54 protein-coding genes and 1 tRNA gene (1 of these 55 cut by a window edge) are annotated in these 57,097 nt (G+C 50.9%); 30 read left to right on the top strand and 25 right to left on the bottom strand.

Annotated elements, in window-relative coordinates; translation table 11 throughout:
• Together IXB28_RS07885 and IXB28_RS07880 are read left to right on the top strand one after the other, a co-directional pair.
• A protein-coding gene (locus IXB28_RS07885; protein WP_215618025.1) for a CPBP family intramembrane glutamic endopeptidase crosses the window boundary here: on the top strand, positions 1–1,114 show its 3' portion. 380 nt of this gene lie to the left of the window's left edge; only the last 1,114 of its 1,494 coding nucleotides appear in the window; its start codon lies off the left edge, out of view; it ends in the stop codon at positions 1,112–1,114.
• Between the two features lie 508 nt (positions 1,115–1,622).
• A complete protein-coding gene (locus tag IXB28_RS07880; RefSeq protein ID WP_215618024.1) occupies positions 1,623–4,706 on the top strand; it encodes an EAL domain-containing protein in 3,084 nt (1,027 codons plus the stop codon).
• A gap of 11 nt (positions 4,707–4,717) precedes the next feature.
• Here the strand turns inward: IXB28_RS07880 and fghA are convergent, their stop codons facing one another.
• A complete protein-coding gene (gene fghA, locus IXB28_RS07875; RefSeq protein ID WP_215618023.1) occupies positions 4,718–5,581 on the bottom strand; it encodes an S-formylglutathione hydrolase in 864 nt (287 codons plus the stop codon).
• A 468-nt stretch (positions 5,582–6,049) separates the two neighbouring features.
• Here fghA and IXB28_RS07870 point away from each other — a divergent pair, with 468 nt between their 5' ends.
• The 4 genes from IXB28_RS07870 to IXB28_RS07855 all read left to right on the top strand — a co-directional run bounded on the left by IXB28_RS07870 (position 6,050) and on the right by IXB28_RS07855 (position 9,571).
• Positions 6,050–6,913, top strand: a complete 864-nt coding sequence (locus IXB28_RS07870) for a spondin domain-containing protein (protein WP_215618022.1) — start codon at positions 6,050–6,052, stop codon at positions 6,911–6,913.
• 253 nt (positions 6,914–7,166) lie between these two features.
• On the top strand, positions 7,167–7,757 hold the full coding sequence (locus tag IXB28_RS07865; protein WP_326520979.1) for a sigma-70 family RNA polymerase sigma factor: 591 nt from the start codon (positions 7,167–7,169) through the stop codon (positions 7,755–7,757).
• Positions 7,754–8,596, top strand: coding sequence for an anti-sigma factor (locus IXB28_RS07860; RefSeq protein ID WP_215618021.1), 843 nt, complete (start codon positions 7,754–7,756; stop codon positions 8,594–8,596). The genes IXB28_RS07865 and IXB28_RS07860 overlap by 4 nt, the downstream gene beginning before the upstream one ends.
• Before the next feature lie 105 nt (positions 8,597–8,701).
• Positions 8,702–9,571, top strand: coding sequence for a vitamin K epoxide reductase family protein (locus IXB28_RS07855; protein ID WP_215618020.1), 870 nt, complete (start codon positions 8,702–8,704; stop codon positions 9,569–9,571).
• Between the two features lie 129 nt (positions 9,572–9,700).
• Here the strand turns inward: IXB28_RS07855 and IXB28_RS07850 are convergent, their stop codons facing one another.
• Positions 9,701–10,741, bottom strand: coding sequence for a threonine aldolase family protein (locus IXB28_RS07850; protein WP_215618107.1), 1,041 nt, complete (start codon positions 10,739–10,741; stop codon positions 9,701–9,703).
• Positions 10,742–10,769: 28 nt separating this feature from the next.
• On the opposite strand from IXB28_RS07850, the gene IXB28_RS16765 reads away from it, so the two are divergent.
• A complete protein-coding gene (locus IXB28_RS16765) occupies positions 10,770–10,895 on the top strand; it encodes a hypothetical protein (protein WP_274609679.1) in 126 nt (41 codons plus the stop codon).
• A 461-nt stretch (positions 10,896–11,356) separates the two neighbouring features.
• A complete protein-coding gene (locus tag IXB28_RS07845; protein WP_326520978.1) occupies positions 11,357–12,022 on the top strand; it encodes a YdcF family protein in 666 nt (221 codons plus the stop codon).
• A 12-nt stretch (positions 12,023–12,034) separates the two neighbouring features.
• Here IXB28_RS07845 and IXB28_RS07840 read toward each other — a convergent pair whose 3' ends face one another.
• Together IXB28_RS07840 and IXB28_RS07835 are read right to left on the bottom strand one after the other, a co-directional pair.
• A complete protein-coding gene (locus tag IXB28_RS07840; RefSeq protein WP_215618018.1) occupies positions 12,035–12,601 on the bottom strand; it encodes a Uma2 family endonuclease in 567 nt (188 codons plus the stop codon).
• A 68-nt stretch (positions 12,602–12,669) separates the two neighbouring features.
• Positions 12,670–12,897: a helix-turn-helix domain-containing protein gene (locus IXB28_RS07835; protein ID WP_215618017.1), complete on the bottom strand. Its 228-nt coding sequence runs from the start codon at positions 12,895–12,897 to the stop codon at positions 12,670–12,672.
• Between the two features lie 170 nt (positions 12,898–13,067).
• On the opposite strand from IXB28_RS07835, the gene IXB28_RS07830 reads away from it, so the two are divergent.
• Positions 13,068–13,340: a hypothetical protein gene (locus tag IXB28_RS07830; protein WP_215618016.1), complete on the top strand. Its 273-nt coding sequence runs from the start codon at positions 13,068–13,070 to the stop codon at positions 13,338–13,340.
• Between the two features lie 16 nt (positions 13,341–13,356).
• On the opposite strand, the gene IXB28_RS07825 is transcribed toward IXB28_RS07830, so the two are convergent.
• The 3 genes from IXB28_RS07825 to pntA all read right to left on the bottom strand — a co-directional run bounded on the left by IXB28_RS07825 (position 13,357) and on the right by pntA (position 18,088).
• Complete coding sequence (locus IXB28_RS07825) at positions 13,357–14,742, bottom strand: HNH endonuclease (RefSeq protein ID WP_215618015.1); 1,386 nt, start codon at positions 14,740–14,742, stop codon at positions 13,357–13,359.
• 106 nt (positions 14,743–14,848) lie between these two features.
• On the bottom strand, positions 14,849–16,276 hold the full coding sequence (gene pntB / locus IXB28_RS07820; protein ID WP_215618014.1) for a Re/Si-specific NAD(P)(+) transhydrogenase subunit beta: 1,428 nt from the start codon (positions 16,274–16,276) through the stop codon (positions 14,849–14,851).
• Between the two features lie 198 nt (positions 16,277–16,474).
• A complete protein-coding gene (gene pntA / locus IXB28_RS07815) occupies positions 16,475–18,088 on the bottom strand; it encodes a Re/Si-specific NAD(P)(+) transhydrogenase subunit alpha (protein ID WP_215618013.1) in 1,614 nt (537 codons plus the stop codon).
• A gap of 838 nt (positions 18,089–18,926) precedes the next feature.
• Between pntA and IXB28_RS07810 the strand changes: the two genes are divergently transcribed.
• From IXB28_RS07810 to IXB28_RS07770, 9 genes are all read left to right on the top strand, one after another.
• A complete protein-coding gene (locus IXB28_RS07810) occupies positions 18,927–19,538 on the top strand; it encodes a DUF2808 domain-containing protein (protein ID WP_215618012.1) in 612 nt (203 codons plus the stop codon).
• A 120-nt stretch (positions 19,539–19,658) separates the two neighbouring features.
• Positions 19,659–19,796 carry a 50S ribosomal protein L34 gene (gene rpmH, locus IXB28_RS07805; RefSeq protein ID WP_215618011.1) on the top strand — a complete coding sequence of 46 codons (138 nt, stop codon included), beginning with the start codon at positions 19,659–19,661 and terminating at the stop codon, positions 19,794–19,796.
• A 23-nt stretch (positions 19,797–19,819) separates the two neighbouring features.
• Entirely contained in the window at positions 19,820–20,200 is a 381-nt protein-coding gene (gene rnpA / locus IXB28_RS07800) for a ribonuclease P protein component (RefSeq protein ID WP_215618010.1), read from the top strand.
• A complete protein-coding gene (locus tag IXB28_RS07795) occupies positions 20,190–20,579 on the top strand; it encodes a PH domain-containing protein (RefSeq protein ID WP_215618009.1) in 390 nt (129 codons plus the stop codon). Before rnpA ends, IXB28_RS07795 begins: the two co-directional genes overlap by 11 nt.
• Before the next feature lie 396 nt (positions 20,580–20,975).
• Positions 20,976–22,265: a membrane protein insertase YidC gene (yidC, locus tag IXB28_RS07790; protein WP_215618008.1), complete on the top strand. Its 1,290-nt coding sequence runs from the start codon at positions 20,976–20,978 to the stop codon at positions 22,263–22,265.
• A gap of 47 nt (positions 22,266–22,312) precedes the next feature.
• Entirely contained in the window at positions 22,313–22,831 is a 519-nt protein-coding gene (locus tag IXB28_RS07785) for a Jag family protein (protein WP_215618007.1), read from the top strand.
• A gap of 90 nt (positions 22,832–22,921) precedes the next feature.
• Entirely contained in the window at positions 22,922–23,425 is a 504-nt protein-coding gene (locus IXB28_RS07780) for a YceD family protein (protein WP_215618006.1), read from the top strand.
• 5 nt (positions 23,426–23,430) lie between these two features.
• Positions 23,431–24,942, top strand: a complete 1,512-nt coding sequence (locus tag IXB28_RS07775) for an AAA family ATPase (RefSeq protein ID WP_215618005.1) — start codon at positions 23,431–23,433, stop codon at positions 24,940–24,942.
• 69 nt (positions 24,943–25,011) lie between these two features.
• On the top strand, positions 25,012–25,308 hold the full coding sequence (locus IXB28_RS07770) for a hypothetical protein (RefSeq protein WP_215618004.1): 297 nt from the start codon (positions 25,012–25,014) through the stop codon (positions 25,306–25,308).
• Positions 25,309–25,403: 95 nt separating this feature from the next.
• On the opposite strand, the gene IXB28_RS07765 is transcribed toward IXB28_RS07770, so the two are convergent.
• Complete coding sequence (locus IXB28_RS07765; protein WP_215618003.1) at positions 25,404–26,576, bottom strand: HhoA/HhoB/HtrA family serine endopeptidase; 1,173 nt, start codon at positions 26,574–26,576, stop codon at positions 25,404–25,406.
• Between the two features lie 252 nt (positions 26,577–26,828).
• On the opposite strand from IXB28_RS07765, the gene IXB28_RS07760 reads away from it, so the two are divergent.
• The 3 genes from IXB28_RS07760 to IXB28_RS07750 all read left to right on the top strand — a co-directional run bounded on the left by IXB28_RS07760 (position 26,829) and on the right by IXB28_RS07750 (position 28,628).
• Positions 26,829–27,257, top strand: coding sequence for a glutaredoxin family protein (locus tag IXB28_RS07760; protein WP_215618002.1), 429 nt, complete (start codon positions 26,829–26,831; stop codon positions 27,255–27,257).
• Positions 27,258–27,395: 138 nt separating this feature from the next.
• Positions 27,396–27,500, top strand: a complete 105-nt coding sequence (petM, locus tag IXB28_RS07755) for a cytochrome b6-f complex subunit PetM (protein WP_215618001.1) — start codon at positions 27,396–27,398, stop codon at positions 27,498–27,500.
• 171 nt (positions 27,501–27,671) lie between these two features.
• On the top strand, positions 27,672–28,628 hold the full coding sequence (locus tag IXB28_RS07750) for an SDR family oxidoreductase (RefSeq protein WP_215618000.1): 957 nt from the start codon (positions 27,672–27,674) through the stop codon (positions 28,626–28,628).
• Positions 28,629–28,652: 24 nt separating this feature from the next.
• Here IXB28_RS07750 and IXB28_RS07745 read toward each other — a convergent pair whose 3' ends face one another.
• Together IXB28_RS07745 and IXB28_RS07740 are read right to left on the bottom strand one after the other, a co-directional pair.
• Positions 28,653–30,155, bottom strand: a complete 1,503-nt coding sequence (locus IXB28_RS07745) for a sensor histidine kinase (RefSeq protein ID WP_215617999.1) — start codon at positions 30,153–30,155, stop codon at positions 28,653–28,655.
• Between the two features lie 234 nt (positions 30,156–30,389).
• Entirely contained in the window at positions 30,390–30,719 is a 330-nt protein-coding gene (locus tag IXB28_RS07740; RefSeq protein ID WP_215617998.1) for a late competence development ComFB family protein, read from the bottom strand.
• A 471-nt stretch (positions 30,720–31,190) separates the two neighbouring features.
• Between IXB28_RS07740 and IXB28_RS07735 the strand changes: the two genes are divergently transcribed.
• Positions 31,191–31,712 carry a hypothetical protein gene (locus IXB28_RS07735; RefSeq protein ID WP_215617997.1) on the top strand — a complete coding sequence of 174 codons (522 nt, stop codon included), beginning with the start codon at positions 31,191–31,193 and terminating at the stop codon, positions 31,710–31,712.
• 331 nt (positions 31,713–32,043) lie between these two features.
• Complete coding sequence (gene ilvB, locus IXB28_RS07730; protein WP_215617996.1) at positions 32,044–33,891, top strand: biosynthetic-type acetolactate synthase large subunit; 1,848 nt, start codon at positions 32,044–32,046, stop codon at positions 33,889–33,891.
• Positions 33,892–33,975: 84 nt separating this feature from the next.
• On the opposite strand, the gene IXB28_RS07725 is transcribed toward ilvB, so the two are convergent.
• Positions 33,976–35,100 carry a SpoIID/LytB domain-containing protein gene (locus IXB28_RS07725; protein ID WP_215617995.1) on the bottom strand — a complete coding sequence of 375 codons (1,125 nt, stop codon included), beginning with the start codon at positions 35,098–35,100 and terminating at the stop codon, positions 33,976–33,978.
• A gap of 314 nt (positions 35,101–35,414) precedes the next feature.
• Entirely contained in the window at positions 35,415–36,773 is a 1,359-nt protein-coding gene (gene tftA / locus IXB28_RS07720; RefSeq protein WP_215617994.1) for a hormogonium tapered terminus morphoprotein TftA, read from the bottom strand.
• 298 nt (positions 36,774–37,071) lie between these two features.
• On the opposite strand from tftA, the gene IXB28_RS07715 reads away from it, so the two are divergent.
• Positions 37,072–38,094, top strand: coding sequence for a DUF6765 family protein (locus IXB28_RS07715; protein ID WP_326520977.1), 1,023 nt, complete (start codon positions 37,072–37,074; stop codon positions 38,092–38,094).
• An 824-nt stretch (positions 38,095–38,918) separates the two neighbouring features.
• Here the strand turns inward: IXB28_RS07715 and IXB28_RS07710 are convergent.
• Positions 38,919–38,991 (bottom strand) — tRNA-His (locus IXB28_RS07710).
• A gap of 578 nt (positions 38,992–39,569) precedes the next feature.
• On the opposite strand from IXB28_RS07710, the gene IXB28_RS07705 reads away from it, so the two are divergent.
• The 3 genes from IXB28_RS07705 (at position 39,570) to IXB28_RS07695 (ending at position 42,517) form a co-directional block, all read left to right on the top strand.
• Positions 39,570–40,484, top strand: a complete 915-nt coding sequence (locus IXB28_RS07705) for a sirohydrochlorin chelatase (protein WP_215617992.1) — start codon at positions 39,570–39,572, stop codon at positions 40,482–40,484.
• Positions 40,485–40,676: 192 nt separating this feature from the next.
• Entirely contained in the window at positions 40,677–41,483 is an 807-nt protein-coding gene (gene cobA / locus IXB28_RS07700; RefSeq protein WP_215617991.1) for a uroporphyrinogen-III C-methyltransferase, read from the top strand.
• A 59-nt stretch (positions 41,484–41,542) separates the two neighbouring features.
• Positions 41,543–42,517 (top strand): RluA family pseudouridine synthase, encoded by a 975-nt coding sequence (locus tag IXB28_RS07695; RefSeq protein ID WP_215617990.1) that lies wholly within the window; start codon positions 41,543–41,545, stop codon positions 42,515–42,517.
• A 149-nt stretch (positions 42,518–42,666) separates the two neighbouring features.
• Here IXB28_RS07695 and IXB28_RS07690 read toward each other — a convergent pair whose 3' ends face one another.
• From IXB28_RS07690 to IXB28_RS07680, 3 genes are all read right to left on the bottom strand, one after another.
• Positions 42,667–43,488, bottom strand: a complete 822-nt coding sequence (locus tag IXB28_RS07690; protein WP_215617989.1) for a phycobilisome rod-core linker polypeptide — start codon at positions 43,486–43,488, stop codon at positions 42,667–42,669.
• Between the two features lie 136 nt (positions 43,489–43,624).
• A complete protein-coding gene (locus IXB28_RS07685) occupies positions 43,625–44,275 on the bottom strand; it encodes a molybdenum cofactor guanylyltransferase (protein WP_215617988.1) in 651 nt (216 codons plus the stop codon).
• A gap of 28 nt (positions 44,276–44,303) precedes the next feature.
• Positions 44,304–45,002: a hypothetical protein gene (locus IXB28_RS07680; protein ID WP_215617987.1), complete on the bottom strand. Its 699-nt coding sequence runs from the start codon at positions 45,000–45,002 to the stop codon at positions 44,304–44,306.
• 220 nt (positions 45,003–45,222) lie between these two features.
• Here IXB28_RS07680 and IXB28_RS07675 point away from each other — a divergent pair, with 220 nt between their 5' ends.
• The gene (locus IXB28_RS07675) at positions 45,223–45,705 is read left to right on the top strand and encodes a hypothetical protein (RefSeq protein ID WP_215617986.1); all 483 of its coding nucleotides are present in this window, start codon (positions 45,223–45,225) and stop codon (positions 45,703–45,705) included.
• A gap of 209 nt (positions 45,706–45,914) precedes the next feature.
• Here the strand turns inward: IXB28_RS07675 and dxs are convergent, their stop codons facing one another.
• Positions 45,915–47,828: a 1-deoxy-D-xylulose-5-phosphate synthase gene (gene dxs / locus IXB28_RS07670; protein ID WP_215617985.1), complete on the bottom strand. Its 1,914-nt coding sequence runs from the start codon at positions 47,826–47,828 to the stop codon at positions 45,915–45,917.
• 382 nt (positions 47,829–48,210) lie between these two features.
• On the opposite strand from dxs, the gene IXB28_RS07665 reads away from it, so the two are divergent.
• A complete protein-coding gene (locus IXB28_RS07665; protein ID WP_215617984.1) occupies positions 48,211–48,750 on the top strand; it encodes a hypothetical protein in 540 nt (179 codons plus the stop codon).
• A gap of 173 nt (positions 48,751–48,923) precedes the next feature.
• Here the strand turns inward: IXB28_RS07665 and IXB28_RS07660 are convergent, their stop codons facing one another.
• The 5 genes from IXB28_RS07660 to IXB28_RS07640 all read right to left on the bottom strand — a co-directional run bounded on the left by IXB28_RS07660 (position 48,924) and on the right by IXB28_RS07640 (position 54,261).
• On the bottom strand, positions 48,924–49,067 hold the full coding sequence (locus IXB28_RS07660; RefSeq protein WP_215617983.1) for a hypothetical protein: 144 nt from the start codon (positions 49,065–49,067) through the stop codon (positions 48,924–48,926).
• Positions 49,068–49,612: 545 nt separating this feature from the next.
• Entirely contained in the window at positions 49,613–51,340 is a 1,728-nt protein-coding gene (locus tag IXB28_RS07655) for an NAD+ synthase (protein WP_215617982.1), read from the bottom strand.
• 89 nt (positions 51,341–51,429) lie between these two features.
• The gene (locus IXB28_RS07650; RefSeq protein WP_215617981.1) at positions 51,430–52,152 is read right to left on the bottom strand and encodes an NUDIX hydrolase; all 723 of its coding nucleotides are present in this window, start codon (positions 52,150–52,152) and stop codon (positions 51,430–51,432) included.
• On the bottom strand, positions 52,122–52,739 hold the full coding sequence (locus tag IXB28_RS07645) for a nicotinate-nucleotide adenylyltransferase (protein ID WP_215617980.1): 618 nt from the start codon (positions 52,737–52,739) through the stop codon (positions 52,122–52,124). Before IXB28_RS07645 ends, IXB28_RS07650 begins: the two co-directional genes overlap by 31 nt.
• A gap of 181 nt (positions 52,740–52,920) precedes the next feature.
• Complete coding sequence (locus IXB28_RS07640; RefSeq protein WP_215617979.1) at positions 52,921–54,261, bottom strand: nicotinate phosphoribosyltransferase; 1,341 nt, start codon at positions 54,259–54,261, stop codon at positions 52,921–52,923.
• 340 nt (positions 54,262–54,601) lie between these two features.
• Between IXB28_RS07640 and IXB28_RS07635 the strand changes: the two genes are divergently transcribed.
• Positions 54,602–55,483 (top strand): 4-hydroxybenzoate octaprenyltransferase, encoded by an 882-nt coding sequence (locus tag IXB28_RS07635; protein ID WP_215617978.1) that lies wholly within the window; start codon positions 54,602–54,604, stop codon positions 55,481–55,483.
• Between the two features lie 189 nt (positions 55,484–55,672).
• Here IXB28_RS07635 and IXB28_RS17025 read toward each other — a convergent pair whose 3' ends face one another.
• The 3 genes from IXB28_RS17025 to IXB28_RS07620 form a co-directional block, all read right to left on the bottom strand.
• Positions 55,673–55,861, bottom strand: a complete 189-nt coding sequence (locus IXB28_RS17025) for a HepT-like ribonuclease domain-containing protein (protein ID WP_215618106.1) — start codon at positions 55,859–55,861, stop codon at positions 55,673–55,675.
• A 327-nt stretch (positions 55,862–56,188) separates the two neighbouring features.
• The gene (locus IXB28_RS07625; RefSeq protein ID WP_215617977.1) at positions 56,189–56,563 is read right to left on the bottom strand and encodes a hypothetical protein; all 375 of its coding nucleotides are present in this window, start codon (positions 56,561–56,563) and stop codon (positions 56,189–56,191) included.
• A gap of 139 nt (positions 56,564–56,702) precedes the next feature.
• The coding region (locus IXB28_RS07620) for a WD40 repeat domain-containing protein (RefSeq protein WP_407659181.1) at positions 56,703–57,097 on the bottom strand (395 nt) is incomplete at its 5' end.

Raw genomic sequence — 57,097 nt, 5'->3', positions numbered from 1 at the left:
GAAGCTGGGCATCCTGGCGACGCAGCAAAAAGATATCAGCCAGGCTCAAAAACGTTGGCAGCCCTTGATCAAAGAAGATAGCCCCACTGCAGACTTAGCCAATATTTTAGTAGGGCTATGGGCGACTCCACCGACGATCACCCCCACCGCTGAAACAACGATTACTACCCAATTAGATGGTTGGTTTCAGTATCGTGTTTTAGAACAGCTTTATACCCTAGACGATCGGTCGATTGATTTAACCAAACTCAACGATCAGGAACAAAATTCAGCTGAATCAAAATTACTCAAGTTAGCTGCCGTCGGTGCAATGCCCGTACTGGGCTGTATTACGGGGGTGGGGCTACTGATTTTTCTCGGTGTTCAGTGGTTTCTGCGGCGGGACGAGGCGCTTGTGGGCCAAGCGGCCGCAGCCTGGGAGGTGCCCTGGGATGCTGAAATTGTGTGGCAGGTTCTGATCGTCGGTTTTTTCTTTGTGGGGCAGTTGCTCCTACCCTTGCTGCTGCAGCTATCGGGGCTGAATTTTTCCTCTAGCAGCAGTCGGGGCCGTGCCCTCTATTCCATGGTCTTTTACCTGCTGATGTCCGCCAGTGGTATTACCGTCTTGATCGGCTCAATTTGGACCTATCGGCCCCTACCCAAAGACTGGTTCCAGTTCAAGATTTTGGACCGTTGGCCCCTATGGGGGGTGGGGGGCTATCTGGTGGCCTTACCGTTGATGATTGCGGTTTCCGCGCTCAATCAGCAAATCTGGCATGGTCAAGGGGGAAATAACCCTTTACTACAAGCGGTGTTGCAGGAAAGTGATGCGATTGCGTTACTGATGTTTTTCCTGACGGCTGCTGTCGCTGCTCCTGTGTTTGAAGAGATTCTATTTCGAGGGTTTTTACTCCCGTCCTTAACTCGCTATATGCCCGTTTGGGGGGCAATTGTGCTCAGCAGTTTTATTTTTGCTGCGGCCCATTTGAGCCTGTCTGAAGTCATCCCACTCACCTTGTTGGGGGCGATTTTGGCTTGGGTATATACCCGCTCGCGGAATTTGCTGTCACCCATGTTGATCCATAGCTTATGGAACAGTGCAACACTCATAGGCCTATTTCTATTAGGGAGCTAGGCCATGCGCTGACTGGCTGACCAAAGTTCCCTGTGTAGGTTGGATAAAACGAAACCCCACAACAGAAACGGTTGCGTTGGGTTTCGCTAGCACTAACCAACCTATACCGGGTAAATCTTATCTATCAGAAGTCTGTTTTGAATCATATCCAGATGATTTAAGACAGGCATATACTTTTCGGTGAATCCGTTCACGGTCGGTTGTCGTATCTTTGAAGGGATGACATGTCCGGATTTCTTTTGGGACATATTGAAAAAATATAAGCTAGATGAGTCTGTGTGTAATGCAGTTTTTATGTCTTACATGACCTACAGGATTTAAGCGCTTTTGCGGTACCGCTGGTTTATGGGGAAGCCTAAAAATTATCTTCGTAGGATATAACGTTGTAAATGACTAACCACTGTGTGAGCCATCAGGTTTGACCCTTAAAAAGCATTGACTTGTAGGATAGCTGGATGTCAGATAACGCCTTGGGTAGTTTATTGGTGAGTTTGTGGAGATGTAACGGATGAAGTCGGTCTTCGATGATTGTCCGTTGTTAGTTGCTCCAGAGACGCCGCTCATCACTGTTCTGCTGTGGATGAACCAAGGACGCGCCAAGGCTGAGATATCGTCTTCCGAGGCTCTGTTAGACCCTGGAATCCTGTGTGCTAAGCAGAGTAGCTGCGCCATTATTACTGATAATAAAAAGCCCGTAGGTATTCTGACTGAGCGTGATGTCGTTCGATTGACCGCCCAGGGGGGGACCCTGGCCAATATCAGTGTGGCGGATGTGATGACGCGATCGCCAATTACTGTGACAGCGCATGATACAGAGGATGAATTACGTGTTTGGGCTATCTTTCGGCAGTATGGCGTACGTCATTTGCCAGTGGTTGATGACCATGGGGATATCTTGGGCGTCATCACCTATCAAAGCGTTCAGAATATGATGCATCCTGCGGCTCTATTGAGATTGCGTCAGGTGTCTGATGTGGTGTCATCCCAGGTAGCTGTGGCGGCACCGGATTCTACAATCCTAGAGCTGGCTCAGCTGATGTTGCGCTCTAGCGATGGCTGTGTGGTGATCGTCCATGGGAATGAAGACGCATCCCCTAACAAGACGCCGGTTGGAATTGTGACCGAACGGGATATGGTGCAGTTTCAAATCTGTGAACTGGATCTGAAAAATACGTTGGCTAGCACTGTTATGAGTGCTCCGTTAAGCTGTGTTCAAGCGGGTATGTCCCTGTTGGATGTGACTCGGCTGATGCAAAAAATGCGGGTGCGTCGGTTAGTTGTGACTGATGAACGGCACCATCTGGTTGGTCTGGTTACCCAGGCTAGTTGTTTGCAAATGTTAAATCCCTTAGAGTCTTCTTATTGTGCTGATGTATTACAAGCACAGATAAAGAATTTGCAAGATGAGCGTGTAGAGTTGTTGGAACAGTTCAATCAAACGCTCGCATCCCAGGTCAACGATCGGGAAAAGCAGTTTCGGTTGATTGTTGAGCAAGCTGCCGCAGGCATTGCAACAATTGATTTTCAAGGAAATTTTCTCCAGGCAAATGAGCGCTGGTGTGAAATTTTGGGCTATTCGCAGCTAGAGATGCTGACGAAGAATGCTTTAGAAATTACCCATCCCGATTTTCATCGGGATACCTTGGCAGGGATTACTCAGTTAATCGAAGGAACGCGCGAGTCTTTTACCTACGATAAACGTTGTGTTCGTTTTGATGCCAGTACCGTGTGGCTACATGTAACAATTTCGCGGGTGACTACTTCCGAGAGCGGTTGCTTGGTGGTTGTGGCAGAAGATATTAGTGAGCGTAAACGGCTAGAACTGGAATTAAAAAAACACCGCCATCACCTAGAGGAATTAGTGGCCGAACGGACGGCTGAGCTCCGTCGCGAAATTGATTATCGTCAGGCGGCGGAGCAGGCTCTGTTTCAAGAAAAAGAGTTGGCCCAGGTCACATTAAAGTCTATTGCGGATGCTGTGTTGACAACGGACGCTGTGGGCCGGGTGACGTACCTGAATCCGGTGGCGGAGACATTGACGGGGTGGTCTAATCAGGAGGCGATGGACCGGCCTTTGGGGGATATTTTAGTGATTTTGAATGAGACCACACGCAACGCCGTAGAAAGTCCGGTGGAGCGAGTGTTGCGTGATGGTTACATGACCGAAGTGGTTGATCATTGCTTGTTGGTGTCCCGCGATGGTGCTGAGTATGGCATTGATGAATCAGCGGCGCCGATTTGCGATCGCAATGGCCATACCTTAGGTGTAGTCATGGTGTTTCGCGATGTCACCCAGGAGCGCAAAACATCACAGCAGCTCTCTTGGCAGGCCAACCACGACAGCCTCACCGGGTTGGTGAATCGCTGGCGGTTTGAAGAGATTTTGTCGTCTACCCTGGCGGATAGGCGCGGCCATATTCATGTGCTGTGCTATCTAGATCTCGACCGGTTTAAGGTGGTGAATGATACCTGTGGCCATACCGCTGGGGATGAGCTTTTACAGCAGGTGGCAGGGTTGATCAAAAAACAAATCCGTCAAATCGATACCCTGGCCCGCCTCGGTGGGGACGAATTTGGTCTGATTCTCTATAGCTGTACCCTGAAAGATGCTGTTGCGATCGCAGAAAATATTCGCAGCGCCATTCAAAATTTTCAATTTACTTGGGAAGACACCACCTTTCACATTGGCATTAGCATCGGTCTCGTCGTCCTCGATATCGAGATTCCCAATGTTGTGATGGCCATGAATGCGTCCGATGCCGCCTGCTACCAGGCAAAAGACAAAGGCCGGAATCGGGTGCATATTTACCAGGCCAATGACGTCAATATTTTGCAACAGCGGGGGCAGCAGCAGTGGAGTTTGCGCATTAAAGATGCATTGGCGCGCGATCGCTTTTGCCTATATGTGCAAACGGTGGCCTCCACCCAATCAAATGCTGACGTTCATCACTGTGAGCTGTTGTTGCGCATGATCGGAGAGGATGGCGAACTGATTTGCCCGCACCAATTTATTCCCGCTGCCGAACGTTATGACCTGATTGTGGCCATTGATTCCTGGGTGGTCACCCACGTGTTAGACCATCTGGCGCAATCCGACTTCGCTAACGACAACACGGTTTACATGATTAACCTATCGGGGGCCAGCCTGGGTGATGAGACATTTCTCAACTTGTTCATTGATACATTAACCGCCAGTGCCCTATCCCCCAACTCAATTTGTATCGAAATTACTGAAACAGCAGCTGTTAGAAATCTAACTCAAGTGGCTGAGTTTATGAAACAGCTACAAAAACTAGGCATCTCCTTCGCCCTCGATGACTTTGGCTCGGGCATGTCTTCCTTTGCCTATCTAAAATCACTGCCTATTGACTACGTCAAAATTGACGGCAAGTTTATTACCGATATGGCCTTAGACGATACGGCCATGGCTATTGTTGAATCGATTCATAAGGTGGCGCAGGTCATGGGGTTAAAAACAGTGGCAGAATGTGTCGAAACCCCCGAACTGATGACCTTAGTGCAACAAATTGGCATCGACTTTATGCAGGGCTATCACATTGCGGAGCCGGTCCCGTTATTGCCCCATGCATAGTGCAGCAATGGCTACCCACAGAGGACCTGGCCATGATGTTTAATGTGGTCTTCCATAAACGTGGCAATGAAGTAGTAACCATGGTCATAGCCCGCTTGCATTCTCAGGGTCAATGGTTGCCCCGCCGCTTCACAGGCCGCTTGAAATGCCTCCGGCTTTAGCTGCTGTTGCTCTAAAAATGAGTCGTCTAACCCTTGATCAATCAGAATGTGTCGATCGGTTGAGCCATAGTCAGCCACCAGTGCACTGGCATCATAGGCTGGCCATGCCGATGGGTCTGGGCCTACATATTTACCCAGTGCCTTTTGTCCCCAGCTACATTGCATCGGGTTAGCAATGGGGGCAAACGCTGAAATCGATTGGTATTTATCGGGATTGCGCAGGCCACAGACCAAAGCCCCATGGCCCCCCATGGAATGGCCAAAAATTCCCTGGCGTTGGGGGTTCACCTCAAAATTTTCGTGAATTAGGCTGGGTAGCTCTTCGGTGACATAGCTATACATCCGATAGTGGCTGGCCCAGGGGGCAGCCGTTGCATCCACATAGAAGCCTGCTCCACTGCCAAAGTCCCACCCTTCCTCGTCTGGGACGCCTTCACCCCGTGGACTCGTGTCGGGTGCAACCAGCATTAACCCATGGTCCGCGGCGTAGCGTTGGGCCCCGGCTTTGGTGATGAAATTTTGCTCAGTGCAGGTGAGCCCCGATAGAAAATAAAGGATGGGTACGGGGTGTAATTTGGCCTGTGGCGGGATATATACCGCAAATTTCATGGTGCACTGGCACTGTTGAGAAGCATGGCTGTAAATATTAACGGTGCCCCCAAAGCTGCCATGCTGGCTGAGCAATGTCAGGGTTGGGGTAGAAGTGTTCGCCATAGTCCGATTTTCTGCGATGAATATCGTGGATGTCTGTCAGATGAATTCTGAGAATTAGAATCCCAAACCCATAAAGTTGCCAAAACCTTACCACGACTTCTCCTAGAAGCCTGCTGGTCGACGTAAAAACCTACGAACATGTGGGGGCTGCTTAACGCTCCTCAGACGGTTCTCATCCAGTTTTTATTTCCGTTACAAAGTTCTCAGGTATTTCTCAAAGTTACCTCAGCGCATAATTACTCCTTTCATCAACAATTTTTATTCAGAGGGGACAACCTTTCCATAGGAGATATGACGTTTGTGCGTGGCTGTGCCCCGGTGTGATTTTCTGGTCAAATTTAGGCGATTAGGCAGTTTTCAGCTGGTGGTATCAAGCCAGCCATGGCGTGTTTTGGTCTATGGCCAAAACCTTGCATATCCCTGGAGACAGGTTTTTTGTATTTCTATTGAAGTGTTATCGCTCTAATTATGAATAAGTGTGCTGTTGGTTCTCGCCGCGTGGCTTTGGCTGCTGTGATGGCGTTGGGATCTGTGACGACCATGGCAACGGCGGCGTCTGCTGCTACGTTGCGGGTGACTATCGATAATCTGGCTCCCACAAATGGGAGTTTGCTGACCCCAGCCTGGGTCGGTTTTCATGATGGGTCCTTTGATTTGTATGACCTGGGTGAATCCTTAGATGGTTTTCCAGGGGTGGAAGCGCTGGTGGAAGATGGGAATAATGCGCCCCTGACAGATGCCTTTGCCGCCAGCAATCCTGGTGGTGTTCAGGCGACGTTGCTGAGCGATGGTCCACCACCGCTAGAAATTGGTGAGTCGACTAGTTTTCTATTGGATGTAGACGCTAGTAACCGTTACTTTAGTTATGCATCGATGGTTTTGCCCAGCAACGATGCCTTTATTGCCAACGGCAATCCTTTGGCCCACCAAATTTTTGACGATGCTGGTAACTTCCTCGGTGCCGACTTTGTGGTTCTAGGCTCTGAGGTAAATGATGGTGGTACGGAGGTGAATGACGAACTCGCGTCTAGCACTGCTTTTCTGGGGCAGTCAGCGCCGAATACGGGCACCGATGAAAATGGCGTAGTTACATTGCACCCTGGATTCATCCCCGGTGGCCGAATTTTGAGTACTACGGATTCCAGCGCGTTTAATGGTTTGCCGTTGAACTTTACGGGGGCTGATTTTACAGGGTCTGGCTATCAGGTGGCTCGGTTCCGCGTGGAACTGGTGGATGATGCCGCAGATGTGCCTGAACCGGGGGCTCTGGTGGGCTTACTGGCTGTGGGCGGTTTGGTTGCGGCTAATCGTAAGCGTAAACAGGCTGTTTAACGGGTGACCTTGGTGTTTGAGCCGTAATGATTTTGAAGGTATGTCGGGAGAGAATGTGAGTTCTCTCCTTTTTTGCATCCAATTTTTTTTCATAGCCGTATATCTGTAGCCCCTATTCATGGGGTTGTGACATGGGAGGGCATCGGTTCTCCCTTTTTTGTGCGTTGTCGGGCTGCAACATTATTTGGGCATTTATTATGCATCCGATTTTGTTTGGTGGACGTATCCCTAATGAAACCTGGCTAATGACGTTGTGACTCAGGTATTTGATAGAACAACTGTGATGGAGCATGAGGCCGATGGCGCGGTGGTGGCTCGACTGTGGGAGGGGGATGTGTCTGCCCTAGGCACCCTCTACGATCGCTATGGCAGTCTGGTCTATGCCATTGCCATGAAAGGGTTCCGACGGGTGAGCGAGGCGGAGGATCTGACTCAGGAAATCTTTCTGATTTTGATGCGCACGCGGTCTTATAACCCGAGTCGTGGTTCTTTGGCTAGCTATTTGACGACACTCACGCGTTCGCGGGTCATTGATCGACTGAGGGCCCAGTCTACCCAGTACAAATATTTGAAGCAATGGCATCAACGACAGTTGGGGGTTGATGAGACCACACCCATGAAACATATTACGCAGCAAGAACATCGGGCCCTGGTGCGGCAGGCGCTGACGACGCTAAAGGCGCAGCAGCGGGAAGTGTTGGAGCTGAGTTACTACGAGGGCCATTCCCAGCGGGATATTGCGGAACGGTTAGGGGTGCCGTTGGGCACGGTGAAAAGCTGGGCTCGCCGTGGGTTAGTGCAGTTACGTAAACAGTTGGAGGTATTACGGGAGGATTTATTATGACGGTACCCATGTCTCCTCAGGAAATTCAAGAATTGGCGGCGGGCTATGTATTGGGGGATCTGACGTCAACGGAAGCGGAATCGTTTACGGCGTTGTTAGCCCAGATGCCAGAGCTGCAAGCGGAGGTTGCCGCTTTGCAGGAGGCCTTGGCCATGATGCCCTATGGCTTGGAAGAGGAAGCCCCGGCGATGGGGCTGCGATCGCAAATTCTCTCGGCGGCCCAAGCAGAAATCTATCCACCCTTGCCCGCTACTGACCCTGTGCTCCAACAACGGCCTCGGCCTAAGTGGGTTCTAGGCGCCCTGGTGGTCGCTCTGGCCATGGGCCTAGTCACCTGGCGCAGCACTCAGGTGCGTTTTGCCCAAGCGCCCACATCGGAGCTGGCAACAGCCAACGGCATTAGCCAAACCTGGTCTGGTCTCAGTCAGCTCCTAAACGACCATAAGCGTTCCCTCTCCAATCCCGATGGACCGGTGGATTTTGTTGTGCAGCAGCCCACGGATATTCCCTCGTTGCTCAGCGGGTTTAACACGACCGTGGCGGCATTGCCCCTACTACCTGCCAAGCAGGGCATGTTGTTGGGCGGTAGCAATTGCCAGTTGGGCGAAACAGCGGGGCTACGGCTCACCTATCAGCTAGCAACTGACAAAACCGTGTCTGCCTATCAGCTGGTGGTGAAAGACGAAGAATTTCCTGAGTTTCAGGCGGCCCAGCTGACGCTGCAACAGCCGGACGGCACCGGCATTGTGCTCTGGCGCGATGACAATTATCTCTATGCCCTGGTGGCGGAGATGCCCACGGCGGAACTGCAAAGTTTGGCCTATGCCATTGGCACATAGCCATTGGCCTATGCAAGTGGCACATAGCCATTGGCCTATGCCATTGGCACATAGCCATTGGCACATAAGTTTTTAATCTAGTTCATTCACAAATCCTAACTACCAATGCCACGTAAACGTAAACAACCCACGACTTGGCTTCATCGCAATGCTCGCTACATTATCACCGGCATTTCTGCTGCTGGTTTGTTGTTGGCCATTGGCTGCATGGCCAAGGGCAACAGTGCCCTAGCGGCTAGTGCCTATGTAAAACTAGGGGGGCTTTCGTTGCCGTTGTTGGGTGCGATCGCATATTTTCTCATGGGTAGCTTAGCCATTGGCCCAGTGGTCACCAAAAACAAAAATCTCGAAGGACCGACCTGGCTGGGGCTGTTCATCGGTAGTACCGCCATGACCATCTTTAGCGGCTATCTACTATATGTCATGTTCGGCGTATTACAAGAACCCTGCGTTCCCTGCCTGCTCTCCGCAGGGCTGGCCCTCGGCCTATGGATCATGACTCTGTTGGGCAACCAATGGGAGAGTTTGGGCCAACTGCTATTACCCGGCATCGGTGTTGCCTTGGCCGCCATTATCGCCACCTCAGGTCTATATGCCTACGCTCAAAACCCTGACACATTTACCGCCGGCAATCCTCCCCCCGTGGTGGAAACAGAGTCCGGCACTGCCGAAATTTCCCTAGCTAAACACCTCACTGCCATCGGTGCCAAAAAATACGGTGCCTGGTGGTGTCCCCATTGCCATGCCCAACAAACTCTCTTTGGTAAGCAAGCCTTCCAGTATCTGACTTACGTAGAATGCGATGAAGAAGGCATAGATCCAAACCCCAATGCTTGTCGCACAGCCGGTGTGCAAAGCTATCCCACCTGGGAAATTAACGGACAAACCTTCGCTGGTGTCCAGTCCCTCCAGTCCCTGGCAGCCGCATCAGGCTACACCGGCCCGCAAGACTTTGCAAATCAATCAGGCCATTAACAGGGGCTGATTGTACGGCGAGAAACGTCCAAATTCCTCGCTAGCTGAGCGCAGTCGTTCGCGAAGCGTCTCCTCTGGAGTTAGCTAAAACCTAGCCAGCATTCCTTTCGACTCCGCTCAAGGGGCACTTCATCTTTCCAGACCCACCAGAGCCTTTTTCACATCCGCAATAAACTCATCCATCCGTTCATAGGTGGTATTCCACGAACACATCAAACGAGCGCCACCCACACCAATAAACGTATAAAAGTGCCACCCTTGCTTGTGCAATGCCTCAATCAGCAGGGGCGGCATTTCTGCAAAGACAGCATTGGCCTGTCTCGGAAACATAATGTTGATTTCAGGGAGCTGGGCTAACTGTGTTTCTAAATACGCGGCACAGTCATTCGCATGTTTTGCATTTTTTAGCCATATCCCCGTTTCCAATAGGCCCAAAAACTGGGCCGACAGATAGCGCATCTTAGAGGCCACCTGCCCCGCTTGTTTGCAATGGTAGTCAAAGTCTGCGGCCAGACCCTTATCAAAAAATAAAATCGCTTCCCCCAGGGCCATACCGATTTTAGTCCCACCAAAGCACAGCACATCGATGCCCGCGTGCCAGGTAATTTCCGCCGGGGAAACATCCATGGCAGCGACGGCATTAGAAAAACGCGCCCCGTCCATATGCAGCTTTAGCTGGTAGCGATCGGCAACGGTGCGAATTCGCCTCAGTTCTTCCGGGGAATACAGCGTACCCAACTCAGTGGATTGTGTGAGGCTAATGGCTTTAGGCTTAGGGTAGTGTAAATCGCTACGCTTAGTGACAATTTCGATAATCGATTCAGGCGTTAGCTTGCCATTAGCCCCTTTGCCCAGCAGTAGCTTAGAACCATGGGTAAACAGTTCGGGGGCTCCACATTCGTCGGTTTCTACATGGGCAACTTCGTGGCAGACAATGCTGTGATACGAGCGACAAAGGGTGCCCAAGGCTAGTGAATTCGCTGCCGTACCATTAAAGACAAAAAATACCTCACAGTCGATTTCAAAAATATCTCGAAAACTATCAGTCGCGCGCTGGGTCCACTCATCTTCCCCATAGGCACGGGCATAGCCACTATTAGCCTGATCGAGATATGCCATTACTTCAGGGCAGATACCTGAATAATTATCACTAGCGAACTGCTCAAGCATAGTCATGGGAGCAAAAAGGATCAGCCCCATGGTAGCGGGCGTTAATTTGCTTGTGGTGAAGGGCAACTCAATCCAATCGGGGACGTTTTCCCAAAGATTGAATTCACCCATGGCGGCCTTAGCCGGTTATTCCCTCCATGGTGCCGCCCCATGACGTGTCCCGCATCCGCTGTGCTGGCGTCAGTTGCGACTTACTTTAAACAGAAAAAAAATAGACCCCTGCTTTGTGTGTAACTTGTAAGCGTTGGTGCCAGAGTGCAATCCAAATCTGAAAAGCAGGCACTCTAATTTTGCATCGACTGACTACAGACTATGCTTTTTGGCACCGTTTATCCTCAGGATGCTGTTGATTCAAACAATCAACCTGATCAGCTAGCTTGGCAGAGCTTTTTGGCTCAATCACAACGGCGTCTTCCCCTGACTGATTTAGTGTCCATACGTATTCATTAAAAGAACCTCACACCTCAGGATGTGAGTCTTTTTCAATTATTTTTTATTAAAAATCCTATGCATTGCCCTAAGTGCCCCCATGGCTTAGTTAAAAAGTGTGCGGTTAAATCTAAACTTTTTTCGCCCCATCAATGTCAACAGTGTCAACGTATTTTTTATCCCTCGGTGCGTCGGACGATTAAGTCACTCATCCTGCTCCTATGTGTTGCGGGGCTATCCCCTTTTTGGGTGAACTGGGGCCTGCGCCTGCTTGTCGCTCGTCCAGATCATGGCGAAGCGGTAGATGCCATTGTTGTTGTTGGTCGTGGGGCTGGCTATAACGAACGGCGTGCCAAAGCTGCAGTAGAACTATGGGAGCAGGGGCGGGCGCCTCATATTTTTATGAGCGGTGCGAATGATGCTCCGGTTCTGGTGGATTTAGCGACGGAAATGGGCGTCCCAGCCGACCAGGTAAGCGGTGAAGCCTGCGCGGCCACGACTTGGGAAAATGCGTTTTATACCAAACGTTATATGCCTGTGGAAAAATCCGCCATCTATAAGCCAAAAGTTTTGTTGGTCACAGATGGCCTCCATGTGGGGCGTACTACGTTGCTCTATCGTAATTTAGGGTTTGAAGTCGTTAGCCATCCGGTAGGCCTAACTTTTCCCCAGTGGCGCATGCAACTAAAGCGCGAATTTTTGGCAATTATGTATTACATTGCCACCAGGCAAATTTTTCCACCCCAGGCCGATAAATATGAACGGGCCAACAATGCGGCGGATAAGAGAATTGTGGAGTGGAAATGCCTCGATATGGAAGAGGCGTTTATTCCCCACCTTACCCAAAAGTAACTGAGCTGTTAGTTACCCTGCCAGGACCTGAGCGGCAGTTAAATTTATGTCGCTCAATAGCGTCGATTTTAGTGGTTGCTCTCCACGAAATATGGTGCCTTCGTATAGGCCATCGGTCCAAACTAAAATGGTTACTTGCTTATCGCTGGGGTCTATAATCCAATATTCACTTATGCCTCGTGCGGCGTATTCAGAGCGTTTGTGGCGATAGTCGCGATTTGCTTGGCCGGGGCTTACGACTTCGATCACGAGCTGGGGTGGGGGCATGTCGTAGGTGATAATAGAGCGGTTCGCTCCTTCGAGGGCGAGGGCCGCATCCTCTGACAGAATGGCTAAGTCGGGCAGTCGGACGGTGGCCAGGGTGCCGCTGACTGCAATTTCTAGGCCGATTCTGAGGCAATAATGGGGCGTGCCTTGCTTTAGGAAATAGGCTAGCAGAAACATGGCGATGCGCTGATTGAGGTCGCTTTCAGCGGGCATTTCGATTAACTCTCCGTTAACCAGTTCGTAGCGTTTTTCTGTGGGGGCCTCGTAGGCGAGGTAATCGGCTAGGGTGAGTCGTTGCTGGGCAACTGTCATAATTTGAGCCCTATGGTTCCTTATTGATTATTGTAATCAATGGCTTCCCTCGTCAGTCAATGCGATATCTAAAGCTCATTTAGCACATACTTTTCCACAAAGGTTTTGGCGGCTTCTTGGTCAAGCTTTTTGAGTACACGAATAATTTCAATGACTGTTTCACTGTTGGGATCCCGCACTTCATTGACCCAGCGATATACATTCGAACGACCAATGTTTAGCTCCTGAGCGAGCTGTGTTTGGCTGATGCCATAGTCGTCGAGGACTTCTTTAAGAACTTTGCCTGCTTTACCCATGGCTCGATTTTCTCAGAGGCTTAGGTAATCGTTTCAAAATGAGTCCTAATGGACTACGAATGTGCTATCCTCAAAAAGTCTGTAGCCTAAATGGTAGACGTTTGGGCTGGCGCTGTTGATGGGATGCGCTTGATTTTTGTTTGTGTTGTAGCCCTAAAGGACGACTGGTTATGCAATTTCAATGTTTTGTGGCCTCTGATAATCTCGCTACTACTCCAGAACCACTGCTTCAGCTATATTCGGTTACGAAGCCTGACCGGGAGCCTGTGAAAATTCTCATCATTGGTTCGCAGTCTGCTGTAAACACCGTTGTTTATCAGCTCCATCACCATCGCTTTGCTGAACCGTTTGAATGGACCAAATTTCTCTCGGTTGATCAATCTATTCAGATTCAGCCTGGTGAAGCTGTTAAGGCGTTAATCAAATATTTGCCCTCTTCTTAGGGAAAAAGAGCCTAGTTCACCACTTCTTTATTGATTTGAAGATGTGAGTGCGGTGGTATTCGAGGTAATCCTGATGCCTAACATCTATTTTTTGAAGCTGTAATTTCTTGTCAATTCCCAATGTTTGGGCATCTTCATCACTCAGAGAAGGAGAAATGATAATTTTCCCCGTATTATCAAAAGATATGTAGCCTTTATCAAAAGCTTTGTCGAGCGAGGGGACTAATAATAGGCCGTTAAACTTATCTAGTTTTTCCTTGTCGTTCGATTTAGACCAAGGTTTAATGTGTGATGCTATAAGTAACTTATGGGTGCTACATTTTGTGACTGCACAAGTTTCCCAGAACTCTAGTAAATTTTTTCTAAAGGATTCTTGTCCAATTCTGATTGTAGTGATGGCCTTTCTATACCTCTCTGGAAGATTTTTTAAACTGTTATAAGCCTCCACCTCATTAGGAGTAAGTTTTTGCGGGCTGTTATTAATAGGTTCTGGAGGATTTACACCTAATTCATTTTTCTCTTGATGTTGTTTCTCAGGGTTATTTTGCTTGAAGCTTTGTCTAAGTTTCTCGACTTCAATAGCTAATTTAGGCAGCAGACGCACTGCTTCAGTCCAGTCATTTTCAGCCTCTTTGAGGCGATGCATTTGTGCAAAAACTTTTCCCCGATTTAGATACAAAATATGTTTGTCTGTGGCAAGATTAATAGCTTGACCATATGCTTCAAGAGCAATATCGCATTCATCCAGTTCTCTAGCTGTCTCAGCTAGACCTCTCCAGGCCATCAAAGATCTTTCAGATACTTGAATAGCTTCAAAATATAACTGCTGCGCTTTATTAAAATCTTTTTCTCTGCGTGCCGTGGCAGCTTTTTTACATAGGCTATCAATCAACCTTGTTGCTAGTTTTTGAGGTGCGAGGTTTGCAGAGTAACTATCCCATTCTTTTTCAAGTTCTTCAGTGTAACTAGGATTAAAAGCTGTGCCGCTGCCATAGCGCCTAAATTCACACCCTGAAAAGGCAGGAAGTGATTGTAGATAGTCAATTTTAAGTGGTTGATCAAAGTCAATAATCGTATCAATCTCAAGGCAAATTTTAAATGAATCGCCATAAAAAGCTGTGAGATAGGCTGCACTTAACTTTGAATAGTTAGAGTCTTGAAGTTTGAGTTGTTCTTCTGGCAGCGCATCTATTACATAACCAGAAGCAAAATATCCACGAGGTCCGTTCCCGGTGCGTTGTAGAAAAAAACGATCGCCTACTTGAACTTTACGTACTTTGCCACAACTCCATGAACAGTAGTATAAAGAGCGGCCCTCATTCAATTCGGTTTGTACTTCTTTAATCCATTCTCTAACATCAGGCTCATCTCTTTCATTACACTGAAGAATAATAGTATTCATAGGGGGCTACTTGACTAGCAATTGCCGAGTGCATGAATTGCAAAACTCCTACTCCAGGTTTCCCTGGAATAGGAGCTAATCAGGATAATTTAAGCTCTAAAGTGCTTTAAGCAGCTGCTAGCTTAGGCTTCTCTGTTGCAGACTCCTGCAACCGACCCAAAATTGCGTTGGTATTTGCTTTCGCATCACCAAACAACATTTGAGTATTCTCCTTAAAGAACAATGGATTCGCCACACCAGCATAGCCAGCTGACATACCCCGTTTCATCACAATAACGTTGCGAGCATTCCACACTTCTAGCACCGGCATGCCAGCGATGGGGCTTTCAGGATCTTCCATCGCACTGGGGTTTACCGTATCGTTCGCGCCGATTACCAAAACAACATCAGTCTCAGGGAAATCCTCATTGATTTCATCCATCTCCAACACAATGTCATAGGGTACATTCGCTTCCGCCAACAACACATTCATGTGTCCAGGCAAACGACCGGCAACAGGGTGAATACCAAAGCGCACATTCACACCGCGCTTAGTCAATAGCTGAGTAATCTCAGATACCGCATGCTGGGCCTGGGCTACCGCCATGCCGTAACCAGGGGTGATAATTACACTCTGGGCATCGGCCAACAGTTCGATGGTGCCGTTCACATCGGTCTCACTTACAGTGCCTTCCACAGCTTTGCCGCTGCCGCCTTTGCCAGAACCCTGACCAAAGCCGCCGAGAATCACGCTAAAGAAAGAGCGGTTCATCGCCTTGCACATGATGAAGCTGAGGATGGCACCGCTGCTACCCACCAATGCACCGACAACAATCAGCAAGTCATTGGAAAGCATAAAGCCCGCTGCCGCTGCTGCCCAGCCAGAGTAGCTGTTGAGCATGGAGATCACTACGGGCATATCGGCACCACCAATGGCGGCAACCAGGTGAATGCCTAGCACAGAGGAAAGGGCCACCATGCCTAAAACATAGTTAAACCCTGTGGTGCCCTCTGCACCCATAAACAAAACACCCAGGATGACGGTGCCCACTAGGAGGCCAATATTCAACAGGTGCCGAGCAGGCAACATCAGGGGCTTGCTGCTAATAATTGCCCGTAGCTTACCAAAGGCCACCACAGAGCCGGTAAAGGTTAGAGCACCAATGAATATACCGATGTAAATTTCGAGCTTGTGGATGGTTTCCTCGGCTCCCACCAGAGTGGGGTCGGGGCCTAAATAGCTGGCTAAACCCACCAGCACAGCGGCTAGACCCACAAAGCTGTGGAGAATGGCAACTAGCTCAGGCATTTCAGTCATTTCCACCCGAGAAGCCACCAGGCCACCAATGGCCACAGCGGGCACAATGGCCAGCACCAAAAGACCGTAAGCACTCACCTGGGCACTAAATGCGGTGGCCACCAGGGCAATAACCATGCCCACAATGCCGTAGATATTGCCGCGCTTGGCACTCTCCTGGTTTGAGAGACCGCCCAAGCTGAGAATAAAGAGAACAATGGCAGCCAAATAGGCCACCGAAACAAGATTGTTAGACATGGGAGAGATTTTGTAGAGAACTGTCTAAACGATTGAAATCTGAAGTTCGTTTCTTCGAAGAGAAAGAGTAATTAGATTGTTTAGCGTCTTAGACTTTGCCCCCAAACCCCCAATTCTGGGGGCTTTGAGTTTAGTCTCCCCCAGAATTGGGGGACGGAAGGGGGCCTCGATATCTAATCGCTAGTGAGGATTACCCTCTTACTTCCGAAACATCTTCAGCATCCGCTGGGTCACTAGGAAACCACCGGCAATGTTGATGGTGCCGATAAAGATGGCAATGGCGCCCAATATTACGGTGGGGGACCAGGCTTGGCCTGAAATCTGTAGCATGCCGCCTAGGATGATGATGCCGCTAATGGCATTGGTCACACTCATCAAAGGCGTATGCAACGACGGAGACACATTCCAAATCACCTGCCAGCCCACAAAGCAGGCCAGGATAAACACGGTGAAGTGGGATAGGAAGGAGCTGGGCGCGCCAATGCCGATGCCGATCAGGGCTAGGGCGGCAAAGACAACGCCAATCCATTTCCAAGGTAGGGAGAATTTAGGCTCAGCTGTAGCCGCTTCAGCCGGTTCCTCGGTTTTGGCTTCAACTTTTGCAGGTGCAGGCTTTTCGGGCTTAGGGGCAGGCCAGGTCACTTGACCTTCATGACTGACTAAAGCCCCGCGCACCACTTCGTCATCGAAGTTGACGGTGTAACCTTCGGAACCACCCATGTCGTTTAGCAGGTGGTACAGGTTCATGCCATAGAGTTGGCTAGACTGTCCGGCCATGCGGCTAGCTAGGTCAGTGAGGCCGATAATGGTCACACCATGGTGGCGATAGACTTCCCCAGGGCGGCAGACTTCGCAGTTGCCCCCTTGGGCGGCGGCCATGTCCACCACTACCGAGCCGGGCTTCATCAACTCGACGGTGTCTTTGGTGACCAATAGGGGCGCTTTTTTACCAGGGATCAGTGCCGTGGTGATGATAATGTCCACGTCCTTGGCCTGCTCGGCAAATAGGGCCATTTCTGCCTCGATGAATTCTTTACTCATCGTTTTGGCATAGCCACCGGTGCCGGAGCCGTCTTCTTCAAATTCCAGCTCTAAGAACTGGGCACCCATGCTTTCTACTTGCTCTTTGACCACGGGGCGAGTGTCAAAGGCACGCACAATGGCACCCAAGCTTTTGGCTGCGCCAATGGCGGCTAACCCGGCCACACCCGCACCAATGACAAGGACTTTGGCGGGGGGCACCTTACCGGCAGCGGTAATTTGGCCCGTAAAGAAACGACCAAAGTTATTGGCGGCTTCAATCACAGCCCGGTAGCCAGCTACGTTGGCCATGGAGCTGAGGGCATCCATTTTTTGGGCCCGGCTGATTCTGGGCACTGAGTCCATGGCCAGGGCGGTGACTTGCTTATCCGCTAGCTGGGTGACCAGGTCAGTATTCTGGGCAGGCCATAGGAAGCTAATGAGGGTTTGACCATCATGGACCAGATCGGTTTCATGGCGGTTGAGTTCGTGGTGATGGGCGGGGGGCTCTACCTTGAGGACAATATCGGCCTGGTCCCAGAGTTCTACGGCATTGGCGATGACTTGGCAGCCTGCGTCGCGATAGGCCTGGTCTGAAAACTCGGCTTGCTCACCGGCACCGGTTTCTATGAGCACTTCGAACCCAAGGGACTGAAGTTTTTTGACGGTTTTGGGAGTAGCTGCCACCCGGCATTCTCCAGGGTTAATTTCTTTTGGAATGCCAATGCGTTTTGGCCTTGCTGGCTGCGACGCCCGTTGGTCAACAGCACCTTGATCAAGTGCGATGGTCATGGTGAATTTTTTGATTAACTAGCTGGACTAATGACTGTTGCAATCACCCACTATGGAATTGGGATCACACTTGATCTCAATCCAATAGGAATAACTTTAGATTTAGCGTTTTTTCTTAACTTAAAAGCAGGTGACTACATTACGGAAAAAAGGAGTTGTAATGCCGTTTTTTGATATGTACGCAAACTGTTTGCCAAGGCTATGGGACAGCATTGGTTTTATGGAGGGGAAGATACCGATGGAGTGTCTTCAAAAGGTTGCAGGAGAAGCTCTGCGGAGAGTTTGCGGCCAGGCTGCCTAAAGGAAACTTTAATGATTTATCTTTACGTTGGTTCGAGGCGGACCTAACTGCATAACCTTGATTTCATTGTGGCGATTTGGGTATGGAAAAGTGTAAATCTCTTTAGAAAGATTTATCTTTTTTTATGTGCGTTAATTTGTGTTGATTGTGTCACTCATTGCCTCTGGATTTTGCATGGCGAGGGACTGTTTAAGTTGGATGTCTTCTTTGGGGGTAGGGATGACGAAAAGACGGGGCTAATTGCCCATGAATAGCCGTTGGTGACAAAGAAATACACACAGTTTGGCTTTAGTTGCGTATGCTAATCTTAAGAAAAGTTTCTTTGCGTAAATGTACGGGCTAAGTAGTGTAATCAGACGCTTTTTGTTGCGTTGTATTGGTTAGGCTGGTTCGTCCATTTTTGCCAATGGGGTTCCTTCCTGCGGCATGCGTTCAGGCCAATTGTTGAAACCGTCCCTCATTGGGCGGAGGTGACGTTGTGGCCGTGGTAGTTCTATATGAGTTCTCGTTTACTAAGGTGAGTTTGAGGAGTTAGCAATGATGCTGAAGAACTTTATTCGATGGGGATTAGCGGGCTTGTTGCTTTCATCCGCCACCCTGGCTGGCATGAATACGCCGACAATGGCTCAGTTAAATAGCTATGAGCGGGATGGTTTGACCATTTTTGGTGGTGCGAATCCTGATTTTCGACTCAGCTATCAACTGCTGAATAATACTCCACGGAATAAGCGGGCCCGTTGGAACATGGAGGTGCCTGGGGAGCAGCTATCGACGGCGACGACTGCCCTGGTGGTGACGTTACCTGAATCGTTTACGCGCTATAGAGGTCGCATTGATCTTGATGAGATTACGGTGCGCTATGGGCGTATTGATGGCGAAGGTGAAGAAATCGTTGTGGATGAGGTGCGCTGGGACGATGTGGTCTTCAGCGGTGCGAATGATCTATCTGAGGACCTGGATAAGATTGAGATTTTCTTGGCTGAGGACATTCCTGCGGATAAGTCTATTACCATCAGCTTCAATAAGGTGAAGAATCCTAGCCGCTCTTTGATGTTGCGTACGAATCTGCAGGTATTTCCCCGGGGGCAAGAATTGCCTACCTATGTGGGTACATGGGAAATGCTAGTTGCCTATGACATTCGCGAATAGTTAGCGACAAATTTGAGCCGATAACCCTTTACCAATGGTGGCTTTAACGTGTTACTATCATAGACCGCGCTGATGGGCGCAAGTAGTAATTTTGTTAGAGCAGACCTAGGAGCAATCGCTATGACTAAGCGCACCCTCGGCGGTACATCTCGTAAACGCAAGCGCGTTTCCGGTTTTCGTGTTCGCATGCGCACCGCTAATGGCCGTCGTGTAATTCAAGCCCGCCGTAAGAAGGGGCGTGCTCGTCTGGCTGTCTAGAGCATTTTAGTGAGATCGCATCCGTGGCGTTACCTAGGCAATATCGACTGCGGTCACCCCGTTTGTTCTCCAAGGTATACCGTCAGGGGCGACGAGCCAGCAGCCATCACCTGGCTGTTAAAGCATTGAAAAATCAAACACCCGGCATCACATCTTCCAACGGATGTCCGCCGGGTGTTTGTTTTGGCGTATCTATCAGTCGCAAGGTCCATAAGCGCGCCGTGGTTAGAAACCGTATCAAGCGTCAAATTCATGCCGCTCTGCAAACGCTGCTTCCCAATGCGGACGGGGCATGGTGGGTGGTCATCAATGTGAGGCCCAGTGCTACCGCCTGCGAATATTACGAATTTTTGCAAGAATTAGAGAAACTATTGGTAGAGCTGGAGGTGCTGCATGGCCATTAAAGAGGAAGTTTATTACGAAGGGGGTCCCCACATTGGGGATTTGATCTTCCACAGCGTATTAGCCATTACCCTGGTTTTTATTCCCCTTACCATCGGTGCCATTATTCGCGCCCTATGGGTGCGCTATCGCATTACTAACCGTCGCATTTCCGTTACCGGTGGATGGATGGGACGTAACCGTACCGACCTAATTTATTCAGAGGTGACTCGGGTTGCCGTTATCCCTCGGGGCTTAGGTTTCTGGGGCGATATGTCGGTGCAGCTGAAAGATGGTAGCCGCCTAGAAATGCGTGCCGTGCCTAATTTCCGCGAACTCTACGACCAAATTATGGGCCACATTTCTGAAAAAGCTCAAGAAGCTAGCAAAATGCGCGTTTAGTCGTCTTTGCAAGCTACTTTTCAGGTGCTTCCGCATAAAGGTTGGAATGTGGGGCATACCACTTTTAGGTTTGCTTCGCCCGTCCATCCAAAAGCCTAATTTTATCGACCCTTCGTTTGCCTCAGGACGTGATAGAACCAGGCAAACGAAGGGCTATTTTTTGCTCTGGTGGCGACAAAGTAGCTGGCCCATTTAGGTGTGTGGCCGCAATTCTAAGAAAACCTAACGCTTTATCCTGGCGACGAGGGGGAATAACCGTCAATTAAAGGGCGGGACACCGTCTGCCATACCCATTGTCGGGTTGAAATAAGTGGTTCTTTTTGCGGCGAATGCCCCTAAGTTCCGCAATATTCAGATACATTAGAGTTCGGTATGCAATTTGCTTGGTAAGCGCGAATGGATTTCGGTATTGGATTTCTGACGAACAACATAATGCTGCCAATCCTAGATTTTTTCTATGGGATTGTGCCTAGTTATGGTCTCGCTATTGTGGCGTTGACCCTACTTATTCGCTTTGCTCTCTACCCGCTCAATGCTGGGTCGATTCGCAATATGCGACGCATGAAGATTACCCAACCCCTCATGCAAAAGAAGGTCAAAGAAATCCAAGAACGCTATAAGGACGATCCGGCCAAACTGCAGTCGGAGATGAGCGGTGTCTACAAGGAGTTTGGTAACCCCTTAGCCGGGTGTTTCCCAGTGGTGCTCCAGATGCCTATCTTGTTCGCGTTGTTTGCCACCCTACGGGGATCACCGTTTGCTGACATTACTTACCCTGTCAATTTGCAAATCCTTCCCCAAGACGCCATCGAGCAAGTTCAGCCCCAAGCATTTTCCACTAAGCCGTCGAGTCTTTACGTGGCCGATGGTGAGCATTTCCCAGTTTCAGCTTTCTTGCCCGCAGGTAATCGCATTGCCGTAGGTAGTACCGCTGCTGTTCGTTTGCAAACCACCGACGGTGACTCTGTTCAGAAGCTCGCTGATGAGTATGCAGAGGATCCATCCGCCTTTGTGCCCCAGTGGGAAGTGACCAAGGGTCAAGAATTCGTCAAGATTGATGAGAACGGTCAGATTACAGCCCTTGCACCGGGGGATGTCACTGTTCAGGCCAAGGTGAAGGGTCTGGCTGCCAATAAAGGTTTCCTATTCATTAAGGAGCTGGGCCGCATCGGTGCCATGGGCGACGACGGTTCGATCCATTGGGACATCTTAGGTATGGTGCTTTTCTTTGGCATCAGCCTATATGCCAACCAACTACTGTCCGGTCAGTCCTCTAGCGACAATCCTCAGCAGGAGACAATCACCAAGCTAACGCCGGTGCTTTTCTCAGGCATGTTCTTGTTCTTCCCCTTGCCTGCCGGTGTGTTGCTATACATGGTGTTGGCCAACGTATTTCAGACAGCTCAGTCCTTTATCCTTTCCAAGGAGCCATTGCCCGAAAATATTCAGGCTTTGGTCGATGCTCAAGAATCAAAGACTTCCAGTGAGGACCGGGATGCCCTAGCGTTTGAGCCAGGCTCCCGTAAGTCATCGGCTAAAGATGGCGACGGTCAAGCGAAGTCCACAAAAACTGCAGCTAAGAAAGGCGGCAACAAAGCTAACAAATCTAGCTCTGGACGCTCTAATCGGTCTAAAGGTAATAAGAAATCTGGTGGTGGCTCTAAAAAGAAGGTCTCGAATCGCTAGCTTTCGGTAGACTTGTGGTTGCATTTGAAGCGCTGAGTAAATAATTTATGGGTGATCAGCAAGACCAGAGCGGTATTCAATGGCTATCGCAACTGTTAGAACATCAGGGCCTGACCGCCAGTGTGACTGGTAAGCATGTTGATGACGACTTGGGTGACGGCAGTTTTTGGTTGACTATCGATGATGGGTCCCTAACCCAGGCTCAAATTGATGGTTTGCTGGGCGATCGCGGTCGGGTTTTAGACTCGATCCAATATTTGGCGAATACTGTCCTCAATATCGGCCAAGATGAAGCCGATCAGCAGTCTTACACCATTGAACTGCAGGGATATCGGCAACAGCGTCGAGATGAGATCAAAGCCATTGCGGAAAAGGCAGCTGCCACCGCCATCGAAAGTGGCCATGAGCAAGAGTTAGCGGATTTGTCTTCGGCTGAACGTCGGCAGGTGCACTCTTTTTTGAAGGACTACGGTGGCTTAGAAACCTTTAGCCGCGGTCGTGAACCCGATCGCCGCCTGGTTGTGCGAGCAGCGGGAGACACCGACGCCCCTGGTGAAGACGAATAAGGTCTCAGGTATTGCCGTTTGATGCTAGCTGGGTCTTTCCCAGATTTGAACTTGTTTATTGTGCCCCGTATGAGGGGCTGCAAGGGTCCTATGCAGCGAATCTATATTCCCCATTTAGTCAAAGATCTTGATCAGACCCGGACTATTGAAGTCGAGGATTACCTCAGTGACTTAGATACTCTGACGCCAGTCAAAGGTCGGATTCGGATTCAACATCGGGGTAATTTTTTAGATGTTGCAGTGCAAGCGGAAACCATCACAACGCTGACCTGTCATCGATGTTTGCAAAATTACAATACCCGCATTCAAGTAGATACGTCAGAATTTATTTGGCTGCAGGAGCCTCTGACTGAGCAGCACGCCGAAGAAGTGGAAGTGAGTTTAGAGGATTTGGTTGAGACCCTATCTCCCCAAGGGCATTTTGAGCCAGCCAAATGGCTATACGAACAGCTTTGTTTGGCCATGCCCCAACGTCAACTCTGTGATCAAGCCTGCGAAGGAATCGCTAATCCATTGGCCACAGATAGTGGTGACGCGCCGACGGATCAGCGTTGGGCCGCCCTATCGTCCCTAAAGCAGCAGCTTTCTGAGTAGTTGGTATGGCATTTAGTGAAGAATTAGGTTTACTCATTCGAGCGCGCTATCCTCTGGTTTACATTCCTACCCGTGAAGAAGAACGGGCGGAAGACTCCATTGCTAAGGTGGCCGTGGCAACGGGTAATCGTGCTGTCTATGTGTGGGATTTTGTCGATGGGTATCGGGGCAATCCTAATGATGTGGGGGAAGCGCGTCGAAATCCTCTGCAGGCCTTAGAATTTGTCGAAAAGCTTTCTGCCGGAACATCTGCAGTCTTTATTCTGAGAGATTTTCATCGCTTTTTAGATGACATTGCGGTGTCTCGAAAACTGCGTAATTTGGCCCGCAGTTTGAAATCTCAGCCGAAAAACATTGTTATTCTTTCGGCTCAGTTAACCATTCCCGATGAGCTAAGCGAATTGCTGACGGTTTTGGAGTTTCCGTTGCCCACCGTGGATGAAATTCGTCAGGAAATTGAAACGTTGCTGGGGGCGATGGGCAAGTTGCCCACCTCTAAGGCCATGGATACGTTAGTGCGTTCCTGTCAGGGCCTATCCATGGAGCGCATCCGTCGGGTATTGGCTCGGGGCATTGCCGCCAATGGTGCCTTTAGCCCGGATGACATCGATCTGATTTTGGAAGAAAAGCGTCAAACCATTCGTCAAACTCAGATTTTAGATTTTTACCCCGCCACTGAAAAGATCTCAGATATCGGTGGTTTGGATAACTTGAAGGACTGGTTGATTAAGCGGGGGGGCTCATTTTCGGAACGGGCTCGACAATATGGTTTGCCCCATCCTCGCGGGTTGATGTTAGTGGGGATTCAAGGGACAGGTAAGTCGCTGACGGCTAAAGCTATTGCCCACCATTGGCAGCTGCCATTGCTGCGTTTGGATGTGGGGCGGCTGTTTGCTGGGCTGGTGGGGGAATCGGAGGCCCGCACCCGCCAGATGATTCAGCTGGCTGAGGCGTTAGCCCCCTGTGTGCTCTGGATTGATGAAATTGACAAAGCCTTTGCTGGTTTTGCTGGGGGTGGGGATTCGGGTACGACCAGTCGGGTATTTGGCACCTTTTTGACCTGGCTCTCGGAGAAAAAGTCCCCTGTATTTGTGGTGGCGACGGCTAATAATATCGGTGCTTTGCCGCCTGAGTTGCTGCGGCGAGGTCGCTTTGATGAAATCTTTTTTGTTGGCTTGCCTAGCCAGCCAGAGCGAGATGCGATTTTTAATGTGCATCTCACGCGGCTGCGGCCCCACAATGTGAAAGGTTACGATACGAGCCGGTTGGCCTATGAAACGCCTGATTTTTCGGGGGCCGAAATTGAGCAAGCCATTGTGGAGGCGATGCACATTGGCTTTAGTCAAAATCGTGACTTTACGGTGGATGACATTTTAGAGGCGGCCAGCCAACTCGTGCCCCTGGCGCGTACGGCCAAGGACCAGGTGGATGCGCTACAGGCATGGGCGGCCTCGGGAAAGGCGCGTCTGGCATCGCGGCAATCGGCGTTGAGCGATCGCATCAAAGATTTTGAGTAAGTTTGGTTGGGAAACGGTGGCTATTTGGCTGTAGCCCCCTTCACCCCAATACATTCAATCGAAGCTGCCATGGCATCTCCAGATTCTGATCCAGGTCCCATCGAGGCGTTGTATATCAAGTTTTTAAGTGCTGATACTGGCTGGATAAACCCCCTATACATCAGACTTTTGGGCGGCCTGGTGGTGGGTGGCCTCCTGGTTTCAATTCCGTTGTTCTACGCTGGCATTGAATCGGTGGACCAGCTGTCTTCTTTGCAGCTATGTTTGATTTTGCTGGTGATGCAGGTCTGCATCCTGTTAGCCGCAAAACTAGGCGATAGGTTTGTGGATGCGATCGCAAAAACTTTAGACAACCTGAGTCTTTAGAAAGGCTTGGCCGCAGGGCTAAACCAGCCTACCCCCCTTAAGACCGTGTAACCGGATGGAGCAAAGTCTAGCTCCATCCGGTTTTAACTAGCCGCTTAGGCGTCTCGTTCCAACTCAGCGGCTTTGATTGTCACCGTCTGAGACTGTTCGCCCCGGCGGAAATTCAGCCTCAATCGCTGGCCGATTTTAGCTTGGTCCACATAGGTTTGTAGCTGATTCGCCGTTGCCAATGTTTGCTCATCGATTTGCGTAATCACATCGCCCCGGCGTAGACCCGCACTGGCGGCGGGGGTGTCTGGCAGCACCCGAATCACCAGTACTCCCTTAATCTCAGGAATTAACATGCTGGAATTGGGGTCTTCATTATTGCGTTTGGCCAGGTCTGGCGTCAGGTCCGCAATTTGGATGCCGAGGTAGGGATGGGCAATCCGTTCACCTCGGGCTAGCTGGGCTTGTACCGATTTTGCCTTATTGATGGGGATGGCAAAGCCAATGCCCATGGCGTCTGCCCGAATAGCGGTGTTGATGCCAATGACTTCGCCCTGGCTGTTGAGCAAAGGCCCGCCGGAGTTACCTGGGTTAATGGCTGCGTCAGTTTGAATAAAGTCTAGGCGCTTATCTGGGATGCCAACTGTGGCGCTCGAGCGCTTGAGCGTACTGACAATGCCCAGCGTAACCGTATTGTCTAGGCCGAGGGGGTTGCCCACGGCAATGGCCCAGTCGCCTACATCCACGCTGTCAGAATCGCCCAGGGTGGCCACGGGGAGTGCATCCGCCTTAGTTTTGATTTTGACCACCGCTAGATCGGTGAGCTCATCTGCGCCTTCAACGGTGCCGTCAAATGTGCGTCCATCCTTGAGGGTGACGGTCACCCGGTCCGCCTCATTGACCACATGGGCATTGGTCAAAATATAGCCATTACTGTCTACGATAAAGCCTGACCCTTGACCGCTTAGCCGTTCCTGCTGTGGAATGCGCTGGAATGTGTCGGGGCCAAAAAAGCCACGAAAGACCGGATCGTCGTAGAACAGATCGGGGACGTTGCGGGTAACGGTGCGCTCCGTATCGATGCGTACGACCGCATCCCCCACTTCCCGCACAGCGGCGGCTACAAAACTTTCGCTGGATAGGCTAGCCGCGGCGGCAGGTGTTTCGGTGAGGGCCACCACAGGCTGGGCCCCAAAGAGAAACAACACAATTGCCGATAGGCAAGCAATAAACCATCGACTCACATGGCTTACTGATGTAGGTAGGTCAAAAGGCTTCATAAGTCAGTCTCTGAGACAATATTGGCCTGAAAATCACTCCATAGAGCTGCCCTGCACTATGGAGACTGGTGCCAATGTCAAAAGTTGTGTTCTATTGTGGCAGTTTCCTTTGGAATCGTGGGGCCTAATCGTGGGCGGTAACCCCCACTGGAAATCATCACCCCCTGGGGTGTGAGCTATCGCCATTGTATTAAGCCCAGTTTAAGGCTGATATTTGATGATTGTAGTTGGTGTTTTGGAGTGTGAATGGCAATGGTGGCTAGACGGACGCTGATCGGGGTGGGGCTGGGTGCGATCGCATTTGCTGGGTGTCAAAACCCCACCATTGGTCAATTCTTTGGACCCAGCTATGAAGCTCAACTCGCTGAGCACCTAGCAACGACGGGGGCAAAAATGTACGGCGCTTACTGGTGCCCCCACTGTGCCAGACAAAAACAAATATTTAGCCATGCAGCCGGGGTTTTACCCTACGTGGAATGCGATAGCCGAGGCCCGAATCCCCAGGTAGAGCTTTGCAACACCGTGGGGATTAACGCCTACCCTACCTGGCAAATCAACGGTGAATTTTACCTAGGTGCCCAGCCCCTGGCTACCTTGGCCGAGCTATCGGGCTTTCAATTGCCCTACGGGGCCGAGAATTCCAATGATGGGACTTGGGGCACTTTTAGCCCCGCCCAGTAAAAAAACAGTCGCGACTTTCAAAGCATATTCCCGTTGGGCCAGGGTAAGGGGGGCAAACTGCTTTAGAATGTAACTAGAGAATTAACGTTAATAAGCCCTCCACCAGAGGAGGCGCATACAGGAGGATAACAAAGCACCATGGGTGGAGAAATTTTTTCCGTTGCAATCACAATGTTCGTCATCGTTATGGTCGGCCTTGGCGTTGGCTTTTTGATGCTGAAGCTGCAAGGTGCTGAAGAGTAATTCTGAGAGAAGACAGCATTCTTCTTCACGTTATTCAGCGAATTCATAATTAAAACGGGGCTCGTAATAAACGACCGGCCCCGTTTTTGCTTAATGTGGCCATCCGCTGTTTCCGAACGAAGCGAGGTCTGTTAAGCTTAGTAAAGCGTTAAGTTTTGTTTAGAGTCCAACATGAGCATATTGGTAGTTGGTGCAACGGGCACGCTGGGTCGTCAGATTGTACGCAATGCGTTAGATGAAGGGTTTGACGTTAAGTGCCTGGTACGTAACTTCCAAAAGGCATCATTTTTAAGAGAGTGGGGGGCGCAGCTGGTTCAGGCCAATCTCCGTGGGCCCAGGTCCCTGCCCCCCTGTTTCGACGACGTCACTGCCGTCATCGACGCGGCCACCGCTCGTCCCCAAGATTCTGTGTATGACGTTGATTGGGATGGCAAGGTTAATCTCATCAAGGCGGCCCTTGAGGCCCAGGTGGAACGCTACGTATTTATTTCCATCCTCAACTGTGAGAAATATCCCCACGTGCCGTTGATGAATGTGAAGCACTGCACCGAAAAATTTCTGCAGGAGTCGGGCATCAACTACACGATTCTGCGTCCCTGTGGATTTTTGCAAGGTCTGATTGGTCAGTACGCTATTCCCGTCTTAGAGAAGCAAGCGATTTGGGTGATGGGGGAAGCGGCTCCCATTGCTTACATGAATACCCAGGATATTGCGCGTTTCGCCGTCCGGTCCCTGCAGCTGCCCGAAGCCAATAAGGGCTCCTTCCCATTGGCCGGTACCCGGGCCTGGGGCGGTTATGAGCTTGTCCGTCTATGTGAACGGTTGTCCGGTGAAGACGCTAAGGTTTCTACCATGTCCTTAGGCCTGTTGCGCGGTGTGCGTCACTTTGCCAACTTTTTCCAGTGGGGCTGGCAATTTGCGGACCGGCTTGCGTTTGCCGAAGTCAGTGCCGGTAGCGAACCGTTGGATGCAGAAATGGAAAAGGTTTACAGCACCTTTGGGTTCGACCAAACCGAAATTACCACTGTGGAAGAATATCTCGGTGAATACTTTAACCGCATCCTGAAGAAGCTCAAGGAACTTGACTTTGAAAGCGGCCGCGAAAGCAAGAAAAAGCTACCTTTCTAGGGGCCTTTATCTGTTGGTCTGCGCCTACACAATCGGATAGTTGGCGGTTTCAATTGGCAAGAAAACCATCCACGTGATGCCCCCTGGGCGTTCTCGCACGGTGAGTTTCGCGCCGAGGGCCGTAAATAGTGCCTTGGTCGTTTGTAGGTTCAAACTCAGCCCCCCGGTGTCGGGTTGAAACATCAGTAACTTACCCAATGACTTCAGGTTGGGGCGATGTTGGTCGCAGAGGTCATTAACGTCTGCTTGAAATTCCAGTTTGAGTTGGTCCCCCGCCGCCATGACATGCAGTTGAATTTGTCCTTTGGGGGCGACGCTGTGGGTAAATAGCTCTACTAATCCGGTTAAGACTTGCTGTAGCAGGGTGGGGTCGCTAGCCACCATCGGTAAGTCTTGGGGAAGCGTGACGTCGATGGATAGGTTGCGTCGAGTCGCTGCCTGTTCCCATTTAGGAATAGCCGCCTGGATAATTTCTGTGAGGGCCGTTGCCGTGAGCGATGAGCGCGGTCCTTTGTGGGTGGCGGCTTCTAGTTCAACGGCCTTGAATATTAAGTTGAAGCGATCGATTTGCTGGGTGCAGGCATTATCAATCTGATGTAAACGCTGCTTGGCTTTTTCCACTAAATCGGTACGGCGAATTAGCGATCGCGTCAGGGTGCGAATTGTGGTGAGGGGGGTGCGAATCTCATGGGCCATGGCCTTGAGTAATTCAGTATCGAGGCCATGGGCGTCGTTGTTTCCATTGGCTTCTTGGCTAGGGGCAACAATCCGCTCCACCACTGGGTTGGGTTTAGGCGTTGGCAATGAAGACAGCATCCAGCGGCTGAACTGGCTGACAATGCGATAGTTGGGTTCCGTTGGGGCAAACATTTCCACTAACGGATCAATAAAATCGAGCTGTCTAGGATTAGTCAGTAGGATGCGAGCCCGCAAAAGCTGCCACACCTGGTTAATGACGGCGGGCGTAAAGGAAAACTGAAATCGCAGCTCATCTTCTGCATCGCGGCCCAGCACAAGCACGATGCTAAAACGCGGGGTCAGCAATAAACAAAACTGTTCCCCCGCTAGGGGATCACCTTCAATCAATGGTAAGACCCGGGCCGCGGTTGTATTGACCGGCGGCTTATCATCCGCTGGCATCAGCTGCGAAAAGGCATGGGAGAGCTGATCTAACGGGGGGGGAATAAATACCCAGTTAGATAATTGAATCGTTAATTCGGGGGATTCCACCACGGGGAATGGGCCGCTCAGCAATAGCCCCGTTGGCTTTACTCCCGTGGCTTGATGCGCCTTGGGGGATGATTTTTTCCGGTCGCCACCGGTCGGTTTAGAAAGCGTTTGTTGCAATAAATAACCGAGGGATGCCACCGCCCCTTGCCATTCTGCTTCTGCCCGTTTTGCCTGCAACTGTCGGCAGTTTTCTCCATCTGCACTATGGGAACTGAGGTGATCCCAGTCTGTCGCCTCGGAAACCAATTCTCCTAAGGCTACCAAACTACTAATTGTGGGTAAAAACTGCTCCACCATTGGCCCCTAGATGCATTGAGTTAGTCGTACCACGGATTAGTCGCGAGGGCTAGGTGGTATGAATAACGTGTCTATCTAGAGACTACTGGCAAGATCCTCTGTCTGCCTATGGTGTAGAACCGAACGTTGGTTGATGTGGTTGCACCAAGGGCAAGCCCTACCCAAAAGCTATCAAGCCCCGCCAGGTAAACCATGACAGGGCTTGATAGTTTGAGATCACGCTAAACGCTACCGTTAGCCGAACCATGTGGAAGGAATCAACGTTTCAGAGGGGGGCGCAATGGGACGCGCTACCAACTTTTGAATGCCCTGGTGGACTAATTTTCGAATGTGCTGATGTTGTTCGGCTGAGTAACAGTTTTTCGTCAGTTCCAGCGAACATTCACTATCATTCACGGTCATGTAACGGGCCGGTAATCGGCTGAGCACAAATTTGGCCAATCGATTTCTGGAATCGTCACTGGTTAAGGTATCTCTATAGGATGCAGAGGTACCACCGGCCAACACATCGTCAATAATTTCGTTAACGACGGGTAGAGCAATGTTAATAAGACTGTTGGCCATGGTGAGGATCTCCGATAGTGAGTAGTGTGAATGAAGGTTGAATGGCTCCTTAAATTACGTCTTGGCATCATTCAAAGCAGCTTAAACAACTGTTTGTTTAGCTATTTTCAGCCAATAAATAAGGAGGCAAACAAAATCAAACTGACTGACAAAATGCTATCTATCTATTTGATTTTGATCCGGGGATCATGATTGCAAGCGATCTCTGGTTCAACTGCTGCTATTTTCCATGGGTCTAAATAGAGACCTCTAATATTTAATAAACACTCAATTATTGGCCAGAGAATAAAAGCGAATATCTGCAAGAGGTAAATAATAATAAATATCCATGGACAGGCCTTTGATTTTGCGATTCTTTATGGGCATTTTCGATGCTTAAACAATGCTCCCCTTGGAACAAGGCCCCTTTTAAGTATTAATGGCGTGTAGAAATAGGGCTGTGGCTGCGTTGTTCCCATCCATCCTGAAAGCATGCGACTGCTGGTTTTTCCTGGTTATCATTCTCCCGATTTAACGGCTTCCTTTTTGCGGTCTTTGCGCCGTCGGGTTGCTCCTGGCCAATTGTGGGTATGGCCAATTTCGCAGACTTGGGGAGATCTGCCTGGGGTGCTGTTTGATCAGCAAACGGGGCAGCCCGATGCGCTGCTGCACATCATTACGTTTAGTGCTGGTGCGGTTGCGGCGTATCCCTGGGCCATGGCTTGGCAACGGTGGGGTGGGCGGGTACGCCTGATTGCGATGGATGGCTGGGGCATGCCCTTGGTAGGCGGCGGCTCAATCTATCGTATGAGCCACGATCTATATACCCATCGGACCACCTATTTCCCTTCGCCCATGGAAGGAGAGGGCTATTTTTATGCGGACCCTGAGATCGCTCACCTATCTTTTTGGCGATCACCCCATGCTGTGTGCGGCATGGGGGCCATTGACGGTGTGGTGCAGCCGATGACGGCCTTGGACTTTATTGCCACCGTATTAACCCAAGGGCCTTAGGGGCTGTGTAGAAAGCTGCGCTCAGCCATGGGGGTGCGCTGCTAGGCCTTGGGATGCTTGGGTTCATAACCCGTACAGATTGCTTGTCATGAATGGATGACCCAATCGATTCGTTATTTATGTGAAATGGAAAGACTACGGCCATAGTAAAGCCCTCGGTTGATCGCCCCAATGTGCTCAGGGCATATCGTCCTGAACCGTGCCAAGGCAGAAGACTAGAAAGCTCGTTTTCTGTGAAATTTGTCAATTCCCCCGGTGTCTGATTGTAAAATAGACAACCATTATCCTATGGACTAGTTTTGTTTCCCTACCTGTCCTCTTCATCACTGCCATGACTTCGACGTCTGTAAAAACTGCTGTTAAAGCGAATGTGGGTCTTCAGCGAGCGACTGGTGCGTTTGCTTTGATCGATAGCCTGGTGCGCCACGGCGTGCGTCATGTGTTTGGTTATCCTGGCGGTGCCATTCTGCCGGTCTATGACGAGCTATATAAGGCCGAGCAGCGCGGGGATATTCAACATATTTTGGTGCGTCATGAGCAAGCGGCCTCCCATGCGGCGGATGGATATGCTCGGGCGACGGGGCAAGTGGGTGTGTGTATTGCAACTTCGGGGCCGGGGGCAACGAATTTGGTGACCGGCATTGCCACAGCCCAAATGGATTCGGTGCCGATGGTGGCGATTACGGGGCAGGTAACTCGCGCTGCAATTGGTAGCGACGCGTTTCAGGAAACGGACATTTTTGGGATTACGCTCCCCATTGTGAAGCACTCCTATGTTGTGCGGGATCCGGCGGATATGGCGGCAATTGTGGCTGAGGCTTTTTATATTGCCCAGTCTGGTCGTCCAGGGCCGGTGTTAATCGATGTGCCTAAGGATGTGGGCCTAGAAGAATTTGACTACGTGCCGGTGGAGCCTTCCTCGGTGGCGATTCCTGGCTATAAGCCAACGACGAGGGGTAATCCACGCCAGATTAGCAATGCGATCGCGCTGCTAAAGGCGGCCAAAAAGCCTTTACTCTACGTAGGCGGTGGGGCAGTGATTTCCGGTGCCCATGCCGAAATTGCTCAACTGGCCGAGCATTTCCAAATTCCCGTCACCAATACCCTCATGGGCAAGGGCGCCTTCGACGAGCAAAATCCCCTTTCCGTTGGCATGTTGGGCATGCACGGTACGGCCTATGCCAACTTTGCCGTCAGTGAGTGTGATTTGCTGGTGGCTGTCGGTGCCCGATTTGATGACCGAGTGGCTAGTAATCTAAAGCTCTTTGCCCAGCATGCCAAGATCATTCACATCGACATCGACCCCGCTGAAGTCGGTAAGTGTAAGCTGCCCGATGTGCCCATTGTCGGTGATGTCAAAACCGTTTTAACCGAATTATTATCACGCCTTGAGGGAACTGCTGACCCAGCCCAGACCGGAGCTTGGCGTGCCCGGATTCAGCAATGGAAAACAGACTACCCGCTGACGGTTCCCACCTATAGCGATAAGCTGTCACCGCAGCAAGTCATTGCCGAAGTCGGACGTCAGGCACCGGATGCGTTTTACACCACTGACGTGGGCCAACATCAAATGTGGTCAGCGCAATTTTTGCAAAATGGCCCGCGCAAATGGATCTCCAGCGCTGGTTTAGGCACCATGGGCTACGGCATGCCCGCCGCTTTGGGCGCACAAATGGGGGTGGGTGACAATCAGGTCATTTGCATTAGTGGTGATGCTAGCTTCCAAATGAACCTGCAGGAGTTAGCGACCCTGGCTCAGTACAACATCAAGGTGAAAACCGTCATTGTCAACAACGGTTGGCAGGGGATGGTGCGCCAGTGGCAGCAAGGCTTCTATGGAGAGCGCTATGCTTCTTCCAATATGGAAGTGGGCATGCCTGACTTTGAGAAACTAGCAGAAGCCTTTGGTGTGAAAGGTATCGTGGTGAAAGAGTCTGGGCAGTTAAATCAGGCCATTGCTGATATGTTGTCCCACGATGGTCCGGTGTTGTTGGATGTGTGGGTGCGTCGGGATGAAAATTGTTATCCCATGGTGCCACCGGGGAACAACAACTCTCAGATGATTGGTTTACCTGAACCGGCGACTAAGCGCCCCGTGGAGGTCATTCATTGCAATAGCTGTGGTGCCGATAATAAGGCAACTCACAAGTTCTGTTCTGAATGTGGAACTAAACTCTAGATTGATAGCTATGTTTTAGTAGGGGCCTTGCATGCAAGGCCCCTACTAAAACAGGTTTGTCGTACAAATAAAAAAACTGTTGTCCTACAGCGAGCCTAGTCGAGTGCCTTTGTAAAAGTGGGTCAAAATCTCATCGTGCTCGTGACCCCGTTCTGCCATGCCGCGGGCGCCCCACTGGCTCATGCCAATACCATGGCCAAACCCGTTGCCCGAGACCGTAATGCCTTCGGGGTTAACGGCTAGGTCAAACTTGGTGCTGCGCAGCTTGAGCTTATTGCGAAAGGTATTACCTGTAATCGTCAGGGTGCCTTCATCCCCCATGATGTTCATCCGCTTTGCACGACCCTGGGGACTGCGGCTCAGCACTTCTACCGCTTCGATTGTGCCGGGATAGCCGATGAGGTCGCCCACTTCTTCTAACGAAAACTCAGACCGCCAGCTGTAAACCGGTGCATTTTGGTCGAAGTCGGGCACACCCTTGAGATAGGGAACTGCCTTGGACCATACATGTTCAGAATTTTCCGTATGGCCCCCGGAGGAGGAGTGGAAGACGGCTTCAATCACTCGGCCAGCGTGGGTAAGTACTTTTCCTTCGGTGGCATCTACGGCGGAGCGGGTTGAACCGGCTTCTCCGTTAATACCCTTATAAACTTGGGAAGATTGGGTGCTGTTGAGGTCGAAGCTGCGGCCCCTGGCTTTGCCACGGTGATAGACGGCATAGGAACGGGCGGCTACGGCCTGCGATCGCAATGCTTCCTGGGGCCAGCTAGTGGGCATTTCACTGCCCACAACACTATAGAGATAGTCATCAATATCCACATGGTTGATGGCGGTTACCCCATCTTCGCCCGGCACTAGCTCTACCCGACCGCGATACCACCGGTCGCCAATCCAAACAAACCCATTATTAGACGGTTCCAACCAAAAGCTGCGGGATTCCCCCAAACGGCTGCGGGCGTCAAGCAGTTCTAGACGGCCACCGGTTTCATCGACGCTGAGGGGTTCCAATTCCGACAGTTGCATCACTGTTTGGCCCCGACTATCACGGACTATCCCTGGTGTGGAGCTACCAATTTGCACCTGCTCTGCATTGTTGCGAATGGCCACCCTGATTTCCATGGCTTGGGCCGGTAATAGCCACAGCAGCCACAATAGGGCACCCCACCAGCTGCGGCGGGCTAAGAGTGTCAAAGTCCGAGAAATAGTCATGGCAAAAATTCAGGAGTGGGGCGGTCTAGCCTAGGGTGCCCAGTGTGAGAGCTACAGCCGAGAATCAGTCCAATGGGTTAGCAATGTACTGTTGCCAGTACCGCCCCATAGGGAAGAGAAAATGTCTGGATGGTAAGAGGGTGCATGTTAGTGACCTTTGCCCTAGCAATTTCAACCTCAAAACTCATTCAGTGTTTTCAGAATAATGTCTACAGGGATGTGTGCCAGTTGATATGTGACAATTTATCAACGGGATTCGCCCTGAATAATAACAGTTTCAGGTTTACCTATTTATGAAGTCTGGGTTTAACTGGCTACAGCAGTTTCGCTGATTCATAGAGCCGTCGCACCATGGCCATAATTTTTTCGCCGTACTTTAAATCTGTGGACCAACGGCCACTGAGCTGCCCTACCAAGACGGCACTCCCTCGACTAATAAAGCGAAATCGAGGATCGACTAATTCTTGCACCAGCGGTTCTTTGCTGGCATAGCCTTTGAGGCGTTGAATATGGGCCCGCACCCCCACCCGAGCACTGGCAAAGGTGGCTCCTTCTGGATTGCCGCTCACCGCCCCCAAGCTGGCGAAGTTGTTTTGGGATGCTTTAACGATGCCACCAAATTTTAAAAACTCTGTTTCGACACACATTTGGCAAAAGGCAATATCGTAGTTGACGCCTTCGATTACGCCTTCTTCGCGATAAATTTTGGGTAGATCGGGAAACGCTTTAAGGGCAGCCTCATTGTTATTTTTTAAGAACATCATGAGGTTCACCTGGGAGGTGTTGCCATGGCCCATAATCTGATCGATCAGTCCGGGGCAAATGCCCAATGCGGATTGGGTTTTGAGTTGGACTGTTCGGCTGGGGGCATCCCAACCGATGGAAATGTTAAAGTCTCTCAGGTCAACGGTTTTGACGTAGACGATGTTGCCGTAGCGCACCCGTCGAATCTCGTCATTGTTGGATAAGTCAACCCCCAGCCGGTCGGCTAGGTCAATGGGGAGATAGGAGTTGTTATTGACGACGATGCCTTTTTCGTCGTAGCGGCCACCGTTGATGGTGATGTTGACGGTGGGGAAGTTGGGCTCGTTGGGGGTGGGGGCGTTGTCGTTAATGCGACGGCTCCAGGTGGCCAGACCGTCGGCTAAGCCGATGGCAAAGTCCCGTCGCCGACTGGTTAGTAAGTTGCGATCGCGATCGTTGGTGAGATACGCCACCTCCATCAGTAAAGAAGCGGGTTCTACCTGGCGACAAAAGGCGAGGCTACCCATGCCAGCGGATGTGTCTGGCAGGGCTCCCCGACTGGGCAACTGGGGCACTCGGCGCAGCAGCGCCAGCAGTATTAGCTCGGCGTCGGATTTGCGTACGGTATTCTTGGCAATGTAATACGCTGTAGCACCTCGGGCTTCGATATTTTGAAAAGCCCCGGCATGGAGTTCTATGGCAACATCGCCGGGGCGGTTGCGATCATTAATCCACTGAATGCTCTGTTGTAGGCTCAGGTCGTCTGGTACGGAGAGCACCTTAAACCCCCTGGATCTCAGCTCCGGCACAATTAGGTCCCGAATGCGGATCATCTCCTGGGCTTCTGTAATCCCATCCACCTTGACTCCAGAATCTTTGATTCCATTTTCAAAGCCACCGTGGCCTGCTGAGATGAAAATTTGTGCCATTTACTCTGTAAAGCTTGCTAGTCCAGGCGTGTTGCCAATTTCCCCGCAAGGATACATCAATTTATCAATATGTGGGAAATGTGGACCCGAGAAATAGGATATGACCTTGCCCTTGGCTAGCGACAACGTCGGCTATAGGTCAATGGATTCAACCCTATTGGTGGGGGCGGCAGTTATGATTGGATGCCTATGTTTTGAATTATGTGCACAACGCGATATTTCTAAAAAATACATGGGTGACCTGTGACGCGATGGCTGTTTGCACCATAGGTCGACGTAATTGATTCGGTTAGGGCTGATGGACATTGAGTTTCATTACTATATGACCTATCTAACGGCGACTCGGGCGGGGCTATCGACCACCGATGCCGAAATTTTGGCCTATTCATCTCAATATGTGGATGAAAATAACCGCAGCTTTTGGATCAATCGAGGCCAACCGAATGCCTATCGCAACTACATTACTCAAACAAAGAATATTCTGAAGCCGACCCATGTGTTGATGCGGATCTATCCGATCTTTCATTTCATTCCCGGCGATCCGCTTTCGCCGACGGCCCAACGTAAGGATGGCAAACTGCATCAGCTGAATACGACGCCCAACAGCAAAAATGCTAATCGTATTTTTGATCGCGCGATCGCAAGCGGCGATTTCTACCGTATCGGCATCGCCGCCCATAGCTATGTAGATACCTGGGCCCATCAAAACTTTGTGGGCTATTACGATGCATTTAATGCCATGTCGGGTTTCCTGAGTCGAGCGTTACCCAATATTGGCCATGCCGATGCGAAGCACAAACCCGACTGGCCAGCTTTAGTGTGGCAAGATTGTCGCCTTACCCATGAAACCATTGACAATCGGCAACGGTTTTTAGAAGCCGCCCACCATCTATTTCACAAACTCAGGCAGTTTGTGCAGCCCAACGGTTTAGCCAGTGAAGCTGCCGAGGCGGCAGACAGTTTGTGGCAGGACCTGGACCAGGCCATTGGCGAGGCCGATCCCACCAACCGACATAAAGCCCTGCGGATTCAGCGCTACCGAGACCTGAGTGAGTGCTCCCGATATGGGGGCCAACGCTTACCGATATTTGACTCGAAATACTGGTTTAACCAAGCGCTGAGGCGGCAACCCCAACGGTTTACTGATTGGATACCTGGGGTGGCCAAACGTCGGTTTTGGCACGATACCTATGTCTGGAAAGATAATTATCAAAATAGCCACTGGTATCAGTTTCAAGCAGCTGCAAAAGTGCAACAAACCGATGCGTGGGAAATCCTAAAGCAGGATGCCTGGCAAGGATTAACCCTAATTAATCTCTAAATATTTTTTGCTGAATAGTAATTTTCTATGTGTGATCTTGACGGTCAAATAGTAGAGATTTAAGCGGAGGATGGACCATCTTGAATTACATTTTCTGGATGACATCGTTGGCAAAAAAACTCTTTGTAAAAAGAAAAAATATCCTTTGATGCCTGCATCTGAAGATAGGCTACTCCTTCGCCATAGAGCTCTGTGGAGCTTGGGTGTGCCCATCTGCGAAATGGCAGAAATCCTAAAAGCTATGGCGAATAGGTGATGCTTTTTGCCGCTCTAGGGTGATCGTGGAGGTGGTTTTTCTTTGTTTGTAAAATTATGATTTGTTTGGTTTTCCGTCCATTGATAAGGATGTATTCAAAACATTAAGCAATATGGCAAAGGTAGCTACCTTTGCAGGCATCACCTATCGTATGGGTAAGCATCTGGTTATAGGATTTGTTCCTGGCCGTCACGCAATATTAATCCAAGACATCAAAGTGAGATAGGGAGCAAGAATGCTATCTATCTATGGGCTAACGATAAGGGCATTTTGAAAATGCTTTTATCTAATCCGTGATGAAAGATGCTTGATGCTTCTTTAAACAATATTGGAGGTCAACTGTGCCATGGAAACACATACTGTTGCAGTTCAACCTGAATCAGTTGCGAACGATGCAACTATTCCTCGGCAGGATGCTGTGGCGTCTGTTGTGGGCATAGCCGTTCTGGTCTATGTTGTGCTGCTGTACGCCTTTGCGCCCAGACGACACCAAAATACTAGTCGCAGAATATCTCTTTAGTTTATACAAACCAAAGAGAACAAAATTGGTAAGCTGACTTAACTAAAGGGCGAACGAGGGGACTCGAACCCCCGAATGGTGGAACCACAATCCACTGCCTTAACCACTTGGCTACGCTCGCCGTGCATTGGTTTTCTATAATATCACTCCTGTTGAGTGATTGTATGGTTTTCCCAGATTATTTTGCTGTTGTATGGTTGCCTATGGCTGGGATTACTAAATTGAGTGCGTTCGTCACGTATTCGTGACCAATGCATGGGGAAATGGCATCAATAATGACAGATTTCTGACAGCCTTACCTAGACACTTAGTCGTGTTTACTGGTGCTTCTGTCCATCTCAGTAATTGGAACCGAACTCGGTTTTTATCTAGCAGTCGTTTGTAGAATTTGCCGTTGCTGATTCAGGGAATCATCCATACCTGGCACTGAAGGTATCCCGAGGCGCCGTAGCGGTCAGACTTTTTAGCTGTGTGGACTGATGGTGTGCATACCATGCGATCGCAGCTATCAAATTCAGGTTCAGACTATAGAATATCCCGCTGAGTTAGGTATTTACTGCTAGATTGGTAAACTCACGAGTTTTTCCGTTATTCATTACTTGTTTCACCCGCTCTAGCAAAGTTCAGTAATTTCAGGTTTGGCACTGAGCATCCGTTTCCCTGAGAGTTTAGTTTCATTTCTTTTTTATTTAAAATCTCGTGACATCTACTGCGTATCTTTTAATTTCCCACGGAAGTCGGGACCCACGGCATCAAATTGCTATCAACCGGTTGGCGCAGCTATTGCGTGAGCGGCTGAATGAGGATTTGTCTGACGTGTGGCCTAGGCCCCCTGTGCAAACAAGTGAGGGTGTGACCGAAGTGCGGAATGTTCAAAGTCAGAGCCTGCAGCTACTAGAGCGGCAGCAACGCGAGTTAAGAATGGCAGTAGCCACCGCTGAGCCTGTTGCTAAATCCCATGGGGGCGCTCCTAATTTGGGGGTGCGCATGCGATCCCCTCGGGGCCGGTGTATTGTGGGCACCGCTGTGCTCGAATTTGCCCCCCTGCCCCTGCATCAGCAAATCGCTGAGTTTGGTCGCCGTCTCAGTTCCGCTGGGGTAAAGCGACTGCAGTTAGTGCCACTCTTCTTGCTGCGGGGTAAGCACGTGATGGACGATATTCCGGAGGAAGTGGCGTTAGCGCAGCATGAACTCGGGGATCTGATCGAGATTAAGGCGGGTGAGCATTTGGGTGGGTATCCGGCGATGGCGGCTTTAATTGCCAAGCGCTTATCCCATACTCCTAAGAAAGGTCGATTGTTGGTGGCCCACGGCAGTCGCCGTGCTAAAGGCAATCGGTCGGTCGATAAGCTAGCCAAGTCCTTAGGCACCGATGTCGCCTATTGGACCAATGACTCTGAAATTGAGCACCAGACCATTCAACTTATGCAGCAAGGGTGCTCCACGCTCACCATTTTCCCCTACTTTTTATTTGCTGGCGGCATTACGGATGCCGTCGCCCATCTTACAGAAGAATTAGCTGAACGTTTTCCGCGCACAAACTTTCGGCTGTTGCCACCTTTGGGTGCGACGGCGGATATGGCCAATTTATTAGTCAAGACCCTGCAACATTAAAAATAAGGTCGTTGGCGCACTGGCGTGTTGATCCCTTTAGGGCTCAGGGACGTTATGAATTAAGGTTAAGAATATGTTAAGCAGCATTAAAAGGGTGCTCCTGGTGATGCTGTATTGATTGTGGCAAAACTTCTAAAGCAGCGGTGCCACAATCGGACTTACCCATTGATTTCCCATCCCATTACAAGCAACATGTCCCATTCCCCCACCAAGGCATCCTTTGGCAAAGTTTATTTAGTGGGAGCTGGTCCGGGCGACCCCGGTTTGCTGACCCTGAAAGCTAAAGGGTTATTAGATCATGCCGATGTGGTTGTGCATGATGCCCTGGTGAGCCCACCGATTTTGGCGATGATCGCTGAACGTTCCCATGTGATTGATGCGGGTAAGCGTCGGGGGCGTCATTCGATGGCCCAGACTGACATTACCCAGTTGTTAATTGAGCAGGCTAAGCACCATGCGGTGGTCGTGCGGCTGAAGGGGGGCGATCCCTTTGTTTTTGGTCGTGGCGGCGAAGAAATGATGGGGTTGCTAGAGGCGGGCATTGATGTGGAGGTGGTACCAGGCATTACGGCTGGTATTGCAGCCCCTGCCTATGCGGGCATTCCGGTGACTCACCGGGATTATAGTTCGTCGGTCACCTTTGTGACCGGGCATGAGGCGGTGGGTAAGTATCGTCCTAAAGTGAACTGGGCTGCGGTGGCCCAAGGGTCGGAAACCATTGTGATCTACATGGGGGTGCACAATTTGCCGAACATTGTGGCCGAACTGACTGCGGCTGGGATGTCTGCGACTACGCCGATTGCTTTGGTGCGCTGGGGCACCCGACCGGAGCATGAGGAGTTAATTGGTTCTTTGGAAACGATTGTGCAGCAGGTGCAAGATACGCAATTTCAGGCACCTGCGATCGCAATTATCGGTCGCGTGGTTGATCTCTACGAAGTTTTAGCACCGGTATCGCCGATCCATTCCCCCCATTGGTCTATGATTCAGGCATCATAGATTTCTAGTTTCAGGGGCAGGGAGGGCAGCGGCTTCTATGGTGGAGCCTGCCGTAGGCAATGGATAAACATGAACAATGGCTCGGTGCGGCACCGGCCGATGGCGGCGAACTACTGGAACTGTCGGTTGTGGATGCCGACGGGGAACGGATTGATCGCTGGCTATCGCAGCACTGTGATTTATCCCGTAATCGCATTCAAAAGCTGATCGACCAGGGGGGATTGAAAATCAATCAGACCCTGTGTACCAATAAAAAGGTCACCATTCGTGTTGGTGATGCTTTGCAGCTATATGTGCCCCCGGCGGAGCAGTTTGAGCTGGTGGCCGAGGCGATTCCCCTCGATATTTTGTATGAGGATGAGTACCTGTTGGTGGTGAATAAGGCTGCTGGGATGGTGGTGCATCCTGCGCCGGGGCATCCCAAAGGGACGTTAGTGAATGCAATTTTGGCCCACTGCGGCGATCAGTTAACGGGGGTGGGCGGGGTGCGCCGTCCTGGGATTGTCCACCGTTTAGATAAGGATACGACTGGGGCCATGGTGGTGGCTAAGACGGAGCCGGTGCTCCATCACCTGCAAGGACAAATTCAGGCAAAAACGGCCAAGCGGGAATATTGGGGCGTGGTGTTTGGCGCCCCAAAGCTGGCGGAGGAATGGGAAACCATGGATGCCCCCATTGGCCGGCACCCTAAGGATCGAAAAAAGATGGCCGTTGTCCCGCTTGAAAAAGGAGGCCGCACGGCGGTAACCCATTGGCGCATTCAGGAGCGTTTGGGCAATTACACACTGATGCACTATCGGTTAGAAACAGGGCGCACCCATCAAATTCGGGTGCACAGTGCCATGGTTGGCAATCCGATTGTGGGGGATCTCACCTATGGTGCGGGGCGCTCTGTGGGGGTGAAGCTTCCAGGCCAGGCCCTCCACGCGCGGCAGTTAACGCTCACCCATCCGATTTCGCATGAGCCAATTGTTGCGATCGCACCGTTGCCCACGATCTTTACAACATTGCTACAGCGACTGCGGCAGCGATAGTGCTGGTGGAACCGTGGGGACAATGGGGCCAACGCCCTAGGGGGCCGCTAAGGGGCCAAAAAAATAAGTCCGGTGCCGTAAAAGCGCCGAACTTATTTAAGGACTATTAAACCTAGTAGCGTAGGCTGCGAGCCTCTGCCTTCGGTTTTTTATGCACCCTGCTTAACCTTTTCCACAGCGGCAGCTGCTACTGGGTCGTTAATAGGGAAGCTAACCTTGCGATAAGGTACTCCGGACGTGAAGTTCACACCTACAGCGGATACGCGCTGAGATGGAACGGCTTGTTGCAGGCTGTTCAAGCCACGGACCATGTCCATAAACAGAGCGGGGCTGCCGGCTTTGGGCTTCTGCTCTTGGGGAGTGAACCGACGAACGCTGCTTTGGGCAACAGGCTTGGGGAAGCCAAGAATAGAACGATAGTATTCGTCGTAGCGAGGAGACTTAATGTTAAAGGGAAGTTCACCTTCGCTGCGAGTCGGCAGAACACGACGGCGCTGATAAGGCAAAATATCATCGCCAAAGTTATCTAGATACTCGTCGCTATCGAGAATGGCATCAATAAACCCTTCGTCACCCTTGGTCGCTACGATAATAGACCAAGCTAACGTTTCTTCTTTGCCAAATACGTCACGGCCTAGCGCCCGTTGAACAGTCTGTTCAACATAGCGATAGTTGCTATTCATGCCGTAGAAGGCACGACGGTAAGTATTCGACAGGAGTAAACCACGGACAAAGTCACGGACAGTAATTTGATTACTGCGAAGCTGTGACTCTAAAAACCTTTCGCGGTCAGCCTTAAATGCATGGAAAAAGATCTGACGATAGGCTGCTTCAATCAGATCGTTGATATCAGTCGAAGAAAGAATATTCTGAGTTGAATAAATCTTAGGCTGATCATCCCCAGGAATTTCGTAGCCCTCAACCCGAGAATTTTGGGTAACCGGTGAGTATTTCAGCAGAGGAATCGCCACTTGAGAATCTCCAGAATATGAGGAAATTTAACAAACGTTAATCATAACTATAAGGGTTTATGGCATCCGCACTGGGGGGAGCTGTGAAAATATCACACAGCTTAACATTGAAGGGAAGTGCTGATTGTCAAGCGCCCTATGGGTTTCTGGCGTCTTGCTGGGCTAGGAAATTTTGCCATTGTGCCGGATTGTTGCAATTCTGTAACACATTAGAATCGTTCACACTCAGTGATGCCACAGATTCGTTAGCCAGCCACCTTTGAAATGAGCGCACATCTTGTTGAATCGCCAGGCTCAGATGCCGAAAGCTGCTCTGCCGATAAAAGCCGCATAGGGGTTCCCATCGCCCTTGATGTTGCGGTAGGGCTGCGATCGCATCTGGCCTCACCGATTGGAGGCTGTGACACCAGGTCTGCAATATTGCGGCATCTAGCGCCGGCATATCACAGGCTAAAACCAGCAGCCAGTCTGGTGCGGTTTCACCCCGTTTCTGCCCATGGGCAACAATTAACGACCACCCCTGGAGCAGGGCGACCAAAGGCCCTGAATGTTGCTTGACTTCTGGCAAAAGGACTACAGACGGAGATAAAAAATCAGCGTAGCGTTCTGGCCAAGGAGTCAACACATGGACCCGTTCAGCACAGGCGCTGGCCATATGGCTAACGTGGGCCAGTAACGGAATCGTACGGTTGCCAGCGCTACTGGGCACCGATAGCAGTGCTTTATCTTGTCCCATTCGTCGACTTGCGCCACCTGCCAAAATTAATGCTGCGATCCTGTGGTCCATGGCAAGCGTAGTGCTAAGGCGGCGGTATTTAACCCCGGCGTTTATGGTTCGCCCAATGTTGTCCCCTGTAGAAATAGATCAAGCCAATAAACCCCGATAGCAGGGCATAGATCATGCGCAGGCCCCAGCCAGCATGGTTAAAAAGCCACGTATAAATTCCAAATGCCAGCCGCATGAGCCCCGTTTGTCGTTTACCCAACTCGGTCAGCTGTGCTTGTAGCGGATTACCCCCTTCGAGGGGTTGCACATTGCTCAAACGAATGGGTGGCTTGGGCTGTTGCGCCGTGTACCAATAAAACCCCAGGTTGCCAGCTTTACTGGTTTTTTGTTGCAAAAACTTGTCGGTAACCTGGCGGGCCTGGGTGGGAGATAGATTTTCCTGATTGCTCACCTGTTTAACCCACAGGTTATGGCGCACTGGATGCCCAACTAGCAGAATCAGCGGCAATGCCATAGTCAGCAATAGGAAGCGGAGGATCGTGCTGCTCTTGGGGGCCAGGTAATAGGTCAGTGCCCCAAGGCTTAGCCCCAAGACCGCGAGCAAAATAGGGCTGGCAAGTTCAACGATTTCTAAACTTGCTAATACCCCTCCCACAATGGGTAACGAATACAGGTAGGTGTCAAAACCCCAAACCAAGAATAGCTTGCCAGCGATGACTACTCCGCAGGTCAGTATGCCTAATAGCCAGTACAGTCCAACATGCCTTTGACGGGACTTAACTTTCATTGACGATGCAAACACAGGATCAATGGAAACACAACATGGTCGAGCGTATCAGACCAGTTAAAACAACTGTATTTATACGCATATTCAGTGTTAAGGGGGCAAACACGCCATAACAATACCACTAGGTTGACTTTTCTCCCATGACGGATTCATGAGCAGACTAAAGTAGTACAATTGAACTAATTTGAATTTGTAATTGACCAAGGGGATTCCCATGGAGATGTCTTCTATTCAAACGGGTCAGCTGATTTCATTGCTGATTAACAATGTTCTGATGGTTATTACTGGGGCCATAGTTGTCCTAGCGGCTTGGCTGCGGTGGCGCTGGTTGCTCACCACATCTGGCTATGGCTCACCGGGCAAACGACGGCAATGCCGCTGGGCGTACCTGAGCTTTTTGTTAACAGTGGTGATGCTTTTTGGCATGCTGGCGAGTTTGAGCGCTTTAGCGCTGCGAGCGATTGTGGCGCTGAATGTGCTGGTTGTCGGCGCAATGGTTTTCTTTTTGCTAGGGGTGCTGGCGCTGGTGGGGGCATTAGGGCTGTGGTTTTGGGATATGTTTTCCCCGGTGGAATTTAAGCCCAGTCGCCGTCCCCGCCAGCGCACCATGCTCCATGCACCTGCTGTTACGCTGATGTCCGTGGCCATGTCCGTGGGCGATCGGTCCAGGCGAAAACGCGGTCCGCGACGCTTACGTAGATAAGTAATTTGTTTTTAATTATTTTTAAAAAAAGCTAAGGCGTAGAACTCATGGGCAAGTTCTACGCCTTAAAAGTTGAACCTAACGATGTTGATAAAGTAGATGGGCGAACTAAATTACATCAGACTTGTTCGAAAATGACCTTCTCGAAAATGCCCCAACTCTGGGGGCAGCAGTTTGAAATAAATGACGCTCACCTACTGAGGGGGCAACTAGCCCATGCTGGCCAATTCACGCTGGGTCAATGCAAAGCGCTTTAAGATTTTCTCCGCCATCTGAGAGGGAGTTAGCCCCAGCGCGGCCTTCGATTCATTGGCGGTGGCATGGTCTACTAGAACATCGGGGACCCCTAGGCGGAAAATGGGGACATTGATGTCACGGTCGATGAGGGATTCTGCCACAGCGGAGCCAAAGCCCCCCATTAAGCACCCTTCTTCAACGGTAACGACCCGCTTGATTTTTTGTGCTAGTGGAGCAATCAGTGCTTCATCCAAGGGTTTCACAAAGCGAGCATTGACTACGGTGGCTTCCACCCCATGTTCGCTGAGGATTTCAGCGGTTTGCATGGTGGGGTAAACCATGGAGCCATAGCCCAATAGCAATAGATCGTCACCCTGGCGCAGAACTTCGCCTTTGCCAATGGGTAGGGCCTCCCAGCCTTCTTCCATTAGGGGGGCACCATAGCCACTGCCACGGGGATATCGCACGGCAATGGGACCTTCGGTGTGCTCAATGCCCGTGACGATCATTTTCTGTAATTCAGCTTCATCCTTGGGGGCCATGACCACCATATTGGGAATGGCGCGGAGGTAAGAGATGTCGTACATGCCCTGGTGGGTGGGGCCATCTGCGCCGACGATGCCCGCCCGGTCTAGGCAGAAAAAGACGGGGAGGTTTTGGATGCAAACGTCGTGGACAATTTGGTCGTAGGCCCGTTGCAAGAAGGTGGAATAGATGGCGGCCACCGGACGCATGCCTTCACAGGCTAGGCCTGCCGCTAGGGTGACGGCGTGCTGTTCAGCAATACCGACGTCAATATACTGGTCTGGCAGTTTGGCCTGCAGTTTATCAAGGCCGGTGCCCGTGGCCATGGCTGCCGTAATGCCGACAATTTTGGGATTCGCTTCAGCCAGCTTGATCAGAGTTTCAGCAAAGACCTTGGAATATTTGGGTGGGGTGGGCTTGTTTGATGGGTAGCCTTTGCCAGTAGTCAGATTGAAGGGGGACTGGGCGTGGTAGCCGACCTGGTCCTTTTCTGCAATTTCGTACCCTTTGCCCTTAACGGTGACCGCATGAACCAGGACGGGGCCACCTTTGGCGTGGGCTTCTTTAAAGGTGTCAATTAATTCGCCTAGGTTGTGACCATCGACCGGACCCATATAAGTGAAGCCCAGTTCTTCAAAGACTGCGCCCACTTTGGACATGGCCAGGCGCTTCATGCCTTCCTTCATTCGATCTAATTCGGGAGAGAAGGAATCTCCTACGAAGGGAATTTGTTTTAACTGCTCCTCAATGTTGTCGCTGAGAAACTGCATCGGTGGGCTCAGACGAATTTTATTAAGGTAGCGGGGGATGGCACCAACGTTTGGAGAAATAGACATTTCATTATCGTTGAGCACGACCACCAGGTTGGTGTCGGGGAGGTGCCCCGCATGGTTAATGGCTTCTAGGGCCATGCCGCCGGTGAGGGCGCCGTCGCCAATAATGGAGGCAACTTTGTAGTCATCGCCCTGCATGTCGCGGGCGATGGCCATGCCCAAACCTGCCGAAATACTGGTGGAGGCGTGGCCAGCCCCAAAGTGATCAAATTTACTTTCGCAGCGCTTTAGATAGCCGGCGACGCCATCTTTTTGCCGTAGGGATGCGAAATCGTTGTAACGGCCTGTAATTAATTTGTGGGGATAGGCTTGGTGCCCCACATCCCAAATGACTTTGTCGTGATCTAGATCTAGGGTTTGATAGAGCGCTAAGGTCAATTCAACCACGCCTAAGCCAGGCCCCAGATGCCCGCCACTGGTGGATACTGTGTCTAAATGCTTTTCTCGAATTTGCTGGGCAATGGCTTCTAACTGTTTCACAGACAAGCCATGCAACTGGTTAGGATGGGTGATTTCACTCAGATGCATGTTAAAGACCCTCTAGATCGTTTGCTGTAATTATTGTGTGGCGTTTTGATTGCATTGCAGGCAGGGGGAATAGACAGGTGTCAAACTCATCTCCTTGCTTGGCAATGTCTCATGGTTTGTCACTCATTCACTGTAGATTAGATCAGGGTTTCAAAGGAAACTCATTATAAAATTACTGCCGTCTTTAGCTATGGCCAACTCCTAATAGTGGTTGTTCTTTTAGGGAAAACGTTCGTTCCAGACGTGGATAAGTTGGGCTGAATGATGACTATACAGGGATAGTCTGTTTGCTAATTACAGAATCATAGTTTTTGTAACGACTGAGAAGCATCAGAGACTGTTGGGCACTATCGTTCTATTGGATCTATTGAAAATGCTTAATATGACATTTATTCCTATTTGGCAGCGCTATATGGCGCGTCATATGACGCGCCATCATGTGACGCGTTCACTTTTAGCACCTGTTGCCCTGGGGCTGGTGGCTTCATCTTTGGTGGTGATGCCTAGCTATGGGGCTACGGATGATAATTATGGTGAATGTGTCACTGATTTGACAGACACAGGGGTAGAGCTAAACAGTGCAACGGCTAGCTGCGCAGGGGCTCGGTTCCCAGCCGTGCTTGGAGACTGTGTGGTCGATGTGAGCCAGAGTACGGGTATTGGTGCGGTGAATGCCTTGCAGGGGTGTGAGCGATCGCGCCGTCCTGATGAGGTGGCCGACTGTACCATCGATATCCATGCGGCGTTGTTGGACCAACCGTCTGTCAATGCTTTAGAGCATTGCAGTCGCAGTCTTTTGCCTGAACGCTATGGCACCTGTGTGGTGGAGTTGAATAATGTTGCTGGATTAGGGGTGAATGCGGCCTTGGATCAGTGCATTCGTGCTGGCTATCGTCCTTGGACGACCGCACCTCGTCAGTAGGTGAGCTCGTGGGGCCTGGCCGGTGGCACCCTCTTTTTATGGGATCAACGGTTAAGGCAAAGGCCTTGTTAGGGCCAAGGGCTCTGCTGATATGGGTCAGCAGAGCCCTTTTAATTTAGTGAGAGCTTTTCAAGCCGTCGGGGCAAAGTCTTGTGTTTGGCCATGGCCGTTAGCTATTGAGTTTCGTCCTCTTCGGGCTGATCGCTATTGCGAGACTGCATATATTCTGCGATCGCATCAGCTAATTTTTGTTCAGGCGTTGTTTGTTTCGGGATAGGGGGTTTCGCCTCATCGGCTATGGTGCTGAGTAAACTCATAAAACCGAGACCACAGCCGAGAAGAAGGATTGGGATGAATGCCATTGTTCTAACATCGCAAAACGTTCTGGGCCTTATTTTATATGAGTGGTTTTAGGGTGGCTGGCGTCCAATTGTTTGTACACCTGGGGAATTGAGTATTCAGTGATACCAATTATGGGCCTTCACTTTTTGGAGTTGAAAGTTTTTGGGTTGGGTGTGGCCGATCTTTTATTCCCCAGGCGATGTAGGGATTTTTGAGCAGGGGCCAAAGCCCGGATGCTGGGCTGAAATGTTCAGAGTAATTGACGAGGCGGCTGCCCACCATTGGTATCAAATAATACGTTTCTTTCTAGGGCTGTTATGGAACTGCCTTCAAAGAATTTTAAGGTTGCATTTCAAGGGCGTAATGGTTGTTACAAGTCGATACTAAATTTGTGAAGTTACGGGCCTGGGATGTGTTGTTTTTGTCATGGTGCTGAGGCTGGCTGGTCTTTTTTGTTTAGCCTGGTGGCTAGTTTGTTGATGACCAGCGGCTGGCTGGTCCTTTTTGTTTAGCCTGGTGGCTAGTTTGTTAATGACCAGCGACTGGCAATGGGCATCCGCCAGCCGAGGCCAAAGGCACGATCGGTGACCTTGAGGACGGGGGGCGCCTGTCTGCGTTTAAATTCGGCTCGAGTGAGTAGGCGAATGACTCGATTGACGACAGCTTCTGGATGGCCCGCAGCAACAATATCAGCGGCGGATTGATGTTGTTGAATTAATCTTTCTAAGATGTCGTCCAAAATGTCATAGGGGGGGAGGGAGTCTTGATCGACTTGGTCGGGGCGGAGCTCGGCGCTGGGGGGTTTGGTGAGAATATTGTTGGGGATAATTTCGGTTTTGCCTTGGCTTTCGATTGCCCCCAGGGCACCGTTGGTTTGGACGCTTTGGTTGAGCCACTGGCACAGGCCATAAACCTTGGTTTTAGGGACATCGGCAATTACGGCTAGGCCCCCGTTCATGTCGCCGTAGAGGGTGCAGTAGCCGACGGCCATTTCCGATTTGTTGCCGGTGGAAAGTAGCAGGTGGCCGAACTTATTGGCGATGGCCATGAGCAGGTTGCCACGAATGCGAGACTGGAGGTTTTCTTCGGTGACACCGGGGGCGGTGTCGGCAAACAGGGTGGCAAAGGTGTGGTCAAAACCGGCCATGAGGTTGCCAATGGGCAGCGTTTGGGTGTGGATGCCCAAATTGTGGGCTAATTTTTCGGCATCGCTAATGGAATGGTCGGAGCTATAGGGGGAGGGCATCAGCACGCCGAGCACCTGGTCGGGGCCGAGGGCTGCGGCTGCGATCGCAGCCACCAGGGCCGAATCAATGCCACCGCTCAGGCCAATGACGGCTTTGCTAAAGCCACATTTTTGGCTGTAGTCCTTGACGCCCAAAACCAAGGCCGACCACATTTCAGCCTCTGGGCTATCTAGCAGTGGGGTAATGGTGCCCGGCGATAGATCCTGCTGAGGGGCGCCATAGTCGAGGACGTGCAGGCTGGGGACAAAGCCAGGGGCGCGATTGACCACCTGGCCCTGGCGATTGATGGCCACACTGCAGCCATCAAAAATCAGATCGTCGTTACTGCCCACCTGGTTAACGTAGATAATCGGGCAATCATGCTGTTGCACTGCGTGGGCAATCATCTTTTCCCGTAGTGCTTGTTTGCCGACGGTGAAAGGGGAGGCGGATAAATTCACCACCAAATCCACACCGGCGGCGACCACCTCAGCGGTTGGGTTGACCTCATAGGTGCGCTCACCCCAGAAGTCATCCTCATTCCACAGGTCTTCGCAAATGGTGACGCCAATGTGGAGTACCTGATCACCCGCTTCTAGGTGAAAGTGATTGGGCGTTGTTCCCGACTCAAAATAACGATCTTCATCAAATACATCGTAGGTGGGTAACAGGCGCTTGTGGAAGATGGCCTTGACCTTGCCGTGGCCCAATAGCGCCATGCTGTTATAGAGGGGCTTTTGGCCTTTTTTTGCCGCGTTAACATTAGGTTGGGCTGCCCCGACGAGCGCTTCTATGCCGGGGGGGAGATCCTGGGCAAGTTGTTCCAGGGTGGTCTGTATTTGTTGAATAAATCCAGGACGCAGTAGGAGATCCCGTGGCGGGTAGCCACAGAGGGAAAGTTCTGGAGTTAATAAGAGGTTTGCCCCTTGTGCTGCGGCCGCCTTGGCCGTTGCCAAAATCTTTTGGGCATTCCCTTTGAGATCTCCCACCGTAGGGTTAAGTTGAGCAATAGCAAGTTTCATAAGAGATTGAATGTAAGAACGGAGGGTGGGGATAGCCCACCATGAAGTTGGTTGGTTGGGGGCCCGCGAGGCAGGGAAGAAAAATAGCCTTAAACAAATACCATGGGCTTGTCTTTAAGGGGTTCGAAGGCATCCGCTTCAAATCGGTAGAGGCTGGCCGGACGCCCGGCGCCTCGGGATGTTTTAATGCCCGTATCTTTCAAAAAGCCTAGCTTTAACAATCGGGTGCGAAAGTTGGAATAGTCGGAGAAATCGTCCCCCAGGATCGTGATATACAGCTGATAGAGATCGCTGAGGGTGAACATTTCTGGCAGGATATCAAACACCACCGGGCTATATTTCACCTTGTTGCGCAGGCGCAGGGTGCCATAGGTGAGAATTTCTTCGTGGTCAAAGGCGAGCTCTGGTAGCTGATTGAGGGGGTACCAGGCAATGCCACTGACGCCGTCGGCAATGAGCTCGGCTTCGGCAAAGCGCACCAGGGCGAAGTAGCTAACGGAGAGGTAGCGCACGTTGTATGCATGTTCAGCTTCGCGGGGATCTCGCTTGGGACCGCCAAAGGAATAAAGCTGTTCCACATAGAGGTTGTTGACACGAATCTTTTCGGATAGCACTCGGTAGGATGCCGTTTCCAGGGATTCTCCTTGACGGACCAGGGTGCCCGGGAGGGACCATTGGCCAATAAAGGGGTCTTCGTGGCGCATCACCAAGAGCACCAACAGTCGGTGTTGTTCGGTATCCACCGAGAAGATGACGTTGTCAATGCCTACCTTAAAGTCTGCTAAGGGGTGGTCGGGGTGTTTTCCGGGCATGGGTAGAGGTTGTTTTGATGAATGTAGGCCTGCACGACAGTAGGAATTTCGTCCGGCTGTTCTGGGCAGCCCTGGCGCAGGGTGCTCGATGAGATGTGGTGCTGGCTGAGGGGGGTGGCGATCGCAACCTGGGCACCGTGGGATCGCAGCTCTGTTAGGTCGGTGTCTTGGAGGTCATAGCCCGGTCGGGGAAATACCAAGATATTGGCCCATTGGATCACATCGGCGGAACGATGCCAGTTGGGGAGCTGTTTGACCAAATCGGCCCCGATCACAAAGGTAAATTCGGCCTGGGGCCAGAGGCGTCGGGCCCGCTCTAGGGTAACGGCTGTGTAGGGGTGGCTGAGCTCGCGATGGAGCTGGATGGTGCCGGGGGTGTGCAAATCTGCGATCGCAAGTTCCAACATATCCATGCGCATAGCAATGGGGGACTGATCCCGTTTCCACGGATTGTCCGATGCCCACACCGCCACATAGTCAAACTGATGGCCCAGGGTGGCCACAATGCTGCGATGGCCATTGTGGGGAGGGTCCGCGCTAGTGCCAAAAAGCGCCACATGGGTTGTCCTAACAGAGCGAATGGTCACAGGTGATTGCAAAGTAGAGACGTTTCTCATCAATGTATTTATATTTGCCATATCCTGACTGCTTAGGGAGAATTACTGATTTTGCAAAGATTGCCTCAATTGCACTCAATAATTGAGCCATTGACCTTGGTCCAGATCGATATCTTTCGCAATGCAGCGCTGGCCATATCCCACGGAAAGCTCAATTTACAGTAGCGAGTTGACTGCGACGGGTGCAATCCGTCAATTTTTGTAGGGCTGGGGAAATCTCCGCCTGGGGAATGATGGGATTCACCACATCGCGGGCCGTTGCCGGTAGCTGGGCGACGGAACGAGTCGCCCGAGCACAAATTTGCCCTAGGCTATCATCGGCCACCACCCGTTGACCATGGCGCATCACCGGCATCAATAACCCGTCCGCATGGGCCGGTGTGGCTTCATCCGCCAAGCCTAGGCGATCCCCCTGTTCCGAGCGAAAAATCTGTTTCCGCCCTGGATAGGTAAGCTTGCCGCTAGCTTCTTTCATCACCGGGATGCCATCAATTTCGGCCAGCTTGTAGACCCCATTGACTGGGCTGCCCGTCACTAGTTTGGTGCCCAAGCCATAGCCATCGATACAGGCGCCCGCCTGCTTCAGCCGCAGGATTTCCCGTTCATCCAAATCGCCGCTAGCAAAAATCGGAATACCCGGCAGCTCTTGCCGTACCTGCTGCGACAGCGTCACCAAATCCCCAGAATCTAGCCGGATGCCCGCCAGTTGGTCCGGCCTGTTTTGCCCCAACATTTTGGCCGCCGCCATCGTGTCGTAGGTATCAATCAGCAACGCGGCACCGGGAAAATAGCGGTGGAAGGCTTCAAAGGAGTCCGCTTCGCTCCCTTCCAATGCGGTGATTGCCATGACTAGGGCATGGGCCATGGTGCCCACCGGGTTGCGCCCCAGCTTTAGGGCTGCCAACACATTGGATGTGGCATCCAGACCTCCGGCTAATGCCGCCCGCGCTGCCCATAGGGATGCCTGGGGGCTAAAGGCGCGGCGAGTGCCAAATTCCAACAGTTTTGCCTCGGGTCCGGCCACATCTCTCAGGCGGGCTGCCCGTGTGGCAATCAGGGTTTGGTAATTGATGGCATTGAGCAAATAGGTTTCCACAATTTGCGCCTGCCACAGGGGGGCTTCCACCCGCAGGATGGGCTCATTGGCAAAGATAGCGGTGCCTTCGGGGACCGCCCACACATCGCCTGAAAATTTGCCCGACTCTAGCAATTGCCAAAAGTCAGCGGGGGCCCCGGCAAAAATCCCTGTTGCTTTTAGGGCCGCGAGCTGGGCGGGGGTAAAGCAAAACTTGTCCAGGTAGTCTAGGGCAGACGCTAGACCCGCCGCAATCAGGTAGCCAAAGCCCTCCGGCAGGCGGCGCACAAACAGTTCAAAACTAGCCCGGCGCTGATCTAACCCTTCGCCCACGTAGCAGGCGGCCATGGTGAGCTGATACAAATCGGTCAATAGGCCATATTCATCCGGCTGTATTTGCAAGCTGGCATTGTCCATAATTAGAAATCGCCCGGTAGTTATGGTTAATATAACCAAAATAAGTGGGCAGATTTCGAATGGTTTGCAAAAATATAGTCAAACTCGATCGTTGATAAGTTTGATTTATGTCGAGAACGCCATGGCGGTGGTGGCGGTCGCTATGGTGCAGAAAAGTGATTTTAATTACAGAGTTATATTTTTTAGTACCAAAATTTTGGCTGGTGAGTGCGATCTCGCCCCAACAAATCCCTCTCCTTTCTCCCTGGTCCCCTGGCCGGTGGGTCGTGCCCACCCCACATTCCCTTCCCTAGCCGACAAATAGAAAGATATCCTTAAGACAGACCCTTCCACATGCACTATGTCTTCGTCCTTGCCCGCTGTTGAACCTACCTGGAAAACGGTTATCCGACTGATGCGGTGGGATAAGCCCACAGGTCGTCTGATTTTGATGATTCCTGCCCTATGGGCCTTATTTGTCGCTGCCGATGGCAAGCCCGAGCCCTTGCTGCTGCTGGTGATTATTTTGGGCAGCTTGGCCACCAGTGCCGGTGGTTGTGTGGTCAATGATTTATGGGACCGCAACATTGACCCCCAGGTAGAGCGCACCAGCAGTCGCCCCCTAGCATCCCGGGCCTTAACGGTAAAAACAGCCATCGTCATTGCTGTGGTGGCCTTTCTCTGCGCCATTGGCTTTGCCCTTTACCTCAATCCCCTCAGCCTAGTGCTGTGTGTGTTGGCGTCGCCGGTCATTATTCTCTATCCATTAGCCAAGCGCGTATTTCCCGTGCCTCAGCTAGTGTTGGCCATTGCCTGGGGGTTTGCGGTGTTGATTCCGTGGAGTGCGGTGACCGGTAGCCTAGATACGGCAGCCTGGTTGCTGTGGGGCGCAACGTTGCTGTGGACCCTAGGGTTTGATACGGTCTATGCCATCCCAGATCGCAAATATGATGCGCAGGTGGGTGTGAATTCTAGCGCGCGCTTTTTTGGTAAGAATACGCCCCAGGTTGTTGGCCTATTGTTTATGGGGACTGCCATTTTGTTGCTGTGGCTGGGGGTGTATAAGGCATTGGGCGCTGCATATATTGTTACTTGGGCCATTGCCTGTGGGTTGTGGTTTACCCATTTTCGTAAGTTGCGCAACCCTCGCCAGCCTGCCCATGTGTATGGTCAGATTTTTCGTGAAAATGTGATTCTCGGTTTTGTTTTATTGACCGGAATGATCATCGGCTCGTTGGTTTAATATTCCGTAGGTTGGGTTGAGGTCACCGAAACCCAACAATTGAAACCCATCGCCATTGACCTATCGAAACCCAACAATCCAAACCCGTCGCTACCGCAACCCATGGTGAGCGTTTTTGGGTGTTGGCAATGTTGGGTTCCATTGCGTGTCGTTGAATAGCAGGAGGTTTGGGTGATGTTTTAACCCAACCTACGTTGTTGCTTTAATGTGGTGTTGGCAATGTTGGGTTCCATTACGTGTCGTTGAATAGCCCGCGATCTTACGCCACTCGACTTGAGGATAGGTGTCACGTAAATCGTTAGAAATATTTTTGACGGATTCTCCAATAATTTGAAGATTGAGAACCGTAGGTTGGGTTGAGGTTCGAAACCCAACGATCGATCATCATCGCTATTGCCCCATCGAAACCCATGGTGGTCGATGCATTCAATGTGTTGCCGCAAGACCCATATTTATTTTTGCTGGCAATGTTGGGTTTTGTAGCAACATCGACCAATCGCAGAAGATTTGGGTGATGTTTTAACCCAACCTACGTTGTTGTTTTAGTCAATAGGGCGGTTGAATAGGTCTTCGAGAACCGTAGGTTGGGTTGAGGTTCGAAACCCAACGATCGATCATCATCGCTATTGCCCCATCGAAACCCATGGGCTGGCAATGTTGGGTTTCAATTAACATCGACCAATTGCAGAAGATTTGGGTGATGTTTTAACCCAACCTACGTTGTTGTTTTAGGGCAAAATATCTTTTTAAATCATTGTTGCCCACCAGGTAGGCCATGAGGATGATGCACAATATGGCCATGGCGACGCTGCCGATGGAGAGAATGGCCGATATCTGATTGCCGAGGGCGGCGATTAACCCGACTTGGGCGATGACGACGAGGCTAAGAGTGCTGACTAGCATCCATTTGGCCCAGCGGTAGCCTTGTAGGACGAAGTACATGATGATGGCGGTGAAGATGATGCGGCCGATGGCCCAGAGGTCTTGGGAGAGAATGATCAGGATGGTGTCGATGATGAGTAGGGCTAGGAAAAGATAGATCAGGGTGTTGCGGGATTCGAGGGTAGAGGCTGATGGCATGGTGGGTCGATGAGGGGTTTGATTGGTGGGTACTGATGAAGAGGGGCTTTATGCTTATTATTTCATGGTGAGGAGAATTTTCCTTGGCTCTGTTTGTTCCTTTCTGTTTTACCTGCTCTTTTGCGATCCGTTAGGTGCCTTACCCACTAATCCAATTGAGAAATTGCCCGAATAGGGTTGCTGGTGGTGTAGTGTTGTCAGATAGATAACCTTGGCATACACCGTCCTCTCTAGCTTGTTGTCCATTGGGGTTATTTAACAGATAGTCTCTTAACCAATCACAACTCCAAACTACTAACCTATCAAGATTTCGATCCCATAGTTTGACGGTTTGGTCCTCACTGGCGGAGGCAATGGTTTGGCCATCGGGGCTAAAGGCGACACTCCTGACCCAAGAGCTATGGCCTTCTAGGGTGTTGAGGAGGGTGCCATTTCGATCCCATAGTTTGACGGTTTGGTCAGAACTGGCGGAGGCAATGGTTTGGCCATCGGGGCTAAAGGCGACACTCAAGACACTAGAGCTATGGCCTTCTA

It is taken from the genome of Leptothoe kymatousa TAU-MAC 1615 (assembly GCF_018739865.1).
GTDB classification, from domain to species: domain Bacteria; phylum Cyanobacteriota; class Cyanobacteriia; order Phormidesmidales; family Phormidesmidaceae; genus Leptothoe; species Leptothoe kymatousa.
Note: the sequence above shows the minus strand (reverse complement) of the source record. Positions and strands in the feature narration are given on the sequence as shown.

What these genes read in the sequence shown, in the direction of transcription:
- IXB28_RS07780 (WP_215618006.1), top strand. Translation starts at nt 22,922, where the DNA reads ATGCAGCGAATCTATATTCCCCATTTAGTCAAAGATCTTGATCAGACC.
- IXB28_RS07680 (WP_215617987.1), bottom strand. Translation starts at nt 45,002, where the DNA reads ATGAAAGTTAAGTCCCGTCAAAGGCATGTTGGACTGTACTGGCTATTA.
- pntA (WP_215618013.1), bottom strand. Translation starts at nt 18,088, where the DNA reads ATGACCATCGCACTTGATCAAGGTGCTGTTGACCAACGGGCGTCGCAG.
- IXB28_RS07855 (WP_215618020.1), top strand. Translation starts at nt 8,702, where the DNA reads ATGCCACGTAAACGTAAACAACCCACGACTTGGCTTCATCGCAATGCT.
- IXB28_RS07810 (WP_215618012.1), top strand. Translation starts at nt 18,927, where the DNA reads ATGATGCTGAAGAACTTTATTCGATGGGGATTAGCGGGCTTGTTGCTT.
- pntB (WP_215618014.1), bottom strand. Translation starts at nt 16,276, where the DNA reads ATGTCTAACAATCTTGTTTCGGTGGCCTATTTGGCTGCCATTGTTCTC.
- IXB28_RS07860 (WP_215618021.1), top strand. Translation starts at nt 7,754, where the DNA reads ATGACGGTACCCATGTCTCCTCAGGAAATTCAAGAATTGGCGGCGGGC.
- IXB28_RS07825 (WP_215618015.1), bottom strand. Translation starts at nt 14,742, where the DNA reads ATGAATACTATTATTCTTCAGTGTAATGAAAGAGATGAGCCTGATGTT.
- IXB28_RS07785 (WP_215618007.1), top strand. Translation starts at nt 22,313, where the DNA reads ATGGGTGATCAGCAAGACCAGAGCGGTATTCAATGGCTATCGCAACTG.
- IXB28_RS07745 (WP_215617999.1), bottom strand. Translation starts at nt 30,155, where the DNA reads ATGGTGGAGCAGTTTTTACCCACAATTAGTAGTTTGGTAGCCTTAGGA.
- IXB28_RS07665 (WP_215617984.1), top strand. Translation starts at nt 48,211, where the DNA reads ATGACATTTATTCCTATTTGGCAGCGCTATATGGCGCGTCATATGACG.
- IXB28_RS07655 (WP_215617982.1), bottom strand. Translation starts at nt 51,340, where the DNA reads ATGAAACTTGCTATTGCTCAACTTAACCCTACGGTGGGAGATCTCAAA.
- rpmH (WP_215618011.1), top strand. Translation starts at nt 19,659, where the DNA reads ATGACTAAGCGCACCCTCGGCGGTACATCTCGTAAACGCAAGCGCGTT.
- IXB28_RS07685 (WP_215617988.1), bottom strand. Translation starts at nt 44,275, where the DNA reads ATGGACCACAGGATCGCAGCATTAATTTTGGCAGGTGGCGCAAGTCGA.
- IXB28_RS07760 (WP_215618002.1), top strand. Translation starts at nt 26,829, where the DNA reads ATGGTGGCTAGACGGACGCTGATCGGGGTGGGGCTGGGTGCGATCGCA.
- IXB28_RS07850 (WP_215618107.1), bottom strand. Translation starts at nt 10,741, where the DNA reads ATGCTTGAGCAGTTCGCTAGTGATAATTATTCAGGTATCTGCCCTGAA.
- IXB28_RS07750 (WP_215618000.1), top strand. Translation starts at nt 27,672, where the DNA reads ATGAGCATATTGGTAGTTGGTGCAACGGGCACGCTGGGTCGTCAGATT.
- ilvB (WP_215617996.1), top strand. Translation starts at nt 32,044, where the DNA reads ATGACTTCGACGTCTGTAAAAACTGCTGTTAAAGCGAATGTGGGTCTT.
- tftA (WP_215617994.1), bottom strand. Translation starts at nt 36,773, where the DNA reads ATGGCACAAATTTTCATCTCAGCAGGCCACGGTGGCTTTGAAAATGGA.
- fghA (WP_215618023.1), bottom strand. Translation starts at nt 5,581, where the DNA reads ATGGCGAACACTTCTACCCCAACCCTGACATTGCTCAGCCAGCATGGC.
- IXB28_RS07695 (WP_215617990.1), top strand. Translation starts at nt 41,543, where the DNA reads ATGGATAAACATGAACAATGGCTCGGTGCGGCACCGGCCGATGGCGGC.
- IXB28_RS07715 (WP_326520977.1), top strand. Translation starts at nt 37,072, where the DNA reads ATGGACATTGAGTTTCATTACTATATGACCTATCTAACGGCGACTCGG.
- IXB28_RS07830 (WP_215618016.1), top strand. Translation starts at nt 13,068, where the DNA reads ATGCAATTTCAATGTTTTGTGGCCTCTGATAATCTCGCTACTACTCCA.
- IXB28_RS16765 (WP_274609679.1), top strand. Translation starts at nt 10,770, where the DNA reads ATGGTAGCGGGCGTTAATTTGCTTGTGGTGAAGGGCAACTCAATCCAA.
- IXB28_RS07840 (WP_215618018.1), bottom strand. Translation starts at nt 12,601, where the DNA reads ATGACAGTTGCCCAGCAACGACTCACCCTAGCCGATTACCTCGCCTAC.
- IXB28_RS07835 (WP_215618017.1), bottom strand. Translation starts at nt 12,897, where the DNA reads ATGGGTAAAGCAGGCAAAGTTCTTAAAGAAGTCCTCGACGACTATGGC.
- IXB28_RS07775 (WP_215618005.1), top strand. Translation starts at nt 23,431, where the DNA reads ATGGCATTTAGTGAAGAATTAGGTTTACTCATTCGAGCGCGCTATCCT.
- IXB28_RS07770 (WP_215618004.1), top strand. Translation starts at nt 25,012, where the DNA reads ATGGCATCTCCAGATTCTGATCCAGGTCCCATCGAGGCGTTGTATATC.
- IXB28_RS07795 (WP_215618009.1), top strand. Translation starts at nt 20,190, where the DNA reads ATGGCCATTAAAGAGGAAGTTTATTACGAAGGGGGTCCCCACATTGGG.
- IXB28_RS07725 (WP_215617995.1), bottom strand. Translation starts at nt 35,100, where the DNA reads ATGACTATTTCTCGGACTTTGACACTCTTAGCCCGCCGCAGCTGGTGG.
- IXB28_RS07635 (WP_215617978.1), top strand. Translation starts at nt 54,602, where the DNA reads ATGTCTTCGTCCTTGCCCGCTGTTGAACCTACCTGGAAAACGGTTATC.
- IXB28_RS07880 (WP_215618024.1), top strand. Translation starts at nt 1,623, where the DNA reads ATGAAGTCGGTCTTCGATGATTGTCCGTTGTTAGTTGCTCCAGAGACG.
- yidC (WP_215618008.1), top strand. Translation starts at nt 20,976, where the DNA reads ATGGATTTCGGTATTGGATTTCTGACGAACAACATAATGCTGCCAATC.
- IXB28_RS07650 (WP_215617981.1), bottom strand. Translation starts at nt 52,152, where the DNA reads ATGCCCGGAAAACACCCCGACCACCCCTTAGCAGACTTTAAGGTAGGC.
- IXB28_RS07625 (WP_215617977.1), bottom strand. Translation starts at nt 56,563, where the DNA reads ATGCCATCAGCCTCTACCCTCGAATCCCGCAACACCCTGATCTATCTT.
- IXB28_RS07735 (WP_215617997.1), top strand. Translation starts at nt 31,191, where the DNA reads ATGCGACTGCTGGTTTTTCCTGGTTATCATTCTCCCGATTTAACGGCT.
- dxs (WP_215617985.1), bottom strand. Translation starts at nt 47,828, where the DNA reads ATGCATCTGAGTGAAATCACCCATCCTAACCAGTTGCATGGCTTGTCT.
- IXB28_RS07765 (WP_215618003.1), bottom strand. Translation starts at nt 26,576, where the DNA reads ATGAAGCCTTTTGACCTACCTACATCAGTAAGCCATGTGAGTCGATGG.
- IXB28_RS07660 (WP_215617983.1), bottom strand. Translation starts at nt 49,067, where the DNA reads ATGAGTTTACTCAGCACCATAGCCGATGAGGCGAAACCCCCTATCCCG.
- IXB28_RS07675 (WP_215617986.1), top strand. Translation starts at nt 45,223, where the DNA reads ATGTCTTCTATTCAAACGGGTCAGCTGATTTCATTGCTGATTAACAAT.
- IXB28_RS07870 (WP_215618022.1), top strand. Translation starts at nt 6,050, where the DNA reads ATGAATAAGTGTGCTGTTGGTTCTCGCCGCGTGGCTTTGGCTGCTGTG.
- IXB28_RS07640 (WP_215617979.1), bottom strand. Translation starts at nt 54,261, where the DNA reads ATGGACAATGCCAGCTTGCAAATACAGCCGGATGAATATGGCCTATTG.
- cobA (WP_215617991.1), top strand. Translation starts at nt 40,677, where the DNA reads ATGTCCCATTCCCCCACCAAGGCATCCTTTGGCAAAGTTTATTTAGTG.
- IXB28_RS07740 (WP_215617998.1), bottom strand. Translation starts at nt 30,719, where the DNA reads ATGGCCAACAGTCTTATTAACATTGCTCTACCCGTCGTTAACGAAATT.
- petM (WP_215618001.1), top strand. Translation starts at nt 27,396, where the DNA reads ATGGGTGGAGAAATTTTTTCCGTTGCAATCACAATGTTCGTCATCGTT.